The organism is Janthinobacterium lyxosi (assembly GCF_051380665.1).
Taxonomy (GTDB): domain Bacteria; phylum Pseudomonadota; class Gammaproteobacteria; order Burkholderiales; family Burkholderiaceae_D; genus Janthinobacterium.
The window spans coordinates 167,720-224,789 of record NZ_JBNYXM010000007.1 but is presented as its reverse complement, the minus strand read 5'-3'; the positions used below and the strand labels follow the sequence as shown (position 1 = coordinate 224,789).

At 61.5% G+C, this 57,070-nt stretch carries 47 protein-coding genes and 1 pseudogene (1 of these 48 only partly in view); 28 read left to right on the top strand and 20 right to left on the bottom strand.

Going from position 1 to position 57,070, the window contains the following annotated elements; translation table 11 throughout:
- Positions 1 to 3,756, bottom strand: the 5' portion of a protein-coding gene (gene metH / locus ACQ4WP_RS09660; protein WP_436520016.1) for a methionine synthase. The gene continues 39 nt to the left of window position 1, outside the view; the window shows 3,756 of its 3,795 coding nt (coding positions 1–3,756); it begins with the start codon at positions 3,754 to 3,756; its stop codon lies off the left edge, out of view.
- Between the two features lie 662 nt (positions 3,757 to 4,418).
- On the opposite strand from metH, the gene ACQ4WP_RS09655 reads away from it, so the two are divergent.
- A complete protein-coding gene (locus ACQ4WP_RS09655; RefSeq protein WP_436520014.1) occupies positions 4,419 to 6,896 on the top strand; it encodes an IPT/TIG domain-containing protein in 2,478 nt (825 codons plus the stop codon).
- 159 nt (positions 6,897 to 7,055) lie between these two features.
- Positions 7,056 to 7,463 carry a tautomerase family protein gene (locus ACQ4WP_RS09650; protein ID WP_436520012.1) on the top strand — a complete coding sequence of 136 codons (408 nt, stop codon included), beginning with the start codon at positions 7,056 to 7,058 and terminating at the stop codon, positions 7,461 to 7,463.
- Here ACQ4WP_RS09650 and ACQ4WP_RS09645 read toward each other — a convergent pair whose 3' ends face one another.
- The 3 genes from ACQ4WP_RS09645 to def form a co-directional block, all read right to left on the bottom strand.
- Positions 7,464 to 8,366 carry a LysR family transcriptional regulator gene (locus tag ACQ4WP_RS09645; protein ID WP_436520010.1) on the bottom strand — a complete coding sequence of 301 codons (903 nt, stop codon included), beginning with the start codon at positions 8,364 to 8,366 and terminating at the stop codon, positions 7,464 to 7,466.
- A 30-nt stretch (positions 8,367 to 8,396) separates the two neighbouring features.
- Complete coding sequence (gene fmt / locus ACQ4WP_RS09640; protein WP_436520008.1) at positions 8,397 to 9,353, bottom strand: methionyl-tRNA formyltransferase; 957 nt, start codon at positions 9,351 to 9,353, stop codon at positions 8,397 to 8,399.
- Positions 9,354 to 9,447: 94 nt separating this feature from the next.
- Positions 9,448 to 9,990 carry a peptide deformylase gene (gene def, locus ACQ4WP_RS09635; protein ID WP_436520006.1) on the bottom strand — a complete coding sequence of 181 codons (543 nt, stop codon included), beginning with the start codon at positions 9,988 to 9,990 and terminating at the stop codon, positions 9,448 to 9,450.
- A 304-nt stretch (positions 9,991 to 10,294) separates the two neighbouring features.
- Here def and dprA point away from each other — a divergent pair, with 304 nt between their 5' ends.
- The 3 genes from dprA (at position 10,295) to ACQ4WP_RS09620 (ending at position 14,926) form a co-directional block, all read left to right on the top strand.
- Positions 10,295 to 11,410 carry a DNA-processing protein DprA gene (dprA, locus tag ACQ4WP_RS09630; protein WP_436520004.1) on the top strand — a complete coding sequence of 372 codons (1,116 nt, stop codon included), beginning with the start codon at positions 10,295 to 10,297 and terminating at the stop codon, positions 11,408 to 11,410.
- A gap of 94 nt (positions 11,411 to 11,504) precedes the next feature.
- Complete coding sequence (locus ACQ4WP_RS09625) at positions 11,505 to 11,969, top strand: Smg family protein (RefSeq protein ID WP_436520002.1); 465 nt, start codon at positions 11,505 to 11,507, stop codon at positions 11,967 to 11,969.
- A gap of 293 nt (positions 11,970 to 12,262) precedes the next feature.
- Positions 12,263 to 14,926 carry a DNA topoisomerase III gene (locus tag ACQ4WP_RS09620; RefSeq protein ID WP_436520000.1) on the top strand — a complete coding sequence of 888 codons (2,664 nt, stop codon included), beginning with the start codon at positions 12,263 to 12,265 and terminating at the stop codon, positions 14,924 to 14,926.
- A 132-nt stretch (positions 14,927 to 15,058) separates the two neighbouring features.
- Here the strand turns inward: ACQ4WP_RS09620 and pcaC are convergent.
- From pcaC to ACQ4WP_RS09600, 4 genes and pseudogenes are all read right to left on the bottom strand, one after another.
- Positions 15,059 to 15,439 (bottom strand): annotated as a pseudogene (gene pcaC, locus ACQ4WP_RS09615) (4-carboxymuconolactone decarboxylase); the annotation flags it as partial.
- A 59-nt stretch (positions 15,440 to 15,498) separates the two neighbouring features.
- Positions 15,499 to 16,224 (bottom strand): hypothetical protein, encoded by a 726-nt coding sequence (locus ACQ4WP_RS09610; protein ID WP_436519998.1) that lies wholly within the window; start codon positions 16,222 to 16,224, stop codon positions 15,499 to 15,501.
- A 78-nt stretch (positions 16,225 to 16,302) separates the two neighbouring features.
- Entirely contained in the window at positions 16,303 to 17,688 is a 1,386-nt protein-coding gene (locus ACQ4WP_RS09605) for an alkaline phosphatase (protein WP_436520122.1), read from the bottom strand.
- A gap of 68 nt (positions 17,689 to 17,756) precedes the next feature.
- Positions 17,757 to 19,208 (bottom strand): alkaline phosphatase, encoded by a 1,452-nt coding sequence (locus ACQ4WP_RS09600; RefSeq protein ID WP_436519996.1) that lies wholly within the window; start codon positions 19,206 to 19,208, stop codon positions 17,757 to 17,759.
- 279 nt (positions 19,209 to 19,487) lie between these two features.
- Between ACQ4WP_RS09600 and ACQ4WP_RS09595 the strand changes: the two genes are divergently transcribed.
- From ACQ4WP_RS09595 to ACQ4WP_RS09580, 4 genes are all read left to right on the top strand, one after another.
- Positions 19,488 to 20,357, top strand: a complete 870-nt coding sequence (locus ACQ4WP_RS09595) for an MBL fold metallo-hydrolase (protein ID WP_436519994.1) — start codon at positions 19,488 to 19,490, stop codon at positions 20,355 to 20,357.
- A gap of 20 nt (positions 20,358 to 20,377) precedes the next feature.
- Positions 20,378 to 21,034: a DsbA family protein gene (locus ACQ4WP_RS09590; RefSeq protein ID WP_436519992.1), complete on the top strand. Its 657-nt coding sequence runs from the start codon at positions 20,378 to 20,380 to the stop codon at positions 21,032 to 21,034.
- Positions 21,035 to 21,127: 93 nt separating this feature from the next.
- Positions 21,128 to 22,591 (top strand): catalase, encoded by a 1,464-nt coding sequence (locus tag ACQ4WP_RS09585; protein WP_436519990.1) that lies wholly within the window; start codon positions 21,128 to 21,130, stop codon positions 22,589 to 22,591.
- A 176-nt stretch (positions 22,592 to 22,767) separates the two neighbouring features.
- The gene (locus ACQ4WP_RS09580; protein ID WP_436519988.1) at positions 22,768 to 23,145 is read left to right on the top strand and encodes a hypothetical protein; all 378 of its coding nucleotides are present in this window, start codon (positions 22,768 to 22,770) and stop codon (positions 23,143 to 23,145) included.
- 61 nt (positions 23,146 to 23,206) lie between these two features.
- Here ACQ4WP_RS09580 and ACQ4WP_RS09575 read toward each other — a convergent pair whose 3' ends face one another.
- The 4 genes from ACQ4WP_RS09575 to ACQ4WP_RS09560 form a co-directional block, all read right to left on the bottom strand.
- Positions 23,207 to 26,785 carry an ABC transporter permease/M1 family aminopeptidase gene (locus tag ACQ4WP_RS09575; RefSeq protein ID WP_436519986.1) on the bottom strand — a complete coding sequence of 1,193 codons (3,579 nt, stop codon included), beginning with the start codon at positions 26,783 to 26,785 and terminating at the stop codon, positions 23,207 to 23,209.
- 10 nt (positions 26,786 to 26,795) lie between these two features.
- The gene (locus ACQ4WP_RS09570) at positions 26,796 to 27,689 is read right to left on the bottom strand and encodes an ABC transporter ATP-binding protein (protein WP_035824559.1); all 894 of its coding nucleotides are present in this window, start codon (positions 27,687 to 27,689) and stop codon (positions 26,796 to 26,798) included.
- A 170-nt stretch (positions 27,690 to 27,859) separates the two neighbouring features.
- Positions 27,860 to 29,056 carry an ABC transporter permease gene (locus ACQ4WP_RS09565; protein ID WP_436519983.1) on the bottom strand — a complete coding sequence of 399 codons (1,197 nt, stop codon included), beginning with the start codon at positions 29,054 to 29,056 and terminating at the stop codon, positions 27,860 to 27,862.
- A gap of 3 nt (positions 29,057 to 29,059) precedes the next feature.
- On the bottom strand, positions 29,060 to 29,839 hold the full coding sequence (locus ACQ4WP_RS09560) for an ABC transporter ATP-binding protein (protein WP_436519981.1): 780 nt from the start codon (positions 29,837 to 29,839) through the stop codon (positions 29,060 to 29,062).
- Between the two features lie 148 nt (positions 29,840 to 29,987).
- Here ACQ4WP_RS09560 and ACQ4WP_RS09555 point away from each other — a divergent pair, with 148 nt between their 5' ends.
- Positions 29,988 to 30,419 carry a hypothetical protein gene (locus tag ACQ4WP_RS09555; RefSeq protein WP_436519979.1) on the top strand — a complete coding sequence of 144 codons (432 nt, stop codon included), beginning with the start codon at positions 29,988 to 29,990 and terminating at the stop codon, positions 30,417 to 30,419.
- Positions 30,420 to 30,507: 88 nt separating this feature from the next.
- Positions 30,508 to 31,152, top strand: coding sequence for a 2-polyprenyl-3-methyl-6-methoxy-1,4-benzoquinone monooxygenase (gene coq7 / locus ACQ4WP_RS09550; protein WP_436519977.1), 645 nt, complete (start codon positions 30,508 to 30,510; stop codon positions 31,150 to 31,152).
- Between the two features lie 75 nt (positions 31,153 to 31,227).
- On the opposite strand, the gene ACQ4WP_RS09545 is transcribed toward coq7, so the two are convergent.
- The gene (locus tag ACQ4WP_RS09545) at positions 31,228 to 31,650 is read right to left on the bottom strand and encodes an OsmC family protein (protein ID WP_436519975.1); all 423 of its coding nucleotides are present in this window, start codon (positions 31,648 to 31,650) and stop codon (positions 31,228 to 31,230) included.
- A 225-nt stretch (positions 31,651 to 31,875) separates the two neighbouring features.
- Between ACQ4WP_RS09545 and rplM the strand changes: the two genes are divergently transcribed.
- From rplM to erpA, 5 genes are all read left to right on the top strand, one after another.
- A complete protein-coding gene (rplM, locus tag ACQ4WP_RS09540) occupies positions 31,876 to 32,304 on the top strand; it encodes a 50S ribosomal protein L13 (RefSeq protein WP_010393282.1) in 429 nt (142 codons plus the stop codon).
- 9 nt (positions 32,305 to 32,313) lie between these two features.
- The gene (gene rpsI / locus ACQ4WP_RS09535; RefSeq protein ID WP_010393285.1) at positions 32,314 to 32,706 is read left to right on the top strand and encodes a 30S ribosomal protein S9; all 393 of its coding nucleotides are present in this window, start codon (positions 32,314 to 32,316) and stop codon (positions 32,704 to 32,706) included.
- Positions 32,707 to 32,874: 168 nt separating this feature from the next.
- A complete protein-coding gene (argC, locus tag ACQ4WP_RS09530) occupies positions 32,875 to 33,912 on the top strand; it encodes an N-acetyl-gamma-glutamyl-phosphate reductase (protein WP_436519973.1) in 1,038 nt (345 codons plus the stop codon).
- A gap of 90 nt (positions 33,913 to 34,002) precedes the next feature.
- Complete coding sequence (locus ACQ4WP_RS09525) at positions 34,003 to 34,392, top strand: bactofilin family protein (RefSeq protein ID WP_436519971.1); 390 nt, start codon at positions 34,003 to 34,005, stop codon at positions 34,390 to 34,392.
- A gap of 98 nt (positions 34,393 to 34,490) precedes the next feature.
- Entirely contained in the window at positions 34,491 to 34,853 is a 363-nt protein-coding gene (gene erpA / locus ACQ4WP_RS09520; protein ID WP_029496047.1) for an iron-sulfur cluster insertion protein ErpA, read from the top strand.
- A 65-nt stretch (positions 34,854 to 34,918) separates the two neighbouring features.
- On the opposite strand, the gene ACQ4WP_RS09515 is transcribed toward erpA, so the two are convergent.
- The gene (locus ACQ4WP_RS09515) at positions 34,919 to 36,013 is read right to left on the bottom strand and encodes an anhydro-N-acetylmuramic acid kinase (protein ID WP_436519969.1); all 1,095 of its coding nucleotides are present in this window, start codon (positions 36,011 to 36,013) and stop codon (positions 34,919 to 34,921) included.
- Positions 36,014 to 36,166: 153 nt separating this feature from the next.
- The gene (locus ACQ4WP_RS09510) at positions 36,167 to 37,534 is read right to left on the bottom strand and encodes a M23 family metallopeptidase (protein ID WP_436519967.1); all 1,368 of its coding nucleotides are present in this window, start codon (positions 37,532 to 37,534) and stop codon (positions 36,167 to 36,169) included.
- Between the two features lie 154 nt (positions 37,535 to 37,688).
- Here ACQ4WP_RS09510 and tyrS point away from each other — a divergent pair, with 154 nt between their 5' ends.
- From tyrS to ACQ4WP_RS09455, 11 genes are all read left to right on the top strand, one after another.
- Positions 37,689 to 38,954 carry a tyrosine--tRNA ligase gene (gene tyrS, locus ACQ4WP_RS09505; protein WP_436519965.1) on the top strand — a complete coding sequence of 422 codons (1,266 nt, stop codon included), beginning with the start codon at positions 37,689 to 37,691 and terminating at the stop codon, positions 38,952 to 38,954.
- On the top strand, positions 38,951 to 39,397 hold the full coding sequence (gene dtd, locus ACQ4WP_RS09500) for a D-aminoacyl-tRNA deacylase (protein WP_436519963.1): 447 nt from the start codon (positions 38,951 to 38,953) through the stop codon (positions 39,395 to 39,397). The genes tyrS and dtd overlap by 4 nt, the downstream gene beginning before the upstream one ends.
- Before the next feature lie 32 nt (positions 39,398 to 39,429).
- Complete coding sequence (locus ACQ4WP_RS09495) at positions 39,430 to 40,074, top strand: YbhB/YbcL family Raf kinase inhibitor-like protein (RefSeq protein ID WP_436519961.1); 645 nt, start codon at positions 39,430 to 39,432, stop codon at positions 40,072 to 40,074.
- A gap of 3 nt (positions 40,075 to 40,077) precedes the next feature.
- Positions 40,078 to 40,722, top strand: coding sequence for a histidine phosphatase family protein (locus ACQ4WP_RS09490; RefSeq protein ID WP_436519959.1), 645 nt, complete (start codon positions 40,078 to 40,080; stop codon positions 40,720 to 40,722).
- A gap of 163 nt (positions 40,723 to 40,885) precedes the next feature.
- Positions 40,886 to 41,926: a tRNA dihydrouridine synthase DusB gene (dusB, locus tag ACQ4WP_RS09485; RefSeq protein WP_436519957.1), complete on the top strand. Its 1,041-nt coding sequence runs from the start codon at positions 40,886 to 40,888 to the stop codon at positions 41,924 to 41,926.
- 171 nt (positions 41,927 to 42,097) lie between these two features.
- Positions 42,098 to 42,331 (top strand): helix-turn-helix domain-containing protein, encoded by a 234-nt coding sequence (locus ACQ4WP_RS09480; protein WP_008445162.1) that lies wholly within the window; start codon positions 42,098 to 42,100, stop codon positions 42,329 to 42,331.
- A 96-nt stretch (positions 42,332 to 42,427) separates the two neighbouring features.
- Positions 42,428 to 44,014, top strand: coding sequence for a bifunctional phosphoribosylaminoimidazolecarboxamide formyltransferase/IMP cyclohydrolase (purH, locus tag ACQ4WP_RS09475; RefSeq protein WP_436519955.1), 1,587 nt, complete (start codon positions 42,428 to 42,430; stop codon positions 44,012 to 44,014).
- 104 nt (positions 44,015 to 44,118) lie between these two features.
- Entirely contained in the window at positions 44,119 to 44,658 is a 540-nt protein-coding gene (gene ruvC, locus ACQ4WP_RS09470; protein ID WP_436519953.1) for a crossover junction endodeoxyribonuclease RuvC, read from the top strand.
- 56 nt (positions 44,659 to 44,714) lie between these two features.
- Positions 44,715 to 45,293 (top strand): Holliday junction branch migration protein RuvA, encoded by a 579-nt coding sequence (ruvA, locus tag ACQ4WP_RS09465; RefSeq protein WP_436519951.1) that lies wholly within the window; start codon positions 44,715 to 44,717, stop codon positions 45,291 to 45,293.
- A gap of 6 nt (positions 45,294 to 45,299) precedes the next feature.
- Positions 45,300 to 46,355, top strand: a complete 1,056-nt coding sequence (gene ruvB, locus ACQ4WP_RS09460) for a Holliday junction branch migration DNA helicase RuvB (RefSeq protein WP_034749202.1) — start codon at positions 45,300 to 45,302, stop codon at positions 46,353 to 46,355.
- A 32-nt stretch (positions 46,356 to 46,387) separates the two neighbouring features.
- Entirely contained in the window at positions 46,388 to 46,855 is a 468-nt protein-coding gene (locus ACQ4WP_RS09455; RefSeq protein WP_102123182.1) for a YaiI/YqxD family protein, read from the top strand.
- A 54-nt stretch (positions 46,856 to 46,909) separates the two neighbouring features.
- Here ACQ4WP_RS09455 and ACQ4WP_RS09450 read toward each other — a convergent pair whose 3' ends face one another.
- The 4 genes from ACQ4WP_RS09450 to ACQ4WP_RS09435 form a co-directional block, all read right to left on the bottom strand.
- A complete protein-coding gene (locus tag ACQ4WP_RS09450) occupies positions 46,910 to 48,049 on the bottom strand; it encodes an OmpA family protein (RefSeq protein WP_436519949.1) in 1,140 nt (379 codons plus the stop codon).
- Between the two features lie 13 nt (positions 48,050 to 48,062).
- Positions 48,063 to 49,580 (bottom strand): ice-binding family protein, encoded by a 1,518-nt coding sequence (locus ACQ4WP_RS09445; RefSeq protein WP_436519947.1) that lies wholly within the window; start codon positions 49,578 to 49,580, stop codon positions 48,063 to 48,065.
- Between the two features lie 277 nt (positions 49,581 to 49,857).
- The gene (locus tag ACQ4WP_RS09440) at positions 49,858 to 50,286 is read right to left on the bottom strand and encodes a DUF2147 domain-containing protein (protein WP_436520119.1); all 429 of its coding nucleotides are present in this window, start codon (positions 50,284 to 50,286) and stop codon (positions 49,858 to 49,860) included.
- 153 nt (positions 50,287 to 50,439) lie between these two features.
- Positions 50,440 to 53,247: a valine--tRNA ligase gene (locus ACQ4WP_RS09435; protein ID WP_436519945.1), complete on the bottom strand. Its 2,808-nt coding sequence runs from the start codon at positions 53,245 to 53,247 to the stop codon at positions 50,440 to 50,442.
- A 508-nt stretch (positions 53,248 to 53,755) separates the two neighbouring features.
- Between ACQ4WP_RS09435 and ACQ4WP_RS09430 the strand changes: the two genes are divergently transcribed.
- The gene (locus ACQ4WP_RS09430; protein WP_436519943.1) at positions 53,756 to 54,808 is read left to right on the top strand and encodes a porin; all 1,053 of its coding nucleotides are present in this window, start codon (positions 53,756 to 53,758) and stop codon (positions 54,806 to 54,808) included.
- On the opposite strand, the gene ACQ4WP_RS09425 is transcribed toward ACQ4WP_RS09430, so the two are convergent.
- Complete coding sequence (locus ACQ4WP_RS09425; RefSeq protein ID WP_436519941.1) at positions 54,805 to 56,853, bottom strand: putative bifunctional diguanylate cyclase/phosphodiesterase; 2,049 nt, start codon at positions 56,851 to 56,853, stop codon at positions 54,805 to 54,807. The genes ACQ4WP_RS09430 and ACQ4WP_RS09425 overlap by 4 nt on opposite strands.
- Positions 56,854 to 57,070: the final 217 nt, after the last annotated feature.

Sequence of the window (57,070 nt, the reverse complement as noted above, 5' to 3'; positions counted from 1 at the left end):
GATATTGGCGCCACGGCGCTTGGCCATGTCTTCCACCTGGTCCATGCCGATCTTGCCGACGACGAAGTATTTCGACTCCGGGTGGGCAAAATAGAAGCCGGAGACGGCCGCGCCGGGGAACATGGCGTACGATTCCGTCAACAGCATGCCGATTTCCTCGGCTTGCATGACCTCGAACATCTCTTTCTTGACGGTATGCTCGGGGCAGGCCGGGTAGCCGGGCGCGGGGCGGATGCCGACATATTTTTCGCCGATCATGTCGTCGTTGCCCAGCTGCTCGTCGGGCACGTAGCCCCACAAGTCTTTGCGCACGCGCTCATGCAGGTATTCGGCAAACGCCTCGGCCAGGCGGTCGGCCAAGGACTTCAACATGATGGACGAGTAATCGTCGTGCGCATCCTCGAAGCGTTTTTCGTACTTTTCGATGCCCAGGCCGGAGGTGACGGCAAACATGCCGATGTAATCCTTCACGCCCGATGCCTTCGGCGCAATGAAGTCCGCCAGGCACTGGTTCGGCCGCTGCACGCCGTCGACCACAGGTTTGACGCCTTGCTGGCGCATGCCGTAATACGTAAACGCGACGGTACTGCGCGTATCGTCCGTGTACACCTCGATATCGTCGTCATTGACGCTGTTCGCTGGCAGCAGGGACACGACGCCATTGGCCGTCAGCCAGCGCCCGTCGATGAGTTTTTTCAGCAAGGCCTGGCCTTCCGCGTACACCTTGGTGGCTGCGTCGCCCACCACTTCATCGGTCAAAATGGCGGGGAAGGGGCCGGCCAGGTCCCAGGTCTGGAAGAACGGACCCCAGTCGATATAGTGGGCCAGGGCGGCCAGGTCGACATTCTTGAAAACGCGGCGGCCGATGAACTTCGGTTTCACGGGCGTGCACGGACCGTCGAAGGGCACGATCATCCTGTTGGCGCGCGCTTGCGCCAAAGGCAGGATGGGCAGCGCCTTCTTGTTGGCATGCTGCTCGCGGATGCGCGCGTAGTCGAGTTCGATGTCTTGCACATATTTGTCGCGCTGTTCCGGTGTCAGCAACGATTGCGCCACGGACACGGAACGCGAGGCGTCCGGCACGTAGATCACGGGGCCTTCGTAGTTGTGCGCGATTTTCACTGCCGTGTGGGCGCGGCTGGTGGTGGCGCCGCCGATCAGCAGGGGAATCTTCAGCATGCGGAAGTGTTCGTCGCGCTGCATTTCCTTGGCGACATACGCCATTTCTTCCAGCGACGGCGTGATCAGGCCCGACAGACCGATGATGTCGGCGTTTTCCACCTTGGCGCGGGCCAGGATTTCCGAGCACGGCACCATCACGCCCATGTTGACCACTTCGAAGTTATTGCACTGCAGGACGACGGTGACGATGTTCTTGCCAATGTCATGCACGTCGCCTTTCACGGTGGCCATGATGATCTTGCCCTTCGGCTTGGCGACGATGCCCGTGCGCTTTTCTTCCAGCAGCTTTTCTTCCTCGATATACGGAATCAGGTGGGCCACGGCCTGCTTCATCACGCGCGCCGATTTCACCACTTGCGGCAGAAACATCTTGCCCTGGCCAAACAGGTCGCCGACCACGTCCATGCCGGCCATCAAGGGACCCTCGATCACGTGGATGGGGCGCCCGCCATTGTGCAGCAGCTCCTGGCGCGCTTCTTCCGTATCTTCCACGATGAATTGCGTGATGCCGTGCACCAGCGCGTGCGACAGGCGCGCCTGCACCGTGCCTTCGCGCCAGGCCAGGGTTTGCGCCTCGGCCTTGCCGCCCGCTTTCAGGGTGCCGGCAAACTCGATCATGCGCTCGGTCGAATCTTCGCGGCGGTTCAGCACCACGTCCTCCACGCGCTCGCGCAGTTCCGGGTCCAGGTTGTCGTACACGCCCACCATGCCGGCGTTGACGATGCCCATGGTCATGCCGGCCTTGATGGCGTGGTACAGGAAGACGGTATGGATGGCTTCGCGGGCCGGGTCGTTGCCGCGGAAACTGAACGATACGTTCGACACGCCGCCCGAAATCTTCGCGTACGGCAAGTTTTCCTTGATCCAGCGCGTGGCGTTGATGAAGTCGACGGCGTAATTGTTGTGCTCTTCGATGCCGGTGGCGACGGCAAAGATGTTCGGGTCGAAAATGATGTCTTCCGGCGGGAAGTCCAGTGCATCGATCAATAAATGATATGCACGGGCGCAAATCTCGATCTTGCGCTCGAAGGTATCGGCTTGCCCTTTTTCATCGAAGGCCATGACGATCACGGCCGCGCCATAGCGGCGGCACAATTTCGCCTGGCGCAGGAATTCCTTTTCGCCTTCCTTCATCGAGATGGAATTGACGATGGCCTTGCCCTGCACGCATTTCAAGCCCGCTTCGATGACCGACCATTTCGACGAGTCGACCATGATGGGCACGCGTGAAATATCGGGTTCCGAGGCGATCAGGTTCAAAAAGCGCGTCATGGCCGCCAGCGAGTCGAGCATCGCTTCATCCATGTTGATGTCGATCACTTGCGCGCCGTTTTCCACTTGCTGGCGCGCCACGGACAGGGCTTCGTCGTATTGCTCGTTGAGAATCATGCGCGCAAACGCCTTCGAACCCGTGACGTTGGTGCGCTCGCCCACGTTGACAAACAGCGATGCTTCGTTGACGACGAACGGTTCCAGGCCGGCCAGGCGCAGGTCGTGCGACGGGGCCGGCACGGTGCGCGGCGTGTTTTTCGACAGCAACTCGCCGATGGCGGCGATGTGTTCGGGTGTGGTGCCGCAGCAGCCGCCCGCCATGTTCAAAAAGCCCGCGTCGGCAAATTCGCGCAGCAGGGCAGACGTGTCGGCTGGCAACTCGTCGAAACCCGTGTCGCTCATGGGGTTGGGCAAGCCCGCGTTCGGGTAGATGCACACGAAGGTGTCGGCGATCTTGGCCAGCTCTTCCGCGTACGGACGCATCAGGGCGGCGCCCAGCGCGCAGTTCAGGCCGATGGTCAGCGGTTTCGCATGGCGCACGGAATTCCAGAAGGCGGGCACGGTCTGGCCCGACAGGATGCGGCCCGACGCATCCGTGACGGTGCCGGAAATCATCAAGGGCAGGCGCACGACATGCGGGTTTTGCTCGTAGAACAGGTCGATGGCGAACAGGGCCGCCTTGCAGTTGAGCGTATCGAAGATGGTTTCCACCAGCAGCACGTCGGCGCCGCCTTCCACCAGGCCCTGCGTCTGCTGCAGATAGGCGGCCACCAGCTGGTCGAAACTCACGTTGCGCGCGGCCGGGTCGTTCACGTCGGGCGAGATCGATGCCGTCTTCGGCGTGGGGCCCAGGGCGCCAGCGACGAAGCGCGGCTTGTCCGGCGTGGAATACTTGTCGCAGGCGGCGCGCGCCAGCTTGGCCGCCTGGACATTCATTTCATAAGCCAGGTGGGCCATGTGGTAATCGTCTTGCGCGATCGTCGTGGCGCCGAAAGTATTCGTTTCGATCAGGTCGGCGCCCGCCGCCAGGTAGCGCTCGTGGATTTCCTGGATGATGTGCGGCTGCGTCAGGGTCAGCAGCTCGTTATTGCCCTTGACGAACAGTTCACGCGCGCCACTATCGGTCGGCGCGGCGAAATCGATGAAGCGGCCAGCGGGGCCGCCCCGGTACGCTTCTTCGTCGAGCTTGTATTGCTGGATGATCGTGCCCATCGCGCCGTCGAGAATCATGATCCGCTGCGCCAGAATGGCGCGCAAGGTGGCTTCGGTCGGGGACATGGCGGGGATCACGGTATCGTTCATTTCATGCTTTCAATAGGCAAACGGGCGGCTGCGCGGTGACAAGACTTTACGAGGCGGATGCGGGCCAGCAGGATCAGCTGACGGAGAGTGCCAGCCGGATAGGGCAGGCAGAAGGTGGCAATCGCCTGATTTCACCGGGTCTAAAATTATACGGCATCAGGCTGCTTTGGTTTTAAGCAAAAGCGGCCGCCGGCCAGTCTGCCGTGTTTCGCGCAACACAACGGCGCCAAGGCCAGCGCTGCGGTGGCAACATCGCGGCCGCACCTGAAAATGCCATTCCTGAAAATCTTACTCAAAATGTTAATTCTTCCGCCAAGTTTGGCAGGAAGGCATGTCCTCTATGCTGTGGAAAATTTTCCACATTATTTGTATCCGCTCCGATTATTTTTCATGAATGGAATGGCAATAGCTGCAAAGGAAAATAATTGTGGTGTAAGGCAATGCAGAATGAGATCTGTAATGCTGAAAATAAAGTTTGCCAGGTAGATCTTTTAATTATTATCAAAACAAATTAAATCAAAAGCATTAATAGTTGTCTTATGGAATCGAATTAACCGATAATGTTGGTTCCTTGAAATTAAATTCTCACCAAAAGTCACCAATATGTCACATTTCTCTCGTGTCCTCCCCGGCATCGCGCTGCATCAGCAAGGATGTCAGCCATGAAAAACCATTTGCTTGTTGCATTGTTTCTCATGCTGGGCCTGTCCGCCTGCGGCGGCGGCGGTGGCGGTGGCGATACCATAGTGGCGACCACCTCGGGCAATCCCGTCGTGATTCCCGCCGTGACGGCCGTCTCGGCGGCGAATGTTGCCGTGGGTGGCAGCCTGGTGGTCACGGGTGCCAATCTGAGCCGCGTCACTGCCTTCCAGGTGGGCGGCGTGACGCTTGCCACCAGCGCCGCCAGCGATACCAGCGTGACCCTGGCCATGCCGGGTGTGCCCGTGTCGGGCGCCTTGAGCCTGGTCAGCGCCAGCGGCACGGCGGCCACCAGCTATAACGTCAATGTGTACCTGCCATTGAGCGTGGGCAACATCGCGCCATTGACGGGTGGCGTCGGTTCCAGCGTGACGATCGCGGGCGGCGGCATGGGCGCCGTGACGGCAGTGCAGTTTGGCAATGGCGCGGCGGCGACGCCGCAAAGCCAGACGGCCGGCAGCGTGACCGTGGTGGTGCCCTTGGGTGCGGCAACGGGGTCGCTGACGGTGCGCGGTCCGTACAACGATGTCATTAGCAGCGATACATACAAGGTCTTGGCGAGCGTGTCAGTGACATCGATCACGTCGGCCGTCAACAGCGGGAGCGGGACCTTGTCGGTGACGGTGCAGGGCAGCAATCTTGACCAGGTCAGCTCGGCTTCGGTGGGCATTACGCCAGCCGTCATCGTCAGCGCCAGTGCCAACCAACTGCTGCTGTCCGCGCCAAGCTCTGCAACGGGCGATGTGATGCTGTCAGCTGCTGCGCGCATCGCCGTCAATGCGGGCACGGTGTCGGCCTTCACCCTGGGCAGCATTGATTTCGCGCAGGTAATGAACCTGAATGCCAGCAATATGGCCTTGCGCCTGACGCGCGGCAAGCCGGCCGCCGTGCGCGTGTCCGTGCTGGCCACGCAAGCGGGTCAGGCCAGCCCCGCCGTGACCTTGGTTGCGACCGCCGCCAATGGCAGCAACCTGGGTAGCATCAGCATGAGCGGCCCATCGGTCTTGCCGACGGCGAAAAGCGATTACAGTTTCAACGGTAATTTCAGTGCCATCCTGCCCGCTGGCTGGATCTTGCCCGGCGTGCGCGTGCGCGTAACGGCCGTCGGCAATGACGGCGTGCAATTGAGCCAGGAAGCGGCGCCCGTGGTGGCCAGCCTGGCCAGAATCCGTTTGGTGCTCGTACCCTTGAGCACCGATGATGGCGTGGCACAACTGCCTGACGCCCAGGATATCCGCGCCGCGCTGCTGCGCGTGTATCCGTATGCGACGGAAAACATCAGCATCACCACGCGCGCTGCGCTGAGCATGCCTGGCAGCAGCACGGCCGACAGCTGGTGGAGCGATACCCTGGGCAAGCTGGAAAGCAAGCGCGCGCAGGAAGACAGCGGCGCCTATTATTATGGTTTCGTGCCGAAGATGTCCGCCACGCGTGCCGCCGGCCTGGCCTACATCAACCAGCGCAGCAGCGGCTACGACTTCACCTCGGCCATCGGCCTGGACGCCAGGTTCAACAGCATCGCATCGGTCGATCCCTTCGGCAATGACTGGCCAGAATGGCTGACCACGCTCGTGCATGAGCTGGGTCACAATCACTCGCTGCAGCACGTTGCCTGCGGCGGCCCGGCCGGCGCCGCTGCCGATTACCCGTATGCAAATGGCGAGCTCGGCCCGCAACCCCTGTATAACAGCGACTATGCGGGCAACATCGGCCAGCTGAGCAAGGCAGTGTATGGCGGCACGCCGATGACGGACGTGATGAGCTATTGCAGCGGCGCCTGGTTCTCCGACTACAGCTATGCGCGGGTGCAGCAATTCCTGGAAAAACGCAGCACGCAAGTGACGCGCAGCAATGTGCTGGCCGCCAGCATGTCCGTGGCCGAGAATGGCTACCTGACCATTTCCGGCCGCATCACGCCGACTGGCGTGGCCTTGCGTCCAGCCGTTGCCTCGTCCACGCGTGTGGGCGCAGCGGCCAGCGGCAGCGGCCAGGCGTACACCCTGCGGGTCCTGACGGCGTCGGGAGCGACTATCGACTTGCCCTTCGATGCCGTAACCGTGGCTGACCATGGCGGCAGCGCCATGAGCCACTTCCGCGTCAGCTTCGCCAACCCGGGCGACATCAGCGACGTGAAAGTATTATCAAAAGGCAAGCCATTGACTACTTTGGACCGCCCGGTTCGCCGCAGCAAGGCTGCCAACGATGGCAGCTTTGAGGTAACGCAAAGCGGCGGCAAGCTGGGGCTGGCCTGGGATGCGCAAGCGGAGCCGTACGCGGCCGTGCTGCACGTGGCCGCCGATGGCCGCAAGACGCTGCTCGCCAGCGGCTTGACGGGGGGCAATGCCAGCGTCGACGCGAGCGCCTTGCCGGCCGGCGGGCGTTTCGAGGTCAGCCTGTCGTCGTCCGTGGGCGGACGTTTGATGAAGGTGCAGCGCCGCTAGGCAAGGGTGCTGGACGCAAAAAGGGCTTGCCGTGGCAAGCCCTTTTTTATGGTGCGCAGGCATTGGTGCTCAAACTGCACAGATCCTGTGCCTGGCGAGGGCTGCCACTTTTCATTCCGCCTGCCTAGAATGGGCCTTCATCCACTTGCGGAGCGTCCCATGCCCATCCTGAACCTGCGTTTGTCCACCGCGCCCGATGCGCGCCAGTCAGCCGCCATCGCTGCCGCCCTGAGCGGCCTGACGGCGCGGCTGCTGCACAAGGCGCCCGAATTGACGTCGGTGGCGATCAGCCATGCCGATGCGGCGCACTGGTTTGTCGGCGGCCCCTCGTTGCAAGCTCAGGGCAAGGCCAGTTTTTTCCTCGATATCCTGATCAGCGATGAAACGAACACGGCCGCGGAAAAGGCTGCCTATATCGCCGCCGTGTTCGCCGCCATGCAGGAGTGCCTCGGGGCCTTGCATGACGTCAGCTACATTCACGTGCATGACGCGCGCCAGGCGGCCTGGGGCTATGGCGGCTTGACGCAGCAGTTTCGCGCCGTGCGCAAGGCGCTGCAGCAGCCGTGATCAATCCCAGTGGCGATCCTGATAGTGCTGCACGGCAAAATCGACGAAGACCCTGACCTTCGGCGACAGCTGGCGACTGTGCGGATACAGTGCGTACAAGGTGCGTGGACGCAAGGTGTAGCCGGGCAACACTTCGACCAGCTGGCCGCTGCGCAGCGCCTCGCGCACGATGAAGTCGGCGGCGCCGGCAATCCCCATGCCGCCCACGGCGGCCTCGCGCAGGGCGACGCTGGTATTGGCTTGCAGGTTGCCGCGCACGGCCACCTTGTGCGCGGCGCCATCACTATCCGTGAACAGCCACTCCGCCGGCTTGTCGCCCGATGTGTACATCAAGCAATTGTGCTGCGCCAGGTCTTGCGGCGTGGCCGGACGGCCGTGGCGCGCCAGGTAGACGGGCGAGGCGACGGCCAGCGTGCGGCTGCTGGCCAGTTGGCGCGCCACCAGGGTGGAATCAGGCAAGCCGCGCGCCAGGCGCAGCGCCACGTCGAAGCCATCGTCGATCAGGTCGACGATGCGGTCATTACAAACGAGGTCGATGTGGATGTGCGGGTATTGGCGGTTGAAGCCGGGTAGCCAGGCGGCCAGTTCCAGGGTGCCGAAAGCCATCGGTGCATTGATGCGCAGGCTGCCGGACGGTTGCGCCTGGTGCATGGCGACGGCGCGGTCGGCCGCATCGAGCGCGTCGAGGATGTCGCGGCTGGCCAGATAGTATTCCTGGCCTGCGGCCGTCAAGGCGAAGCGGCGCGTGGTGCGGTTCAGCAACTGGGCGCCCAGCTGGCTTTCCAGCTGGCGGATCTGGCGCGACACGATGGAGTGGGACATGCCCAGTGCGGCGCCAGCGGCCGTGAAACTGCCCAGTTCCACGACGCGGCGCAGGGCGCGCAAGGCGGTCAGCTGGTCCATGGGCACTTGCCGCCGGTATGGTTTGCCTGGTTAAACGAAACGTTTTCCTTCCAGCGGGAAGCCTTTGATGAATTCAGTTGCGGGCAGGCGCTTGCCGCCCGGTTTTTGCAGTTCCGTCAGGCGCAAGGAACCATTGCCGCAGGCCACGACGATGCCGTGCTGGGCATCGGCCGCCAGCACCTGACCTGGCGCTTCCTTGCTGTCTGCTTCAATTACCTCGGCGGCCCAGATCTTGATGGTGACGCCATCGACCTGGCCGCAGGCGCCGGGAAACGGATTGAAGGCGCGGATTTTCAGGCCCAGTTCCAGCGCAGGCTGGCTGAAATCGAGCGCCGCCTCATCCTTGGCGATCTTTGCCGCGTAGGTCACGCCCGCTTCCGGTTGCGGCACGGCTTCGAGCGGCTGCTGCTGCATCTTGCGCAGGGTCTCGACGATCATCTTGCCGCCCAGGGTGGCCAGCTTGTCGTGCAGGCTGGCGGTGGAATCGCCCGCTTCGATGGGCGTGCGCTCGATGGCCAGCATGGGGCCCGTATCGAGGCCTTCTTCCATTTGCATGATGGTCACGCCCGTTTCATCGTCACCGGCCTCGATGGCGCGGTGAATCGGTGCCGCACCGCGCCAGCGCGGCAGCAATGAACCGTGGATATTGATGCAGGGTTTGATGTCGAGCGTGCTGCGCGGCAAGATCAAGCCGTAGGCCGCCACGACCATTACGTCGTAATCGGTGGCCAGCAGGCGCTCGTGGGCTGCCTTTGCCTCGGCGGCGCGCTGCGGGTCCTTGCTGTCCATGCGCAGGGACAAGGGCTGCAGCACGTCGATGCCGTGTTCCTGCGCGTATTGCTTGACGGCCGAGGCGTGCAGTTGCATGCCGCGTCCGGCAGGGCGGTCGGGCTGGGTCAGCACCAGCGGAATGTCAAAACCCGCTTCGTGCAAGTCTTTCAGGGCCGTGGCGGCAAATTCAGGCGTGCCTGCGAAGATCACTTTCATATGCTTCCTTGACGTGAGGTGCGCAGGCCTGTGCCGGAGGCGCCAGGCTGGCGTGGTGTGACGGTCAGTCTATCAGTAGTATTGCAAAAGCAGCTTAAAAGCGGCGGTTCTGTGCGCGCAGGCTCGCTTCGCGCTCGAGACCACGGATTTCCTTGATCATCTTGGCCTTGATGCGGTTGCGCTTGAGCGGCGACAGGTATTCGACGAATACCTTGCCCAGCAGATGATCCATCTCATGCTGGATGCAGACGGCCAGCAAGCCATCGGCTTCCAGCTCGAACTGCTTGCCGTGGCGGTCCAGGGAGCGCACCTTGATGCGGGCCGGGCGCTCGACGCCATCGTAGACGCCAGGCACGGACAAACAGCCTTCGTCGTAGACCTGTTTTTCTTCGCTGGCCCAGGTGATTTCCGGGTTGATGAACACTTGCAGCTGGTTTTTCTCTTCGGTGATGTCGATCACCATCATCTGGATATGTTCGTCCACTTGCGACGCGGCCAGGCCGACGCCAGGGGCGTCGTACATGGTTTCGGCCATGTCGTCGATCAGGGTTTGCAGGCGCGCGTCAAATTCGGTGACAGGCTTGGCGATCGTGTGCAGGCGAGGATCGGGGTAACGCAGGATATTTAATATGGACATACGGATTCGACTGGTTAAGGTGGGCGCCGGTGCGCCGGATTATTCATGCCTGGGCCATGCGAACGATGGCAGGGCTATTTTATTTGAGTACGCTACGGTTGGGCGCGTATGGCACAACGGCGCGGCAGATGCGTTTGCCAGTGCACTATTCGTTTGCTGCAAAGGGAAATTTTATCACAGACGCCCATGGCCCTGTGGATGAGGGACCGTTTTGCAGCGCCATTGCACGCATCCTTGCGCGCGTCGGCATCGCGTGCGCGCCATGGCGCTAGCATGGGATGGCACAGTACACAGTGAGGTTGCCATGCATGCAATTGCAAGGACGGCAGACACAGCCACGGAACTGGCGGACTGGCTGCGCCTGCAGCATCTTCCCGGCGTGGGTCCGGTGGCGGCGCGCGCCTTGCTGGCCCGCTTCGGCTTGCCGCCGAAAATCTTCGCCACGCCGTTCGAGACCTTGCGCGAGGTGGTGCCGGCCAGCGTGGCGCGTGCCATCGTGCAGCCGCCCAAGCCGGTGGCCAACAGCCAGCTGGCGCTTACCCTGCAGTGGCTGCAACGGCCCGGCAATGCCGTGCTGACCCTGGCCGATGCCGCGTATCCGCCCCTGCTGCTGGAAATCGCCGATCCGCCGCTGTTGTTATATGTCAGGGGGCGGGCGGAACTGCTGTCGCGTCCCGGCGTGGCCATCATCGGCAGCCGCAATGCCAGTGCGCAGGGCATGCAGAATGCGGCCGCGTTTGCGCACGCCCTCAGCGCGGCAGGCTTGACCATTATTTCCGGGCTGGCGCTGGGCATCGACACGCACGCGCACGAGGGCGGCTTGCGCGGCGCGGGCGCCACCGTGGCCGTGATCGGCACGGGCGCCGATTTGGTGTATCCGCGACGCAACCTTGATCTGGCGCAAAGAATTGCCGAGCAGGGTTGCATCGTCAGCGAATACGCGCTGGGCTTGCCGGCCATGCCGGGTAACTTTCCGCGCCGCAATCGCCTGATCAGTGGCCTGGCGCGCGGCGTGCTGGTGATCGAGGCTGCGGCGCAATCGGGTTCGCTGATCACGGCGCGCCTGGCCGGCGAGCAGGGGCGCGATGTGTATGCCTTGCCCGGCTCCATCCATGCCACCCTGGCCAAGGGTTGCCATGCGCTCATCAAGCAGGGCGCCAAGCTGGTCGAGTCGGCCGATGACGTGCTGCAGGAATTATCCTGGCTGGGGATGCCGGCGGACATGCCGGCGGCGCAGCAGGACGAGGCGGTCGTGGAGACGCCGCTGCTGGCCGCACTGGGCCACGATCCCCTAGATGCCGATACCCTGGCTGCGCGCAGCGGCCTGGCCATGGGCGCGCTGATGGGTGAGTTGCTGGCGCTGGAGCTGGCGGGCCTGGTCGAGCGCTTGCCGGGAGGACTGTTTCAACGTTGTAAATGACAGCTAGTCACTTGTGTGGCGGCCTTGCCGCACGGGCGCGCTTTGTCGGTGCACACCCTTGTGTCGCAGCGAACTTAGCTGATAGAGTAGAGCCATGTTCGATATCCTGGTGTACCTCTACGAGACTTACTATCGCCCCGACGCCTGCCCCGAGCCGGCCGTCCTGGCGCGCAAACTGTCGGCCGTCGGTTTCGACGACGTGGAGATTTCCGAAGCGCTCGTGTGGCTGACGGACTTGAACGCCATGGCCGGCGTCGAGCAAATCCTGACGGCCAGTGCCACGGGCACGCGCTTCTATGTGCAGCAGGAAAGCGACGTGCTGGGCACGGCCGCCATCGGTTTCATCCAGTTCCTGGAAAGCGCCAAGGTGCTCTCGCCGCTGCAGCGCGAAATCGTCATCGAACGGGCGCTGGCGCTCGACGAGGCGCCCGTCTCGCTGGGCAAGCTGAAAGTCATCGTGCTGATGCTGTTGTGGAGCCAGGGCAAGGAACCGGATGCCCTGATGTTTGACGACCTGTTCGTAGACGACGAAGACCTGCCTCCCCGCCTGCTACACTAATATAGAGCGCTGGCTGGCTGCTACTGCAGCCGTTGGCCTGACCCTGGCGCCGCTGCCGCGCCATCCCCTTTAAGATGTACTGCACCAGCGCGCCCGCTAGACCATTGTGTTTGCGCTGGCGCAGTCTTGCTTGCAGATAACTTGCCGAATTCTTCAATAGGCGCTTATCATTGGCCGCTTGACAAGACCACAAGTCACAGGGCCTTGCGCAGACAAAAGCGTCGGCGCCTGACAATGCACTGTATGATGCGCATGCTGAAACTATCCTAGAGCATTTTTCGAGACTAAAAAATATGACAAAAACCCTCATCATCGCCGAGAAGCCTTCTGTCGCGAACGATATCGCGAAGACGCTTGGCGGCTTCACCAAGCACGATGAGTACTTTGAATCGGATGAATACGTCCTGTCGTCGGCGGTCGGCCACTTGCTGGAGATCGCCGTACCGGAAGAATTCGATGTGAAGCGCGGCAAATGGAGTTTCGCGCACTTGCCGATGATTCCACCGTATTTCGCGCTGAACCCGATCGCCAAGACGGAAGCGCGCCTCAAAGTATTGAACAAGCTGATCAAACGTAAAGACGTTACCACCCTCATCAATGCATGCGATGCGGGGCGCGAAGGCGAGCTGATTTTCCGCTTGATCGCGCAAAACGCCAAGGCCAAGCAACCGGTCAAGCGATTGTGGCTGCAGTCGATGACGCCGGGCGCCATCCGCGACGGTTTCTCGCACCTGCGCAGCGATGAAGAAATGCTGCCGCTGGCGGACGCGGCCCGCTGCCGTTCGGAAGCCGATTGGTTGATCGGCATCAATGGCACGCGCGCCATGACGGCGTTTAATTCGAAAGAAGGCGGCTTCTACCTGACCACCGTGGGCCGCGTGCAGACGCCAACGCTCTCCATCGTCGTCGAACGCGAAGACAAGATCAAGAAATTCGTGCCGCGCGACTTCTGGGAAGTGCGCGCCGAATTTGTTTGCGCAGCCGGCATCTATGAAGGCCGCTGGCTCGACACGAAGTTCAAGAAGGACGAAAACGATCCCGAGAAGCGCGCCGAGCGCCTGTGGAGCAAGACGGCTGCCGACTCGATCGCCACCGCCTGCCGCGGCCGCCAAGGCATCGTCACGGAAGAATCGAAACCGACCACCTCGATGGCACCGGGCCTGTTCGACCTGACCAGTTTGCAACGGGAAGCGAACTCGCGTTTCGGTTTCTCCGCCAAAAATACCCTGGGCCTGGCCCAGGCGTTGTACGAAAAACACAAGGTATTGACGTATCCGCGTACCGATTCGCGCCATTTGCCGGAAGACTACATCCCGACCGTGCTGCAGGCGCTGGAAACGGTCAAGGAAAACAGCAACTATCACCAGTTCGCCAAGCAGATCGTCGACAAGGGCTGGGTCAAGCCGAACAAGCGCATCTTCGACAACACGAAGATCTCGGATCACTTCGCGATCATCCCGACGACGATCGCGCCAAAGAATTTGTCCGAGCCGGAACAAAAATTGTACGACCTGGTCACGCGCCGCTTCATGGCCGTGTTCTTCCCGCCTGCGGAATTCCAGGTCACCACGCGTTACACGGAAGTGTCCGGCCATCAGTTCAAGACTGAAGGCAAGGTCATGACCAATCCGGGCTGGCTGGCCATCTACGGCAAGGAAGCGTCGACGGACGCCGACAAGGAAAACAATGGCAACGGCAACCTGGTGCCCGTCGCCAAGGGCGAGAAAGTACAGACGGAAAGCGTCAACGCCAATGGTCTGGTCACCAAGCCACCTGCGCGCTTCACGGAGGCGACCTTGCTGTCGGCCATGGAAGGCGCTGGCAAGCTGATCGACGACGACGAGCTGCGCGACGCGATGGCTGGCAAGGGCCTGGGCACGCCAGCGACGCGCGCGGCCACCATCGAAGGCTTGCTGACGGAACGCTACCTGATCCGCGAAGGCCGCGAATTGATTCCGACAGCCAAGGCTTCTCAGCTGATGACCTTGCTCAAAGGCCTGGGCGTCAATGAATTGACGGCGCCGGAACTGACGGGCGAGTGGGAATACAAGCTGTCGCAGATGGAAAAAGGCAAGATTTCGCGTGAAGAATTCATGCGTGAAATCGCCCAGATGACGCAAATCATCGTCAAGCGCGCCAAGGAATACGATAACGACACGATCCCCGGCGACTACGCCACCCTGGAAACGCCCTGCCCGAATTGCAGCGGCGTGGTGAAGGAAAACTACCGTCGTTTCGCCTGCACCAAGTGCGAATTCTCGATGAGCAAGACGCCGGGTTCGCGCCAGTTCGAAATCGCCGAGGTGGAACAATTGCTGAAGGACCGCACCATCGGCCCGCTGCAAGGCTTCCGTTCGAAGATGGGCCGTCCGTTCGCCGCCATCCTGCGCATCGTGCGCGATGAAGAGATCAAGAACTTCAAGCTGGAATTCGATTTCGGCCAGAACGACGAAAGCGAAGATGGCGAAGGCGTCGATTTCACGGGCCAGACGCCCGTGGGACCTTGCCCCAAGTGTAACGCCGGCGTGTATGAAATGGGCCTGGCCTATGTGTGCGAGCACAGCATGGCCAAGCCGAAGACATGCGACTTCCGCAGCGGCCGCATCATCTTGCAGCAGGAAATCTTGCCGGAACAAATGGCGAAACTGCTCAACGATGGCAAGACGGATCTGCTGCCGGGCTTTGTTTCCCAGCGTACCCGTCGCCCGTTCAAGGCCTTCCTCGTGCGCGGCAAGGATGGCAAGGTGAGCTTCGAGTTTGAAGAACGCAAGGCCAAGCCGGGCGCCAAGCCGAAGGCAGCAGCCACTGAGGTGGAAGGCGAAGAGGGCGCGGCGCCAGCGAAGAAAACGGCGGTCAAGAAGGCGGCCGTGAAGAAAGCGCCGGCCAAGAAGGCTGCGGCCGTGAAGAAGCCGGCCGCCAGGAAGGCACCGGCGAAGAAGGCAGCGGCCGCGGAGTAATCCGGCGCCAGCCAGACGAAAGCCAGGGATCGCTCCCTGGCTTTTTTTTCAGCTGAGTTCAGTCCCTTCGGGATCGGAATGCGCTCCATTGGAGCGTATTCCCCCGGCGGGTCTGACCCCACATGGCGCGGCCGGTGTCACCAGCCCCATTTCCTTGAGCACTTCATGCGCCGAGCGGAAGGCGTCGATGGCCAGCGGCATGCCGCAATACACGGCCGCGTGCAGCAGCACTTCCTGGATTTCCTGCATCGATGCGCCATTGTTGACTGCGCCGCGCACGTGGCCGCGCAGCTCCTGGGCGCGGCCCAGGGCCGTCAGCATGGCAATTGTCGCCAGGCTGCGCGTCTTTAAATCCAGGCCGTCACGGCACCAGGTCGTGCCCCAGGCGTTGCGCGTGACGAAGTCCTGCAAGGGCGCCGTGAAGGCGTCCACCTGGGCGAAGGCGCGCTCGACAAAGGCGTCGCCCATCACTTGTTTGCGCATGCGCAAACCATTCTCGAATTGTTCATCCATGCTGCGCTCCCGTTGGTGTACCTTGTCGATACTAGCGAGCGGGCATGGACCGGTCAAGCTTAGTCCAGGTAGTCGGAATACTCGCGCTGCGCGTAATGTTGCAGGTTGGCCCACGGCTGTGCCTTGCTGACGGTCGGCTGCAGCTTGACGTCGACTCTGCGATAGAAGGTGTTCGCGCGGTCGCCGCTTTCGATGATCAAGGGAATCTGTTTTTGCTCATCCCACAGGATGCGCTGGAACACGCCATTTTTTTCCACTTCGCGCCAGCGCGCGCCCGTCACGTTCGATGCCTGTTTCGACAGCGGCATGGCGGCCACCAGTTTCGGGTCCAGCAGATAAAAACTGTTTTCCCAGGAACCGTCGAAATTCACGTTTTCGTATTCGGCCTTGGGGATGGAGACGACGATCTTGTCATGCGCATCGATGTATTCCACGCGCACGGTGTTCTTTTCGAGCATCACGTGGCGGGGAATCAGCACGGGATTGAAATGCTTGTGCTCCTGCTGCGTGGCCGTAGTCGACGTTTTCAACGCCACCTTGGTGTTTTCGCCATGCTTATGGCCCGCGTGCGCGTCGGTGGCCGGCGCCAGTACGCGCTCGACCCACACGTGGCCGGGGCGGCGCAGCATTTTTTCTTCGTAGCGGCTTTCGCGCGTCACGCCTTCCGGCGTCAGCACGCGGCTGTAATAGGTGATGCCCAGGTCCAGGTCGGCGGCAGGGGCGGCCGCTTGCGCGGTGCCAGCGAAGCCGGCAGCGAGCAGGACGGCGATCAGGGTCGATTTCATGGTGTTGCCTTTATCGTGCAAAGGGGGCGGAGGGCAAAACTGCCTTCCGCCCCGGTGGGGTTACCGTGTTGATGCAGATCAGAAGCCGAATGCCGCCTTCAGCAAGTCAAATACTCTGGTGTTGTCCAGCGTGCCCTTGAAGGCCTTGGCGCCGGCGCCCGTGGCCAGCAGCTTGACGTCGCCGCCGCCGTGGGTTTCGCTGGCCAGGCGCACGCCTGTTTCTTGCTTGTAGTTGTCGGACAGGGCCGTGGCGCTGTCGACGTTGGTGCGCAGGTCAGGGCGGTTCGGGCCGTTGCCGAATACCAGGGTGGTGTAGGTATTGCCGTCTTCATCCTTGCTTGGCTGGTTATCCTTGTAGCCGCGGTTGATGTCGAGGATAGGGTTGCCGCGCTTGCCGTAGCCGTTGAACGCCAGCGTGTGGTCGTGGTCGGCCGTGACGACGATCAGGGTATTTTCCAGCTTCGGATCGGTTTCCCTGACCTTGTCGATGGCCGCCTTGATGGCGTCGTCGAAGGCGATGGTGTCCGTCAGCGCGCGCTTGGCATTGATGCCGTGCAAGGCGTGGTCGATACGCCCGCCTTCGACCATCAGGAAGTAGCCAGCGTTGTTTTTCGACAGCAAGTCGATGGCTTTCAGCGTCATTTCCGACAGACTAGGCTGGGTCGCGCCTTCGCCCAGCGGTGGCGTGGCGGTGCGGTCCAGTTCATATTCCAGGTGGCTCTTCGCGCTATACAGGCCGATGAACTTCTTGTTGCCCGGCGCGGCTGCCATTTCTGCCTTGTTGGCGGCCACGGTGTAGCCCTTGGCCGCGAATTCGGCCAGCAGGTCGCGGCCGTCGGCACGGCCGCCCTTGTTGCTGGCGGACCATGGCGTGAAGTGGTTGCGTCCGCCGCCCATCAGTACGTCCACGCCGTCGCCCAGGGCCGTGTTGTAGCCGGTGCCGCCCGGCGCCGTTTGCGCGGCGATGGCGTATTGCGCATTGCGGTTGCAGATATGCGAGAAGGTCGTCGCCGGCGTGGCATGCGTCAATTCCGTGGTGGTGATGGCGCCCACGGCCTTGCCCTTGGCTTTCGCCAGTTCCAGGATGGTGGGCACGCTCTTGCCGCCGGCCGGGCAGTTGTCCACGCCCAGGTTGCCATTGGCGTCGCGGCCCGGTTCCTTGGCGATGGTGTCTTGCGCCATCGAAATGACTTCATTGTTCATCTTGACGCCGGTCATGTAGGCGGCCATCGATGGGGCGCTGTCCGTCGTTTGCGCATCGTGCGAGAACGTCTTGATGCGCGCCGTGCGTTCCAGCTTGTCCATGTTCAGGCTGCCCTCTTCCTTGTACTTGAAGATGCGCGCTGCCGTCACGACGGAAGGGCCCATGCCGTCGCCGAGGAAGAAGATGACGTTCTTGGCGTCGGCGGCGTAGGCGCTGGCGACGCTGGCGGCCACGAGCGTGGTCAGCAAGGAGAGTTTCAGGGCCGATTTCAGAGCGGCGGGTTTCGATGCAAGTTTCATGTGCTTGTCCAATTCTTGTCTCTTGGGGATTACAGACCGCCGGCGGTCTTGACCAGGCCGAATACTGTGGTGTTGTCGATGGTGCCCAGGAAGGTTTCCGAACCCTTGCCGATGGCGCCCAGGAAGACGTCGGTACCGCCATGGGTTTCATTGCCGACCGCGGTGCGGATGACCGCTTCCTGGTGGTAGGTGTTGGCGCCGGTGACGGTTTCGTCGAGGCCGGCCATGGCCGCGCGGCTCGATTGCGTGCGGTTCTCGCCATTGCCGAAGCCGATGATCGAATACGGTGCGCCGTCCAGGTCTTTCTCGACCGCGCCCGTCACGTAATTCTTCACCACGCCCAGCACGCCAGCGTTGCCGGCAGCCGTCTTGCCCGTGCGCTTGGCGTAGCCGTTCAGTACCAGAGTGTGGTCATGGTCGGCCGTGACGACGATCAGGGTATTGGCCAGGGTCGGATCGGTGAGCTTGGCTTTCTCGATGGCGGCCTTGATGGCGTTATCGAACGCGACGGTGTCCTGCAAGGCTTTCTTGGCCGTGGTTTCGTGCAGCGCATGGTCGATGCGGCCGCCTTCGACCATCAGGAAATAACCCTTCTTGTTCTTGGCCAATACATCCATGGCCTTGGTGGTCATTTCCGCCAGGCTAGGTTCCTTGGCCGCATCGCGGTCCAGGTCGTAGCTCATGTGGCTGGAGGTGAACACGCCGAACAGGCGGTCCGTCTTGGCAGCATCGACGGCCTTGAAGTCGATGGCGTTGTTGGCGACGGTGTAGCTCTTCGCTTTCAGCTCGGCCACCAGATCGCGGTCGTCGGAACGCTTGCCGCCGTCCTTGAACGGCTTGAAGAATTGCGCGCCGCCACCGAGCACCACTTCCAGGCCGGTGGTGCCCAGGGCGCTGTTGTAGCCGGTGCCGCCTGGCACGAGGGCCGCAGCGATATCGTTTTCCAGGTCGCGGTGGCAGATGTGCGAGTAGGTGGCCGCCGGCGTGGCGTGCGTCACGCGCGCCGTGCTGACGACGCCGGCCGCGTAGCCCTTGGCCTTGGCCAGTTCCAGCAAAGTGGTGGCGGGCGTGCCGTTGCCGGTGCCGCATTTGTTGACCAGCTTGTTGCCGTTGGCATCCTTGCCCGGATCGATGGCGAGCGTGTTGGCCGACATGGAAATGACTTCATTGTTCATCTTGACGCCCGTCATGTAGGCGGCCATCGATGGCGCGCTGTCGGTGACTTGCGCATCGTTCGAGAAGGTCTTGACGAAAGCCGTTTCCGGCAGCGTGTCCATGGTCAGCGCACCCTCTTCGCCTACCGAATAGATGCGCGCGGCCGTCATGGTGGTCAGGCCCATGCCATCGCCGAGGAAGAAGATGACGTTTTTCGGTGGCGCTTCAGCCACTACCTCTTCTTTTTTGGCATCGCTGCCACAGGCGGCCAGCATCAGGGTGATGGCGACGCTGCAGCCAGCGACGGAAATTTTTCTGCGTGTCATGTGGTTCATCCGGCTAGGTTTGAAAGAGCTAGCAAGATAACAATCCAATGTGACACCCTCATGACCCTGTGACACATTTGACATGCTGATGCGCGTCCGCTGCCGTGTTGTTTCAGCGCACCTCCCCGGTGGAAGAGTGCACTGTGCCGTGTTTGTCGGCCTTCGATTGAATCGATGATTGCGTCGAATCAAGCAACAAATTATTGCGGTTTATTGGGTTTTTCTACCGGATTAAGCAACGTAAGATGCATGCATCCCATCATCTTGTGAAGGCGCATCATGTTCTCCAAATCCATCAGCAGCGTTCTTGTTTCCACCCTGTTTGCCGCCGGCGCCGCCTCGGCCGCCGCCAGCGCTCCCTTGACCCTGGAAGTATTCAACCCGGGCGAAGCGGCCATCTTCCCCGTCGCTTCCGTGCTGGTCGCAGGCAAGCATGATGCCGTGCTGATCGATGCCCAGTTTTCGCGCGCCGAAGCGCAAAAGCTGGTGGAGAAAATCCGCGCCAGCGGCAAGAAACTGACGACGGTGTACATCAGCCACAGCGATCCCGATTTTTACTTTGGCCTCGATGTGATCAAGGCCGCTTTCCCGCAGGCAAAAATCGTCGCCACTTTGGCAACGGTCGCGGAAATCCGCCGCAAGGCCGAGGCCAAGGTCGCCTACTGGGGCCCGATCCTGAAAGACAATGCGCCGCATGGCATCGTCATTCCCGATGCGCTGAAGGGCAAGCGCATCACCCTGGAAGGCCAGTCGCTGGACATCGCCGGCCTGACGCCAGCGCGCACCTATGTGTGGATTCCTTCGATCAAGGCCGTCGTCGGCGGCGTGGTGCTGTTTGGTAACTTGCACGTGTGGACGGCTGATACGCAAAGCGCGCAATCGCGCCAGGACTGGCTCAAGACGCTCGATGGCATTGCCGCACTGAAACCGGTCACCGTCGTGCCCGGCCACTTCAAGGTGGGCTCGTCCCTGACGTCCGACAGCATCGGTTTTACGCGCGACTACCTGGTGACGTTTGAAGCGGAAACGGCCAAGGCCGCCAATTCGGTCGCCCTGATCGAGGCCATGAAACAGCACTACCCGAGCCTGGGCCTCGATGGCGCGCTGGAGACTAGCGCAAAAGTCGCCAAGGGCGAAATGAAATGGTAAGCGGCAACAGGGAGGTCGTCATGCCCACACTGCACTACATTTTCGATCCCCTGTGCGGCTGGTGCTACGGCGCCGCGCCGCTGGTCGAGGCGGCGCGCGCCGTGCCCGGTCTGACGGTGGCGTTTCACGGCGGCGGCATGATGACGGGCAGCAATCGCCGCCAGATCACGCCCGAATGGCGCGGCTATGTGCTGCCGCATGACCGGCGCATCGAGCAGTTATCTGGCCAGCCATTCGGCGACGCCTATGTCAACGGCTTGCTCAATGACACCAAGGCCATGATGGATTCCGAACCGCCGATCACGGCCATCCTGGCGGCTGAAATGCTGGCCGGCAAGGGCCTGGACATGCTGCAGCGCGTGCAGCGCGCCCATTACGTGGACGGCTTGCGCATCGCCGACTTGCCCGTGCTGCTGGCGCTGGCACAAGAACTGGGCATGGATGGCGCTGCATTCCAGGCAGAGTATGCGCTGCAGGCGGGCGCCGCCACGCAGCAGCACATCGATGCCAGCCGCACCTTGCTGGCGCAGGTGGGCGGGCAGGGCTTTCCCACATTCGTGCTCGACGATGGCAGCGGCAAGTTGTCCGTGATCGATATCGGGGGCTTTTTGGGCCAGCCGGCGAAGTTGCAGGCGCAACTGGGCGGTGTGTGCGATGCCCGCGGTTGTACATTGTAAATTTCTATCGATTCGATAAAATCAATTATCTTTTCCTTTGTTGTTGACCTCGTTACACTGCTTCCATTAGTCAACAACGAAGGAAAAGCAGCCATGAACCAACAGCCGCCATTCAGTACCGCCTCGGGCATCCCCGTCGCCGACAAGCAGAATTCCATCAGCGCCGGTCCCCGCGGCCCGCTGCTGCTGCAAGACTTCCACCTGATCGAAAAACTCCAGCATTTCAACCGCGAGCGCATCCCTGAGCGCGTCGTGCACGCGAAAGGTTCGGGCGCCTATGGCACTTTTACCGTCACGCACGATATTTCGCGCTACAGCAAGGCCAGGCTGTTCAGTGAAGTGGGCAAGCAGACGGCGACCTTCGCGCGCTTTTCTACCGTCGGTGGCGAACGCGGCAGTGCCGATACGGAACGCGACCCGCGCGGCTTCGCCGTACGCTTCTATACGGAAGAAGGCAATTGGGATTTGGTCGGCAATAACACGCCCATGTTCTTCATCAAGGACCCGATCAAGTTCCCCGATTTCGTCCACACGCAAAAGCGCGATCCGCAAAGCAATCTGAAATCGGCCGAGATGATGTTCGACTTCTGGAGCCATGCGCCGGAAAGCCTGCACCAGGTCACCATGCTGTTCTCGGACCGCGGCACGCCGGACGGCTACCGCCACATGGATGGCTTCGGCAGCCACACGTATAGCCTGATCAATGCCGATGGCCAGCGCGTGTACGTGAAATGGCACTTCAAGACGCGCCAGGGCATCAAGAATCTGCCTGCGGCGGAAGCGGGCCGCCTGGCCGGTGCCGACCCCGACTACGCCCAGCGCGACCTGTTCGGCGCCATCGAGCGCGGCGATTTCCCGCAGTGGGAAGTCAAGCTGCAAGTGGCGACGCAGGAGCAACTCTATGCATGGGAGCAGCGCACGGCCTGGAACCCGTTCGACCTGACGAAAGTGTGGCCGCACGCCGACTTCCCGCTGCTGCCGGTGGGTATTTTCGAGCTGAACCGCAACCCGGACAATTACCACGCGGAAGTCGAGCAGGCTGCCTTTTCGCCGGCCAACGCCGTGCCGGGCATGGGCTATTCGCCGGACAAGATGCTGCAAGGCCGCCTGTTCGCCTACCACGACGCCCAGTTGTACCGGGTCGGCACGAACCACCAGCATCTGCCCGTGAATGCGGCCCGCTGCCCCTTCCACAACCAGCAGCGCGACGGCGGCATGGCGATCAACAATGGCGGTGCGGCACAGAATTACGCGAACGTGGCGGCGGCAGGCACGCAGCCGCAAGGCCTGGGCCATGGCGAGGGGGCGCTGGCGCTTGATGGCGGCGCGGCGCGCTACGATGGGCGCGGCGTGGAAGACGATTACACGCAGGCCGGCAATCTGTTCCGCCTGATGTCGGCACAGGCCAAGCAGAACCTGTTCGACAACCTGGCCGGCCCCTTGAGCCAGGTGCGGCCGGAAACCCTGCAGCGTCAGCTGGGCCACTTCGACCGGGCCGATGCCGCCTACGGCGCCGGCGTGCGGGCAGCCTTGCAGGCACGCGGCGTGGCACTGTAATCAGCGATCACAGGCGGAACAGGTTTGTTCCGCCTGTTGTTGATGCAGCACAAATTAGAGGGTGATACCAAATATTGCCGTATGGACATATTTGTCTTCCATGCGTAGACTTGTCGGTCTGATGATTGCGCCGTCGTCCTGGCGGCGTCCTGACTAGAAAGTCCTGCAATATGAATATGGCGAAGCTGTCGGTGCATGGGGACGACCCCACGCTCAAATCCATCCTGGAAGTCTTGCCCACCGATCCGGAACGGCAATGGCGCAAGGGCGAGGCGAAGGGCGCGGGCCGCGTGCATCTCGATTCCGGCTTCGACGTGCTGATCGCGCAGGCGTCCAAAGCGCAAGTGCTGCCCTCGCGCATACGCAGCTACCTGGCCGAATGCCGCTCGCGCGGCGTCACGTTCACCATGCCGCGCATCGTGGCCGAGCTGCAACTGGAGCTGAACGGCGACGACACGGTCGACGCGCCGCTGGACCTGACCCTGACCGACATGCAGCACCTGACGGAAATGGGCATCAGCCTGAGCCTGGTGACGCGTTCCGCCGCAGCCTGATACCTGGGCCTGACGTGGATGCATAGAAAAATGGCCGCCTGTTCAGGGCGGCCATTTTTCGTCACGGTTCTTCGAGCTCGACGGTGACCATATTGTCATCGGGTTTGCGGTCGATCAGCTTGTTGTCGGGATCGATGCCTGCCTTGCCGGGCCGGCTGCCGACGATGACGGTATAGCTCGCTTCGCGTGCCGTCATGCGCAGGCGTTCGCGCAGCAGCGGCTGGCCATTCGCATCGTCGACGCCGATCTCGATCCAGTCGTGCAGGAGCGCGTCGTGTTCTTCTCCCTGTTCACCTGCCGTCAATTTGCTCGCCTGCACCTTGAGGGTGACGGCGTACTTGCCATCGCTGCGTTTCGTGGCCGTGGCCGCCAGGGCGCGGTTGTCGAACAGCACGATTTTCTCGAACAGATCATCGATCAGGTAAGCCTGCTCGGGTGGCGTGACCTGGCGCAAGCCGGCAATCAGGGCCGTCACGCTGGCGTAAGGCGGGCCTTTTTGGCCATGGGTCTTGAGCAGCTCGCGCAGCACGCCGTTGACCTTGTCTTCGCCGATGATGTCTTGCAGCAAGTACATGGCCAGGCTGCCCTTGTGGTAATGGATGTACGCCTGGTTTTCATTCTCGGCCAGCGGCAGTTCCTTCTTGCGCTCTTCGCTGCGTCCCATCAGGTATTGATTCAAACCATAGCGCAGGAAGCGGCGCATCTTGGCCGGCCCCACGGTTTTCTTCATCACCATCAGGGCCGAATATTCGGCCAGGGTTTCGCTGAGCACGGTGGCACCCCGTGTGTCGCCGCCGACCAATTGATGCGCCCACCACTGATGCGCCACTTCATGCGCCGTGATGTAGAACGGATAGTCGATATCTTTCGGGTTCTTGTCGTCCACCTTGGCGATGAAACCCAGGCCTTCCGAATACGGAATCGTGTTCGGGAACGATTGCGCAAAAGTGGCATAGCGGGGGAATTCGACGATGCGCAAGACCTTGTGCTGGTAGGGGCCGAAGTTCTTCGTGTAGTAATCGAGCGCTTCCTTGCTGCCACGCACGAAACGCTCGAGGTTGTATTCATGGCCAGGCTGGTAATACACGTCGATGGCCACGTCCTGCCAGCGCTCGTGCCTGACGGCGTAGCGGGCCGACTGGAACGCGTAGAAATTCAGGATCGGCTGCTCCATCGTGTAATGGAAGTAATGGCGGCCCTTGGCGATCCAGTCGTTGTCCAGCATGCCCGGCGCGATGGCCGTCTGGCCGTCGACGGTACTGACGGTGGCGTCAAAGTTGATGCGGTCGGCGTCGTTGCTGACGTAGTTGTCGGCCAGCCCCCGTGCATCGTCGCGCGGCAAGGCCCGTTCGCGCGCGGGCAAGCCGTGTTTCTTGCGGTCGCGCGGGTCCGTCAATTCCTGCTGCGGCTGGTAGCCGATGTGCGGCAGCACGGCATTCGTGAAGAAGGTGCCGTTGGCCACCACGGGCGTGTCCTGGCCCAGGCTGAAGATGCCGCGCGGCGCATAGGAAATGTCGAAATCGAGGCCCAGGCTGGCGCCCGGCGCCAGCGGCGCGGCCAGGCGGTAGCTATAAAAGCCCAGCTTGCCGTCATCGAGGCCGGGATGCACGCGCGCATCGAAACGCAGGCGCATGGTGGAGGTCGGGTCTTGCTGCACAAAAATGTGGCTGATCGGCAGGCTGGTTGTGTTTTGCAGCACATAGCGGCCCGTGACGGCCAGGGTGCGCTGCGCCGGGTAGATGGCCACGTCGAGTTTCACGTCGGTGATTCTCGGCTGTGGCGTGGCGGTAAACTTGCGGTACTGGCGCTCGATACTGGCGCGGTCCGCATCGCGGGCGTAGTCGGATTTGTAATCGTTGGCCACGTGGAAGACGTAGAACAGCACGGCGCCGGCGCCGACGAAGATCAGGACGCCGCCGGCAAAGCTGGCCAGCACGCCTTGCGTCAGGCCGTGGCGCGCCAGGCGCAATCGGATGCGCCAGCTGTCCTGCGCGCCGCGCGGCCAGAATAGCAGCGACAGCACCGTCAGCATGACGGCCGCGCCGCTCCAGTACAGCAAGTACCAGCGCTCGCGCAACACATAGTGGCCGGCGCCGTTCATGGCCGAATATATAAAGTCCGGCGTGTTGCCGTACAGCAGCAGCGGGTCGCCCAAGCCCAGCGAGGAAAAGCTGATGCTGGCGATGTGGTACAGAATCATGGCGAAATACGCCAGATACTTGTGATTGATCAATACCTGCAAAAAGATGGCCAGCACGGCAATCAGTGCGTAATGCGGCAGGTGCGACAGGAACAGCGATTCCACGTACAGGCCGGGGTCGAGGCGGTAATAGCCCTTGAAGATCTGGATCGACATACCGCACAGCATGATGACCAGGCTCAGCAGTGCTTGCAGGCCGATCAGCGCAAACAGTTTCGACAGCAGGGGCAGCCAGTTCGGCACGGGCAGGGCGTCGAGCATCAAGTGCGTGCCCGCCTCGCGCTCGCGCCATACCAGCTCGCCCGCGTAGAAGGTGGTAATGATCAGCATGAACAGGGCGAACGAGGCGCTGACCATTTCCAGCACCTTTTCCGTCACCGGATAGGTATTCGTGCCATACATGGAGCCCATGTCGAGCGCGCCGCCATACATGGTCAGCACGCCGGCCAGCACGATGACGACAAAATAGATGTTCTTGATGGTTTCGCGCAGGTTCAGCCAGCTCATCTTGACGAGCAGGGCGGCCAGGTTGCGCTGCGCGAAGTCCGGCGCTTCCTGCGTGGACAGCGAGGCGTTCGACAGGCGCAGCGGCACGTCACCCTCGCTGCGGCGCTTGCCGGCGCCCGCGTCCGTCGTGGCGTGGAACTGGAAGCGCCAGTAACCGAGCAGCAAGGCCACCAGGGCGAAGCCGGACCAGATGGCGCGGTTCAGCAAATACACGCCTTCCAGGTTCACCAGGCGCGTGTTGCGCTCCGCGTTCGGCCAGTATTCCGTCAGGCGTATCAGCGCCGTGGTGCCGAAGGGGTCGATCAGGGCGGCCAGGGTCTTGTAGTCGAGGTCGCGTGCCAGCGAGGGCGCCACCAGGTAGCCGATCAGCATGACTACCGAGCTGATGTACACGGGCAGCATGCGCCGCGTCAGGGCGGCGATGACGAAGAAGATGGCGCCGAAGATGAACAGGTTCGGCAGCAGGGTAAACACATACGGCATCAGATAGGCCAGCGCCCGTTGCGGGCCCAGCCGTTCCGGGTCGATGCCGGGCAGCCAGGCGCCCAGCCACGCACCGATGACGATGCTGGAAAACACCACGGCCAGCACCAGATAGGCGCCGAGGAAGCGGCCAAATACATACTGGTATTTTTTGATCGGCGCGCTGAAGAAGAAATGTTGCATGCCGTATTCGAAATCCTGCTGCACCGAGCGGCCCATCATGGCGGCCACCACCACGGCGCCGAAGCAGCCCAGCAGGCTGCATGTGAACGCCAGCGAGCGCGGCGCGTTGATCAGGAACTTGCCGCCGAAACTGATGCTCGCTTCCTTGAAGACGCCGCCGGCGGCAGCCATCCACAGCATGGCCAGCGCCAAAAACATGACGAAATACACCCAGGTGGACAGCAGCTTGAGCCGCTGTCGCGCTTCAAAGCGGGCGATGGCAAACATGGCCGCCCCCTCAGTCGCACTGCGGGGCGACGCGGTGGCGCCCGGCAATGGTGGCGAAATACAGGTCTTCCAGGTCGCCGATGGCTTCCTCGAAGCCGTCGCCCGGGTCATCGTCGCTGTAGACGTGGATCAAGGTGCGGCCCGACAGCAAGCGCGTGGAAATGACGGCGTGGCGCTGCTGGAAGCTGGCCAGCTCTTTCTTTTCGACAAAGCGCGCCCAGATTTTGCAGCTGACTTCGTCGATGAGTTCCTGGGTCTTGCCGCACAGCAGCAAATGGCCCTTGTTGATGATGGCCATGTTGGCGCACAGGTCGGCCACGTCGGACACGATGTGGGTCGACAGGATCACCGTCTTGTCTTCGCCTATGTCGGACAGCAAGTTGTGGAAGCGCACGCGCTCCTGCGGGTCGAGGCCGGCCGTCGGCTCGTCGACGATGATCAGTTTCGGGTCGCCCAGCAGGGCTTGCGCGATGCCGAAGCGCTGGCGCATGCCGCCGGAAAAGCTGCCCAGGCGCTGGTGGCGCACGTCGAACAGGTTGGTTTGCTGCAACAGGCCATCGACGACTTCGCGCCGGCGCGCCCGCTGCGACAGCCCTTTCAAGGTGGCGAAGTGGTCGAGCAGTTCGTAGGCTGTCACTTTCGGGTACAGGCCGAAGTCTTGCGGCAGGTAGCCCAGCATGCGGCGGATCTCGTCCTTGTCGTCGAGCACGTCGTAGTCGCCGAAGAAGATGGAGCCGGAATCGCACTCCTGCAGGGTGGCCAGGGTGCGCATCAGGGTCGACTTGCCGGCGCCATTCGGGCCCAGCAAGCCAAACATCCCGGGCGGTATCGTCAGCGACACGTTATCCAGCGCCACCACGCCATTCGCGTAGGTCTTCGACAATTTACGGATCTGCAATTCCATACAACTCCTAACTCATGCGTTGTTGCCCGATGCTACAAGGCTACTCTATGCTGGCATTGTATTGAATTTAAGACGTACTGGGCAGTTGCATGCGATACACGGCATTTTCGCGTGCCCAGAGTGCAGATGGGCGGGGTGGATGGCACCCCGCTTCACCCTTGCTGGCGTGTCTAATTGCGGAAGAGAACGGATTCGCGGTTAAACCACCAGCGGCACAGCATCAGCAGGGCGCCCGCGATCACCGTGGTCGAGGCCAGGATCACGCCGAACATGCGGTAATCCATGGTGCCTTTCACCAGTTCCTTCATGGCCAGCGACACATTCGTCAGCGGCACCATGGCCCAGATCCAGTTCAGTTCGACACCGGGCAGCATGGCCGCCACCGTGGGCAGGATGACAAACAGCATCAATGGCGTGATCATGCCAGCCGCTTCCTTGTAGCTTTTCGCGTAGATCGAGATCGACAGCAGCAGCGAGGCAAAGATGGCGGCCGTCGGCACCAGCATCAGGGTCACCATGGCCAGGTCGGGCAAGCCGATGCTGCGCACCATGATGGCCATGTGGCCTTCCAGCGAACTGCCGAAGATGGCCAGCAGGGCGCCCATGCTGCCTACCATCAGCACGGCCGAGGTCATGCCGACGGTAAACAGCACGAGGAATTTGGCCAGCACGATGGCGCTGCGCGGCACGGGCGCCAGCAGCAGGGTTTCCAGGGTGCCCCGTTCCTTTTCGCCGGCGCCCAGGTCGATGGCCGGGTACATGGCCGCCGTCAGGCACACCATCAGCAGCAAATAGGGCAGCATGCCGCCGACGATGGCGCCCATCTGCTCGCGCTCGTTGGCCGTCGATTGCTTGTCGAGCACGATGGGGTGCAGGGCAAAGGCCAGCTGGGCCGGACTCAGGTTCAGGGCCGACAGCGCCCCTTCGCGCAGACTGGCGTTGTAGGTCTCGACAATGTCGCGCACCCGCTGCTGGGTCACGTCGACCGTGCTGGCGCTGTTGTAGTGCAGCACCACCTTGGCTTGCTGCTGTTGCTGCAGCGCCTCTTCAAATTGGGGCGGAATGACCACGGCAAACTTGATGGTGTCGTCGCCGATGGCGCGGCGGATGTCGCCCTCGCTGGCCAGTGGCACTTCGCGCAAGTTGTGCTGCTGGGCAAAACGCGCGCTCAAGCCCGGCGAATGGGCCTTGCCGAACAGGGTGTAGCGCATTTCCGCCGTCTTGGCGCTCTTGAACATATTGCTTGAAACATAAGCGAAGCCGCCAAAGATCAGCGGCATGGCAAAGATGGGGATGAGGATGGTAAAGATCAGCGTCTTGCGGTCGCGCGTGAGTTCCAGCAACTCTTTCAGATAAATGGTCCACATGGCTCAGGTTCCCTGGTTGATGACGCTGACAAAGGCATCGTACAGATCGGCACTGCCGCCCAATTGGCGCAGTTCCTTGACCGTGCCATTGAAGGCGGTGGTGCCGCGATTGATGATGCAGACGCGGTCGCACAGCTTTTCCACCTCGTGCAGATGGTGCGTGGAAAAGATCAGCGGCACGCGCAGCGCCTTGTAGCTGGCGATGAAGTCGAGCAAAATTTTGGCCGACATCACGTCCAGGCCCGTCGTCGGTTCGTCGAGGATCACCACCTGCGGCTCATGCACGACGGTGCGGGCGATCGCGCACTTCTGTTTCATGCCCGTCGATAACTGATCGGCCCGCTTGCCGCCGTATTCCTCCATGTGCAGCAGGGCAAACAGCTCGTCGCAGCGGCGTTTCAGCTTGTCGGCCGGCATGCCATGCAGACGGCCAAAGTACTCGACGTTCTCGCGCGCCGTCAGGCGGCCATACAGCCCCGTAGAACCGGACAGGAAACCGATGCTCTGGCGCGCCACCAGCGGCTGGCGCAGCACATCGACGCCGTTCACCAGAGCGCTGCCCGCGTCCGCTTGCAGGGCCGTCGACAGCAGGCGCAAGGTGGTGGTCTTGCCGGCGCCATTCGGACCCAGCAGGCCTAGCACTTCGCCCGGGGCGCAGCTGAAACTGACGTCGCGCACGGCGTGAAACCAGCCCTCATGTTCGCGCGGATCGCTGACGTGCACGCCCTTGCCCTTGTGGGGCGGCATGCGGAAACGTTTTGCCAGGTGCTTGACCTCAATCATGTGTTTCATCCATTTGACGGTGAAAAGCGAGAGTAGCATGCAAAAAATGTAACTTGCAAGATGGAAATATCGTTTGGTCTATTGAAAAAAACAGCATCTTCATGCAAGCTGGCCTGGTGGGCGCCGGCGGACGGCGCGGGAGAGCGCAATGCGAACGATCGATCAGGCAATGCAGGACAAGGTACTTGCCGTAGCGCGCGCCGGCATGACGAGTGCCGAAGCCATCGGTTTCTTCCGCGTCAGCCTGGGTTTGTACTACCTGGCCGGCCTGATGACGGAGGAAACGCTCGATTTCAAGCAGATCGATGCGAAGTACAACCGTTTTATTTACCACTCGATCGGTGGTGGGCACAGCATCGCCAGCGTGCTGCAATTCATGAGCGGCGAGAAAGTCTTGCGCGTGCTGCAATCGGAGCGTTTTCGCGCCGCGTTTGCCCAGCATTGCCCGGACATCCCCGTTGACAGCATTTCTTTCCTGATTTCACTGAACCTGGGCGTGGCGAAAAGTCTGTCCGGCCTGGACGCCGTCGGCCCCGTGGTCGATTGGATCGAGCAGGAAAAAGCGCGCACAAGTCAATAAAGCCCCGTTCACCCTGCGCGCGGCGTGGGTACGGCTGGCCCCGATCGTCCTATAATTCATGTTTTCCCTTACATGAATAATAGCCACGATGAGCGCGAACCGATATTTTGACCCCCTGGATCGTTTGATTGTTGGCGCCGACAAGGCCCTGCGCGTCATGGCAGGCGTGGCCTCGGCCTCGCGCCCCACGCCGGCTGCGCACGCGCCCGATGCGGCGTTGAGCGCGGCCGAGCAGCGCCACAGCGCCGGCTTGATGCGCGTCAACCACGTGGGCGAAGTGTGCGCGCAAGCCCTGTACAACTCGCAGGCGCGCTATGCGCACAGCCCGGCCATCCGTGCCCAGTTCGACGAGGCGGGACGCGAAGAGGAAGACCACCTGGCCTGGACGGCGCAGCGCCTGACGGAGCTGGGCTCGCGTCTGAGCCTGCTCAATCCCCTGTGGTATGCGGGTTCCTTTGCGCTGGGCACCATTGCCGCGCGCATGGGCGACGGCCGCAGTCTGGGTTTTGTGGTGGAAACGGAGCGCCAGGTGGAAGCGCACCTGGCCAGCCACTTGCAGGAATTGCCGCCGCAGGACGCCAAGTCACGCGCCATCGTCAAGCAGATGGCGATTGACGAAGTGGAACACGGCGCCGCCGCCCAGCGCCTGGGCGCCATCGATACCCCGGCGCCCGTGAAGGCGTTGATGGGGCTGATGGGTAAAGTGATGACAAAAACGGCTTACTATATTTAGGCGCAGAAAAGAGCCGGGGTCAGACCCGTCGGGTCTGACCCCAGTTTTCTGCTGCATCCAAGCAAATTGTGCCGATTATTCCTCGATGATTTCGAAGGAATGCGTAATTTCCGCAGTTTTCGCCAGCATGATCGATGCCGAGCAATATTTGTCATGCGACAAGGCCACGGCTCGTTCCACGGCCGTCGGTTTCAGGGCCTTGCCCCGCACGGTGAAATGGAAGTGGATCTTGGTAAACACTTTCGGATCGGTCTCGGCGCGCTCGGCCTTCAGGCTCACTTCGCAGCCACTGACCGCTTCGCGCCCCCGTTTCAGGATCAGCACCACGTCATAGGCGGTGCAGCCGCCCGTGCCCAGCAAGACCATTTCCATGGGGCGTGGCGCCAGGTTGTGGCCGCCGCCATCGGGCGCGCCATCCATGGTCACCAGGTGGCCGGAACCGGTTTCTGCCCGAAAACTCATGCCCGACGGGCCATTCCAGCTGACTTTGCATTCCATCGTACTCTCCGAAAATTGTAAGCGTTTTGTATTGTAATAGAGGAATGCCTGTCCATGTGCCGCCCGCCGGGCCGCAGCGGGTCTGCATCGTGGCTTGACGCGACAAGGCAAAGCCGCTTATACTTGTCGGCTTTCCGTTCGCTCAGGAAAAGTAAATAAGGCAGAGTCCGCATAGCAGCATCGGCGGAACCACCATTTGAGCGTGTAATCTATTAGGAAGTCAACATGAAAACATTTTCCGCTAAAGGACATGAAGTCCAGCGCGATTGGTTCGTGGTTGACGCGACGGACAAAGTCCTCGGACGTGTTGCCAGCGAAGTGGCACTCCGACTGCGCGGCAAACACAAACCAGAATTTACTCCTCACGTCGATACCGGCGACTTTATCGTCGTCATCAACGCAGGCAAACTGCGTGTGACCGGTACCAAAGCTACTGAGAAAATTTACTACCGTCACTCTGGCTATCCAGGCGGCATCTACGAAACCAACTTCCAGAAAATGCAACAGCGTTTTCCAGGTCGCGCGCTTGAGAAAGCGGTCAAAGGCATGTTGCCTAAAGGCCCACTCGGCTACGCAATGATCAAGAAGCTGAAAGTGTACGCGGAAGGTTCCCATCCGCACGCTGCTCAGCAACCTAAAGCACTTGTTCTCTAAGGAACTGACATGATCGGTAATTACAATTATGGAACCGGCCGTCGCAAAAGTGCAGTGGCTCGGGTTTTTATCAAAGTTGGCACAGGCTTGATCGTTGTTAACGGCAAACCAGCAAACGAATACTTTTCGCGCGAAACGGGTCTGATGGTCATCCGTCAACCTCTGGAACTGACCGGCAATGTCGAGCGTTTCGACATCAAAGTCAACGTCCATGGCGGCGGTGAGTCGGGCCAGGCTGGTGCAGTTCGTCACGGCATCACCCGCGCTCTGATCGACTACGATGCAGCGTTGAAACCGGAACTGGCGAAAGCCGGCTTCGTTACCCGCGATGCACGTGAAGTCGAGCGTAAAAAAGTTGGTCTGCGCAAAGCACGTCGCGCAAAGCAATTCTCGAAGCGTTAATTTCTACGCTACAGCACCTTCGGGTGCTGCTCGAAAAGCCGCTGGACTTCGGTCCTGCGGCTTTTTTGCATTTCAGCGGGATGCGCCGTTGCGCTGTAAAATACGCGGAAAACCCTCAGGGGTAGCATTTCCCTTCATCTTTATGCAGTATCTATACAAGGAAAGAACATGATCAAAGTTGGCATCGTCGGCGGCACTGGATACACGGGCGTGGAATTGCTGCGCTTGCTCGCTACCCATCCAGATGTCGAGTTGACGGCGATTACTTCGCGCAAGGAAGATGGCTTGCCCGTTGCTGACATGTATCCTTCCCTGCGTGGCCACGTAAAACTGGCGTTTTCCTCGCCGGACAAGGCCAAGCTGGAGCAGTGCGACGTGGTCTTCTTTGCCACGCCACACGGTGTTGCCATGGCGCAAGCACCAGCGCTGCTGGCCGCCGGCGTGAAAGTCATCGACCTGGCCGCCGACTTCCGCCTGAAAGACCAGGCCAAGTTCGAACAGTGGTACAAGATTCCCCATACGGCGCCCGAGCTGATCGAACAAGCCGTGTACGGCTTGCCGGAACTGAATCGTGAAGATATTAAAAAAGCCAGCCTGATCGCCAACCCCGGTTGCTACCCGACCACCATGCAACTGGGCTTTTACCCGCTGCTGAAGGCCGGCCTGGTCCATGCGGGCGGCTTGATCGCCGACTGCAAGTCGGGTGTCTCCGGCGCCGGCCGCAAGGCGGAAATCGGCATCCTGTTCTCGGAAAGCAGCGACAGTTTCAAAGCCTACGGCGTGGCCGGCCACCGCCACTTGCCGGAAACGACGGCGCAACTGCAACGTTTCACGGACGAAAAAGTGGCGCTGACCTTTACGCCGCACTTGGTGCCGATGATCCGCGGCATGCATTCGACCCTGTACGCGCAGCTGAACAAGGATGTCAGCAATGAGGAATTGCAAGCCTTGTTCGAAGAGCAATACAAAGATGAGCCTTTCGTCGACGTGATGCCATTCGGCTCGCACCCGGAAACCCGCTCCACGCGTGGCTCGAACATGCTGCGCCTGGCCTTGCACCGCCCTGAAGGCGGTAACACCGTCATCGTGCTGGTGGTGCAGGATAATCTGGTCAAGGGCGCCTCGGGCCAGGCTGTGCAGTGCATGAACTTGATGTTTGGCTTGAAAGAAACAGCTGGTTTGCAACACATCGCCCTGCTGCCGTAAAAATAGGCAGCCGTGCTTGTGCAGGTGCGGCGCCTTTTTGCCGGACCTGTGATAAATTGGACTGCCAGCTACCCCGACAGGATGACGTTCATGTTCGAGCGCAACGCGAAAAACCCCATCGACACCCTGATCGGCGCCTCCACGCGGATCGAGGGCGACTTGCTGTTTTGCGGCGGCTTGCGCATCGATGGCCATGTGCGCGGCAATGTCACGGGCGAGGCGGGCGGGCCCACGTATGTGGTGCTGGGCGAGGCAGGCCGCATCGATGGCGAAGTGCGCTGCTCATGCCTGGTCGTCAGCGGCGAGATCAATGGCCCCGTGTACGTGTCGGAAATGCTTGAAATCCAGCCGAAAGCCCGCATTCTAGGAGAGGTCTATTACAAGGTGCTGGAAATGCACAGTGGCGCATTGGTGCAGGGCAAGCTCAGTCGCCACGACAGCGCCGACCCCGTGCTGCACCTGGCCGTGTCTGAAATGTGAGCAGGAACAACACCGTCCAGCCGCGTCAGCGGCGGTCGCAGCGCGACTTGCGCCAACAGTCTATAATGAGTTAATGTTTTCTAGTAGGAGTGTCTGATATGAATGCCGTCGCTGAAATGCAAGATGTGATCCCTTCACCCATTATCTTTACCGATAGCGCCGCTGAAAAAGTCGCGCAGTTGATCGAAGAAGAAGGCAATCCCGACCTGAAATTGCGCGTCTTCGTGCAGGGTGGCGGCTGTTCCGGCTTCCAGTATGGCTTCACCTTCGACGAAATCGTCAACGAAGATGACACCACCATGGTCAAGAACGGCGTCCAGCTGTTGATCGATTCCATGAGCTACCAGTATCTGGTCGGCGCGGAAATCGATTACAAGGATGACCTGGAAGGCGCGCAGTTCGTGATCAAGAATCCAACGGCGACTTCTACCTGCGGTTGCGGTTCGTCCTTCTCCGTTTAAGTATTAAACGGAGCAAGTAAGAAAATAGCGGATCGATGATCCGCTATTTGTGTTTCTACGTCTGCTCAACGCGGATACAGCGCACCCAGCACTCGTAAACCCTGCGCGCCTGTCACGGCCGGCAAGTTGCCCGGCTTGCGCTGCGTAAAGCGGCAAGCCAGCCAGGCAAACGCCAGCGCCTCGACCTGGCTGGGCGCCACGCCCAGCGCTTCGGTAGACGCCACCGCCATACCAGGCAATGCAGCGGCCAGCGCCGCCATCAGGCTGGCGTTCTGCGCGCCGCCGCCACACACATACAGCGTTTCCGCCTGCGCCCCGTCGCGCGTAATGGCGTGCGCCAGGCTGGCGGCAGTCAGTTGCGTCAAGGTCGCCTGCACGTCGGCCGGCAGGGCGGCTGGATGCTTGGTCAGCTTGCCTTGCAGCCAGTCGGCATGGAACAGGTCGCGTCCCGTGCTTTTCGGCGCCGGCAAGTCAAAATACGCTTCATTGAGCAATTCTGCCAGCAGGGCAGGGATGACCTTGCCCGTGGCGGCCCAGGCGCCGTTGGCGTCGTACGGCTGGCCCAGGTGCTGCAAGACCCAGCCATCCATCAGTGCATTGCCGGGGCCCGTGTCGTAGCCCGTTACCGTGCCGTCTGCATGCAGCACGCTGATATTGCTGATGCCGCCGATATTGGCCAGCACACGCGTGTGGCCGGGCAGATTGAAAATGGCTTGATGGAAGGCCGGCACCAGCGGCGCGCCCTGGCCGCCGGCGGCCACGTCGCGGCTGCGCAAGTCGGCGATGACATCGATGCCCGTCAGTTCGGCCAGCAAGGCCGGGTTGTTCAACTGGCGCGTAAAGCCCAGCTCGGGGCGGTGGCGGATGGTCTGGCCATGCGCGCCGATGGCGACGATGGCGTCCGCGACTATGCCCGCGTTGCTCAATAGCATGGTGACGCAGTCGGCGTAATGGCGCACGAGTTGATTGGCCGCCAGCGCTTCGCGTTCGATTTCATTCTGGCCGGCACTTTGCAATGCCATCAGGTCGGCGCGCAGGCTGGCGGGAAAGGCAATATAGGCGTCGCCCAGGCTGCGCACGCTGCCATCGTCGGAAAAGTCGACCAAGGCGCCGTCGACGCCATCGAGGCTGGTGCCCGACATCAAACCGATATACAGCATGGGTGTTTCCTCGCGTGCGTAAGTGATTGGGTACATTGTGCCGCATTTGTGCCGTATGCAAAAGCGCGCGGGAAAAACAAAGGCACCGGCCATCTGCATGGGCGGTGCCTTTATATGTTGCCCGGGGGCAATGTCGCAGTGTCGCAGTGTCGTTTAACGCGACGCCAGAGCCGTGTCGTTCGGACGCAGCAGGGTGAAGCGGTGCATCATGTCATTGGACACCATGCGGAAGCGGCTCAGCTCGGCGGCCGTCAGCGGCGCCTGGGCTTGGACGTTCAGTTTGCTTGGGTCTTGTGCCACGCCGCCGACGCGGAATTCATAGTGCAAATGGGCGCCCGTGGACCAGCCGGTGGTGCCGACATAGCCGATCACATCACCCTGGCTTACTTTTTGACCTTTTTTCAAGCCAGAAGCGAAGCGGCTCATGTGGGCGTAGGCGGTGGTGTAGTTGGCCCAGTGTTTCAGGACAACAACATTGCCGTAGCCGTTTTGACTGCCGACGGTATCGACCACGCCGTCGCCCGAGGCGCGGATAGGCGTACCGGTTGCAGCAGCGAAATCGATGCCCTTGTGTGCTTTCCAGTTGCCGGAAATCGGGTGCACGCGCATGGAGAAGCCGGACGAGATGCGGGAGAATTCGAGGGGGGATTTCAGGAAGGCTTTTTTGAGGGACTTGCCGTCAAAACTGTAGTAACCGCCGCCTTGTTTGCTGGCTGGGTCTTCGAACCAAACGGACTGGTAAGTCGTGCCGCGGTTGGTGAATTCACCGGCCAGGATGCGGCCCGCTCGGACGAATTCGCCATCTTGCCAGAATGTTTCGTAGACGACATTGAACGCGTCGCCGCGTTTCAGGTCGGAGCGGAAGTCGATATTGGTCGAGAACATTTCCACGATTTGCGCGGAAATCGAGTCTGGCAGGCGGGTGCCGTCCAGGCTGGAGTCGGTGGCGGCGAACAGGGTGGAAGTAATCTTGCGCGCGTGCATTTCAACGCGGCGTTCCAGCTGGGCTGCAACTTCCGTGGCCACGAACTTGTCGCCCTTGCGGGTGATCAGGATGTTCTTGACCGATTTGTCGCTGCCATCGACGAGGGTGGCGCGCATCCAGTTGAGGTCGCCGTTTTCGGACGTTTGCGCTTGCACGCGCTTGCCCGATTTGAGCAACATCACGCCGCGCGCAATCTTGTCGGTCTTGATGAAATTGGCGGCCGCCGTATCATCCACGCCGAGACGGGTCAGCAGGGTGGCGAGGGTATCGCCAGCGCGGACTTTTTCTTCGTGGGTGAAATTCTGGTCTACCTGTTCCATCGCGGAAATTTGCGAGGCGAGATCAGGCATTTCCAGGTTCTGGGCGATGGACGTGACCGGCAAGTCGGATGCGTCGGGCGCCATGGGAGACACAGCGACAGCGCCAAAGGCGGTAACGGCGAGCAGCACTGCCGACACGCCGATAATGCGTGCCTTGCGTGTCGTCGTCAGCTGTGTGTACAAGCGTGAGCCTGTGATTTTATGTATAGGGTTCATGCAATCAGTTAAAATTTGCCCTTGAACGTGACCTGAACTAGTGCTCTTTGTTATTGTTATTTTGGTTCGTTTTCATACGGCAAGATTGATGGGATCGAGCATTATAGCAAACTCCGCAAACCTACTACCATTTTGAGATCTACAGTCAAATTTTATGGAAATCAACACCACCGCATCGCCTGTAAAGGCTAACGCCGCTCAGACCGCACTTCCACTGTCGGACAGAGTACAAGAAGCCCTCGCGATTACCAAGCGTGGCGTCGACGAACTCTTGATCGAAAGCGAATTTGCGCAAAAATTAGCACGTTCCGAGAAAACCGGTGTTCCACTGCGCATCAAACTGGGCCTGGACCCGACTGCACCCGACTTGCATCTGGGCCACACTGTCGTGCTGAACAAGATGCGCCAGTTGCAAAACCTGGGCCATCAAGTCATTTTCCTCATCGGCGACTTCACTTCGATGATCGGCGACCCTTCGGGCCGCAACGTCACGCGCCCGCCTTTGACCAGGGAACAGATCGAGATTAACGCGATGACGTATTTCGCGCAAGCATCTTTAGTGCTGGATGCCAGCAAGACTGAAATCCGCTATAACTCCGAGTGGTGCGATCCGCTGGGTGCGCGTGGCATCATCCAGCTCGCTTCCCACTACACGGTGGCGCGCATGATCGAGCGCGACGACTTCACCAAGCGCTTCCAGGGCGGCATTCCTATTTCCGTACATGAATTCCTGTACCCGCTGATGCAGGGCTACGACTCGGTGGCCCTGAAATCGGACCTGGAACTGGGCGGCACGGACCAGAAGTTCAACCTGCTGGTGGGCCGCGAACTGCAAAAGCAGTACGGACAGGAGCAGCAGTGTATTTTGACCATGCCGCTGCTGGAAGGTTTGGACGGCGTGGAAAAAATGTCCAAGTCGAAGAATAACTACATCGGCATCACGGAACCGGGCAACACCATGTTTGCCAAGCTGATGAGCATTTCCGACGTCATGATGTGGCGCTACTACGAGCTGCTGTCGTGGCGCTCGATCGCCGAACTGGCGCAGCTGAAGAGCGAAGTGGAGGGCGGGCGCAATCCGCGCGATGCCAAGGTTGCGCTGGCGCAAGAGATCGTCGCCCGCTTCCACTCGCAGCAGGCAGCGGAAGATGCGCTGGCCGACTTCGTCAACCGCTCGAAGGGCGGCATTCCCGACGATATCGCGGAAGTCAGCCTGGCTGGCGCCCCGCTGGGCATCCCGCAATTGCTGAAACAGGCTGGCCTGTGCCCGTCCGCGTCGGAAGCCATGCGCAAGATCGACCAGGGCGGCGTGCGCATCGACGGCACCGTGATCAGCGACAAGGGCCTGCAAGTGGCGGCGGGCCAGTTTGTGTTGCAAGTTGGCAAGCGCAGTTTCGCGCGCGTCACCTTGACGGCATGATTGCGCTGCTGCAGAGAGTCACGCAGGCAAAGGTGGATGTCGCCGGCGCCACCGTCGGCGCCATCGACGCCGGCCTGATGGTGCTCGTGTGCGCCGAGCGGGGCGATACGGAGAAGGAAGCGGACGCCCTGCTGACCAAGCTGCTCGGCTACCGCGTGTTTGCCGACGAGGCGGGCAAGATGAACCGCAGCGTGACAGACGTGGCCGGCGGCTTGCTGCTGGTACCGCAGTTCACTCTGGCGGCCGACACCAAGTCCGGCACGCGCCCGTCGTTCACGCCGGCGGCCGCGCCGCAGGACGGCTTGCGCCTGTTCACGCATTTCGTGGAGCAGGCGCGCGGCCGCCATGCGACCGTGCAAACGGGGCAGTTCGGCGCCGACATGCAAGTGTCGCTGACGAACGATGGACCCGTCACGTTCTGGCTGCAAGTGAACGCCAAATAAGCGTCAAACAATAAATACAAGGGGAGCAAGCGATGAAATTGTGGAGCGAGACGTTTCGTGATGGCGGCCTGATGCCGGCCGAATATGCGTTTGCCGAGATCGACCCGGCCAGCCGCGTGCGCCTTGCCGGCAACCGCAATCCCCATCTGGCCTGGGACGAGGTGCCGAACGGCACCGAGTCGCTGGCCCTGTTCTGCATTGACCCTGATGCGCCGCAAGACGCCAGCCTGGCCAACCGCGATGACCAGACCCTGCCGCTGACGGCGCCGCGCGGCGACTTTTATCACTGGAGCTTGCTCGACTTGTCGCCAGCCATGCGCTCGATTGCCGCCGGTGAATTTTCCAGCGGCATCACGCCGCGCGGCAAGGCTGCCGGCACTGCTACTAGGCTGCAATTGCGCCAGGGCATCAACGACTACACGGACTGGTTTGCCGGCGATCCTGATATGTCCGGCGATTATTACGGCTATGATGGTCCGTGCCCGCCGTGGAATGACGAGCGCATCCACCATTACATTTTCCGCCTGTATGCGCTCGACGTGCCGCGCCTGGCCTTGCCCGAGCGTTTTACAGGGCAGCAAGCGCATGCCGCCATTTACGGTCACATCCTCGACGAAGCCCAGCTCGTCGTTGCCTATTCGCTCAACCCCGAGCTGGCACTTACCCTGAAGAAATAAAGCATGAGCACCACGATCTTACTGATACGCCATGGCGAAACGGCCTGGAATGCGGGCCGCCGCCTGCAGGGCCATATCGACATCGCCCTGAACGAAGCGGGCCTGGCGCAAGCGGCAGCGTTGGGGCAGGCGCTGGCGGATGCACCGCTGGCCGCCATCATTGCCAGCGATTTACAGCGCGCGCAGCAGACGGCGCTAGCCGTGGCCGGCGTGAAAGACTTGCCGGTGCAGACGGACCCCTTGCTGCGCGAGCGCTGCTACGGCGCCTTCGAAGGCTTGCTGTATGCGGACATCGCCGCGCGCTATCCGCACGAGTATGCGCAATGGCAATCGCGCCAGATCGACGCCGTGATGCCATCGGGCGAACGCCAGGCCGAGAGCTTTCGCCAGTTCTATGCGCGCGCGAACGGCGCCATCGCCCGCTGGGCCGAACTGTATGGCGGCCAGACGATTGCCATCGTGGCCCACGGCGGCGTGCTCGAGTGTGCCTACCGCGAGGCGCTCGGCATGGCGCTCGACAGTCCGCGCGACTTCCAGGTCCAAAATGCCAGCGTCAACCGCTTTTTGTATGCGGACGGCAAGCTGCATTTAGAGCACTGGGGAGACATCGAACACCTGAACGTGCCCACAATGGACGAGCTGAGCTAAGCGTTGAGTGAGTCGCCGGGCCGCACCCCGCCGGCGGTCCGTTTTGCTGTGCTGCACAAGCGTGGCGCCCACTCTGGCGCACTGAAACAAAAAAATAGTGCTTATTAAATAGGCAGGGAATCGGTTAAAATAGCAGGTTCCTCCGTCCATTCCAGGTTCTTCAGTGCAAATCGGCCCTCACATTCTGCGCAACAACGTTTTCGTCGCTCCCATGGCGGGCGTGACGGATCGGCCTTTCCGCCAGTTGTGCAAGCAGCTGGGGGCAGGCTATGCCGTGTCGGAGATGGCGGCGTCGAATCCGCGCCTGTGGGCGACGGAAAAAAGCGCGCGTCGCACGGACCACGAAGGCGAAATGGAGCCGAAGGCCGTGCAAATCGCTGGTGCCGATCCGCAAGACCTGGCCGATTGCGCCAAGTTCAACGTGGACCGGGGCGCGCAGATCATCGACATCAACATGGGTTGCCCCGTGAAGAAGGTGTGCAACAGCTGGTGCGGTTCGGCCTTGTTGCAAAACGAAAGCCTGGTCGAAAAAATATTGCATGCCGTCGTCAACGCCGTCGATGTGCCCGTTACCCTGAAATTTCGCACGGGCTGGAACCGCGAAAACAAGAATGCCCTGACCATCGCCCGCATCGCCGAGCAAGCCGGCATCCAGATGCTGACCTTGCACGGCCGCACGCGCGCCGATGGCTACAAGGGCGATGCCGAATATGAAACGATTGCCGCCGTGAAAGCCTCGGTGGGCATCCCCGTGGTGGCCAATGGCGACATCAGCAGCCCGGAAAAGGCCCGCTTTGTGCTCGATCAAACGGGCGCCGATGCCGTCATGATCGGCCGCGCGGCGCAGGGCCGGCCGTGGATTTGCCGCGAGATCGACCATTTCCTGCGCACCGGCACTTTATTGCCGGCACCCTACGTGGATGAAGTGCGCACCTTGATGGATGAGCATTTGCGCGCCCATTACGCGTTTTACGGTGAATTCCTCGGCGTGCGCACGGCGCGCAAGCACATCGGCTGGTATGTGAAAGATCTGGAAGGCGGCGAAGCGTTCCGCCAGCAAATGAACTTGCTGGAGTCGACGGATGCGCAATTGCTGGCCGTGGATCAATTTTTTGAGTCGCAATGGAAATTTGGCGAACGGTTACAATACCGCCTCTCCGAATCCAGTGAAAGTGGCCTGCTAGAAACGGCCACGGTAGCATGAGCAGATAGCAATAAGTAGGGTAAATCAGTTACCAGCAGTACAAGGGCGAGCGCCTATACAGAGCGTCATGCAATATTAATTACAACACCGAGGCAAGACGGCAGCAGGCGGACCGCATGAGCGGCGCGGCAGCGGATTACCAGGTGTTCAGCCGGTTGAAGCATACAAAAAATGAGCAAAGAAAGCATTCAGGAAGTCGTACAGAAAAGTCTAGAAGATTACTTCAATGACCTGGGCGAACAGCAAGCATCGAATATCTATGACATGGTCGTGCTGACCGTGGAAAAGCCCATCCTGGAAGTCGTGATGACACGCGCCGATGGCAACCAGTCGCACGCCGCGCAGATGCTGGGCATCAACCGCAATACCCTGCGCAAGAAATTGCAGGAGCACGGTTTGCTGTAATGCCGGCATGCAAGTGACGCCAAGATTTGAATCCGCCGCAGCCCGGCACCGGGCCTGCGCCATTCGCCAAGAACACTTAACCACCTAGCCACAGCCATGATCAAACAAGCTCTCCTCTCCGTTTCCGACAAGACCGGCGTTCTCGAATTCGCCCGCGCCCTGTCTGCCCTCGGCGTCAACCTCCTGTCCACCGGCGGCACCGCCAAATTGCTGGCAGACAACGGTGTTCCCGTCACGGAAGTTGCCGATTACACGGGTTTCCCGGAGATGCTCGATGGCCGTGTGAAGACCCTGCACCCGAAAGTGCATGGCGGTATCCTGGCGCGCCGCGATTTCCCTGAGCACATGTCGAAACTGGTCGAGCACGACATGCCGACCATCGACATGGTGGTGGTCAACCTGTATCCGTTCCAGGGCACGGTCGCCAAGGCCGATTGCACGCTGGAAGACGCGATCGAAAACATCGATATCGGCGGCCCGACCATGCTGCGTTCGGCGGCCAAGAACCACAAGGACGTGGTTGTCATCTGCGATCCGACCGACTACGACGCCGTGCTGGCGGAGCTGCGCTCGGCCGACGGCTCGGCCGGCACGGTCAGCTACGACACCAAGTTCATGCTGGCGAAAAAAGTCTTTGCGCACACGGCGCAATACGATGGCGCCATCACCAACTACCTGACCAGCCTGGGCCCGACGAAGGTGCACGCCGAGCGCGGCGCCTATCCGCAAATCCTGAACGTTGCATTTGAGAAAGTGCAAGACATGCGTTACGGTGAAAACCCGCACCAGAGCGCCGCCTTCTACCGCGACCTGGCCGTCACCGATGGCGCGCTGGCCAACTACCGCCAGCTGCAAGGCAAGGAATTGTCGTACAACAACATCGCCGATGCCGATGCGGCCTGGGAATGCGTGAAGAGCCTGGGCGGCTTCGAGCAAAGCGCTGCCTGCGTGATCGTCAAGCACGCGAACCCATGCGGCGTCGCCCTGGGCAAGAATGCGGCCGAAGCGTATGCGCGTGCCCTGCAGACGGACCCGACTTCCGCGTTTGGCGGCATCATCGCCTTCAACACGGAACTCGACGGTGCCACCGCCGGCGAAATCGCCAAGCTGTTCGTCGAAGTGCTGATCGCCCCATCGTTCTCGACGGAAGCGAAACAGATTTTGTCGAGCAAGCAAAACGTGCGCATGCTGGAAATCCCGCTGGGCAGCGGCGTCAACGCCATGGACTTCAAGCGCGTGGGTGGCGGCTTGCTGGTGCAATCGCCGGACGCGAAAAACGTCGGCATCGGCGACTTGCGCGTGGTCAGCAAGCTGCAGCCTACGCCGCAACAATTGTCCGACCTGATGTTCGCCTGGAAAGTGGCGAAATTCGTCAAGTCGAACGCCATCGTCTTCTGCGGCAATAACATGACCCTGGGCGTGGGCGCTGGCCAGATGAGCCGTATCGACTCGGCCCGCATCGCTTCCATCAAGGCGCAAAACGCGGGCCTGTCGCTGACGGGCTCCGTGGTGGCGTCGGATGCCTTCTTCCCCTTCCGCGACGGCCTCGACGTCGTCGTCGATGCGGGCGCGACTTGCGTGATCCACCCGGGCGGCTCCATGCGCGACCAGGAAGTGATCGATGCCGCGGACGAGCGCGGCGTCGTGATGCTCTACACGGGTACGCGTCACTTCCGTCATTGATTAAACCCCAAACAAGGGCTGGGGTATGACCCGAAGGGTCAGACCCCGAACGGCAGGCACCGGTTATTCACCGGTGCCTGCCGTATTCATTATAGAATCTGGCGATGATTATTCTTGGCATCGATCCTGGCCTGCGCACCACCGGCTTTGGGGTCATTGAAAAACACGGCAACAAGCTGCGCTATATCGCGTCGGGGACCGTCAAGACGGATTCCGAAGGGGAATTGCCGCCGCGCCTGAAGATCATCCTGCAGGGAGTGAGCGAAATCGTCGGCACCTACCAGCCCGATTGCGCGGCCATTGAAAAAGTGTTTGTCAACGTCAACCCCCAATCGACTCTGCTGCTGGGCCAGGCGCGCGGCGCGGCCATTTGCGCGCTCGTGCATGCCGACCTGTCGGTGGCCGAATACACGGCCCTGCAGGTGAAGCAGGCCGTCACGGGCCACGGCAAGGCGGCCAAGGAGCAGGTGCAGGATATGGTGTCGCGGCTGCTATCCTTGCCCGGCTTGCCCGGCACGGATGCGGCCGATGCCCTGGGCGTGGCCATTTGCCATGCCAACAGCATCGATGCGCTGGCCATGCTCGGCGCGCTGGCGCCCCAGTTGCAGGGCTTGCGCATGAAGCGCGGCCGTTTAGTAGGATAGCTGCATGGCCCTCATATATTAATAGAAACAACGATACACAACATTAGGAACACGCGATGATAGGCCGTCTCTCCGGTATTTTGCTTGAAAAGAATCCGCCACAATTGCTGGTCGATTGCCAGGGCGTCGGCTATGAAGTCGACGTGCCGATGAGCACGTTTTACAACTTGCCCCATGTGGGCGAAAAAGTCGTGTTGTTCACGCACCAGGCCATCCGCGAAGATGCGCACCTGCTGTTTGGCTTTGGCAATGCGGCCGAGCGGGCCGTGTTCCGCCAGTTGATCAAGATCACGGGCGTGGGCGCGCGCATGGCCCTGTCGATCCTGTCCGGCATGACGATTGCCGATCTGGGGCAGGCGATCACCCTGCAGGATTCCGGCCGCCTGGTCAAAGTGCCCGGCATCGGCAAGAAGACGGCGGAACGGCTATTGCTGGAATTGAAGGGCAAGCTGGGGGCCGATATCGGCGCCGGCGGCGCGCATGCGGCACCGGATGCGAAATCGGACATTTTGAACGCTCTGGTGGCGCTCGGCTATTCGGACAAGGAAGCGCTGGCCGCCGTGAAGAACGTGCCGGCCGGCAGCAGTGTCTCCGACGGCATCAAACTGGCGCTGAAAGCGCTGTCGAAAGGCTGATAACGCATGAGCATCCAGACCGACAGTTTCACGGAACAGCGCATCATCGACGCGGCGCCCATCTCGCACAACGAAGAGGCCATCGAGCGGGCCTTGCGTCCCAAGCAGCTCGATGAATATGTGGGACAGGAAAAGATCCGCGACCAGCTGGAAATCTTCATCACGGCCGCGCGCCAGCGCAAGGAAGCGCTCGACCACACTTTGCTGTTCGGCCCTCCAGGCCTGGGCAAGACCACCCTGGCGCACATCATTGCGCGCGAAATGGGCGTGAATTTGCGCCAGACCTCCGGCCCCGTGCTGGAACGCCCGGGCGACCTGGCCGCGATCCTGACGAACCTGGAAGCGAACGATGTCCTGTTCATCGATGAAATCCACCGGCTGTCGCCCGTTGTCGAGGAAATTTTATATCCGGCGCTTGAAGATTATCAAATCGATATCATGATCGGTGAAGGCCCGGCCGCCCGTTCCGTGAAGCTCGATTTGCAACCGTTTACCCTGGTCGGCGCCACCACGCGCGCCGGCATGCTGACCAACCCGCTGCGCGACCGTTTCGGTATCGTCGCCCGCCTGGAGTTCTACAACACGGGCGAGCTGACGAAGATCGTCACGCGCAGCGCCGCCTTGCTGAAAGCCCCGATCGACCCGGAAGGCGCGCACGAGATCGCCCAGCGCGCCCGCGGCACGCCGCGCATCGCCAACCGCTTGCTGCGCCGCGTGCGCGATTTCGCTGAAGTCAAAAGCAATGGCGAGATCACCAAGGTGGTGGCCGACCGCGCGCTGGCCATGCTGGACGTCGATTCCGCCGGCTTCGACGTGATGGACCGCAAGCTGCTGGAGGCGGTGCTGTTCAAGTTCGGCGGCGGCCCCGTCGGCATCGGCAACCTGGCCGCCGCCATCGGCGAAGCGGCCGATACCATCGAAGACGTGCTGGAACCGTATCTGATCCAGCAAGGCTTTTTGCAGCGCACGCCCCGTGGCCGTGTCGCCACGCCGGCCGCCTATTTGCACTTTGGCGTCAGCGCGCCGCGCATGGGCCCCGGCGGCGAAGCGTGGGAACTGTGATGGCGGACGGCAGCCAACAGGCTATCGAAGGCATGCAGATCTGGATCGACGCCGATGCCTGCCCCGTGGTCATCAAGGAAATTCTGTACCGCGTGGCCGACCGCCTGGAGTTACCGCTCACCCTGGTGGCCAACCAGGGCTTGCGCGTGCCGCCGTCGCGTTTCATCCGCACCGTGCAAGTGCCGTCCGGCGCCGACGTGGCCGACCAGGAAATCGTGCGCCTGCTCAATCCTGGCGACCTGGTCATCACGGGCGACATTCCGCTGGCCGCCGACGTGCTGACCAAAGGCGGCTATGCCTTGAATCCGCGCGGCGAGTTTTACACGAAAGATAATATCGCCCAGCAACTGACGATGCGCGCCTTCATGGAAGAATTGCGCAGCGGCGGCGTGGATACAGGCGGCCCGGCTGCCTTCAGCCAGTCCGACCGGCAGCAGTTCGCCAACAGCCTCGACAGGCATTTGAGCAAGCATCACCGCAAGCCGGCGCCAGCGCAATAATCTGTGGACGAAAAAAAACCGGTGCAAGCCGGTTTTTTTACGTGCCAGTTTGATTTAACGCAGCACTTTTCTCGTGCCCACCACTTCCACCGTCACGCGGCGGTTCTTGGCGCGGCCGGCGGCACTCGTGTTGTCGGCCACGGGCTGCGTTTCTCCCTTGCCCTCCGTGTAGACGCGGCTCGTTTCCACGCCTTGCGCCACCAGGTAAGCCTTGACGGCTTCGGCGCGGCGCTGCGACAGCTTCTGGTTGTAGGCGTCGGAACCGACGGCATCCGTATGACCGACCGTGACGATGACTTCCAGGTCCATGCCGGTCAATTGACCGAGTAGCTGGTCCAGTGCCGCCTTGCCTTGTGGCTTGAGCGTCGATTGATCGAAATCAAACAATGCTTCCGAAGCAAACGACACTTTTTCCGCCACGGGGACAGGTGCCGGTGCGGCCACGATGACGGGCGCCGGCATGGCGACGACAGGGGCGACGTCGGGTGCCGGCTGGTAGGCGGGCGTGGCGCTGGCCGGGCGACCCAATTTGTAGACCAGGCTGACGGAATACAGGTCCGCATCGCCGCGGTTGCCGACGGCGTCGTTCAGGCGATAACGTTCCACTTCGCCGCGCAAGGCCAGCGCTTCGCTGAACTTGTATTCCAGGCCCAGGCCCAGCTTGGCGTTGAGCTTGCGCTCGCTGGCATGCGTGTTGGTCGAGCCCAGCAGGCGGTTGCCGCTGAACTCCGTGTTCGTCTTGGTGTAATGCATGCCGACCCGGCCCAGCAAGGACAGGCGCTGCGACAGCGGCAGCTGGCCCAGCAAGTCCAGATTCACGCCGCGAAAGGCTGCTTGTCCGTTGAGTACGCCATTGCCGCTGGTGGTCGACTTGAAATCGAACTTGCCCAGGTCAAAGTAACCGCCTTCCACGGCGAAATACTGGTTCAGTTGCCGGCCGGCAAACAGTTTATAGCCGGTGTCGCGCTGGTCCTTGCTAAAACCGGTGACGCTTTCACCGTTGGCGGCCAGGCTGGCGCGCAGGCGCGGCTCGTCGATGGTGGCGCGCGACTGGCCCACGCCCGCACCGAGGTACCAGGCGCTGTTGGCCCAGTCCGGGTTGATGAAGGTGTTGTCCTGCGCCTGCGCCGCTTGCGCTGCCAGCAAGGCGCCGGCCATCACGCTCAGGGCGCCCAGTGTGTGTGCAATAGTCATGGTCATGTCCCGATTATTTGGTGATCTGGTTGTTGCGCAGGGTGACGGCGGCAGCCGTCAGCACGCGGCCATTGAGCAGGGTCGTGTTGTCGCCTACCGTGATGGCGGCAGACTGGCCCAGGATATTGCCCTTGAAGACGCTGTTGGCGGCCAGGGTGGTGGGGCCGACAGGCAGCCAGCTGACGTTGTCGGCCGTGGCGCCATTGTTCAGGGCAACGATGGCGTTGGCGGTCGAATCCAGGGTCAATGCCGTGCGGAAGATGTACACGCCGGGACCGTTCAGTGTCAGGGTACCCGTAATGCTGATGGCGCCCGCATAGCAATATACGCCGGGACCGAAGGTCTGGCCGCCCAGGTCGATGCCGCCGGCAAAGCTGACGTCGCAGGTCCGGCTATTGCCATCCGTGATCGCCGTTTGCAAATCCGTCATGGCGCCGGCCAGGATGGCGCCCGACTTGTAGTTGGTAAAACCTGCCGCCTGGGTCGGATCGGTGGTCTGCGATGGCGCACCGACGTCGCCCGTGATCAGGGTGGTGCCGCCCGAATTATTCGTGATCGAGGTGCCGGCCAGCACGCCGAATGGCGCCGCGCGGCCCAGAATGATCGGGTTGAACACGGGCGGGATGGCCACTGCCGTGACAGTCAGCAGCGCGCTGCCCGACTGGCCGCCGGCCGTGGCGGTGATGTTGCTGGTGCCGGTGGCGATGCCGGTGGCCACGCCCGTGTTCAGCACGCTAGCGGTGGCAATGGTGCCCGAAGTCCAGGTGGCGCCGCCAGTGACAATGGCGTTCGAGCTATCCGAATACGTTGCCGTGGCAATGAATTGTTGCTGGGCACCGACAGCGATGCTGGCGGTGGCCGGCGTGACGGCGATGCTGACGATGGTGGCGGCAGGCACGCTGACGGTGGTGCTGGCCGTCTTGCCGTTGAAGCTGGCGTTCATGACGCTGGTACCAGAGGCAACGCCACTGACCAGGCCGCCGCTGGCGACGATGGCGAAAGCGGGCGTGACTGAAACGAAGCTGCTGCCGCTCGTGACGTCGACGGTGCTGCCATCCGAATACGTGGCAAGGACGGCCAACTGGCGCGTCGCGACGACGGGCACGATGGGGTTTTGCGGCGTGACGGCGATCGACAGCAAGGTGGCCGGGGTGACGGTCAGTACGGCGCTGGCGCTCTTGCCGCCAAACGCGGCGCTGATGCTGCTGCTGCCGGCAGCGATGCCGGTGCTCAAGCCCGTGGCGGCATTGACCGTGGCGCTGGCCGCCGTGGCGGAAGTCCAGGTCGCCTTGGCGCTGACGTCTTGCGCGGAACCGTCGCTATACGTGGCGATGGCCGTGAATTGCTGGCCGGCACCGATGGTGACCGTCGCCGTGGCTGGCGTGACGGCCAGGCTGGACAAGGTGGCGCCCGGCAAGCCGAGGATGGGATCGCGTCCCTGGTCGCCGCCGCCGCAGCCGGCCAGGGCGGCCATGGCCAGCAGGCCTGCCGCGACGAGCAGCGGATTCAGATATCGTTTGAAGAGGTTCATTTGCGTTCCTTTGTGCATGGCAGTCACTGCCGGGCATCCGCGGATGAGGTCATCCGGCAGAGCCATGCCGCCCTTCGCTACAGGGCGATGGCGTCACTGGCATGCACTATTTCATTTAGAAAAATGGAGGTATGTGCGCTGGCGCGCTTAGCTTCCGCCGCATAGGGAAATACCTTGAAAGGAGCGGAATTCGGCCTGGAAAACAACAGCTGTGGCGCAGGTGGACGTAAAAAAGCCGGCGCAGAGGCCGGCTTCGGTCGGGCAGGGCGTGCGCTGCTTATTCTTCGCGCACCCACGTCTGCGAGCGGCCAAACATCGGCACGCCGACATAACCGCGCACTTGCAGCTTGGTGCCGCCTTCAATCAGTTCGGCCTTGCTCTTGTAGACCTTGCCGCTGGCCGGGTCCGTGATTTCGCCGCCCGTCCATTCCTTGCCGTCATATTTCAGGCCGGACAGGATCACCAGGCCGATGATGGGCTGGTCCTTGTTGGCGCCCGTGCACTTGTCGCACTTGGGGTTTTGATCTTCATTCGGGCCACGGAACAGCTTGTCGATCTTGCCTTGCAAGACACCGTTGTTTTCCGTGATGACGACGAGCGATTTCGGCTTGCCGGTGGCGTCGTCGATGGTTTTCCACGTGCCCACGGGGGTGAAGTTGCCGTCGCGCGCGGTGGCGCTGCCGGCGATGGCCAGGGCGGCCACCATGATGCTTGCTGTGACGCTTGCTTTGAATATGTTATGCATCGCTAGTCTCCTTTGGTTTTTTTGATCGGGTCACGAACAGTGTATATACCAAGGCAAGACCAGCCATCCTGCGCGGCGTCACGGAAGACGCCGCGCAATCCTGCCAAACTTGCCTTATGCGCTGGCTAGTTTAGCAAACTGTTCGCGCAATTTTTCAATTGTGGCGGAAAAACTGAGCAAGCGCTCGTTTTCTTGCGCAACGATGGCGGCAGGGGCGCGTGCGACAAAGCTTTCATTGCCTAATTTGCCATTCACTTTGGCAATTTCCGCTTCGATGCGGGCGATTTCCTTGCCCAGGCGTTCGCGTTCGGCGGCCACGTCGATTTCCACTTTCAGCATCAGCTTGGTGGTGCCGACGATGGCGACGGCCGCAGGCGAGTCCGGCAGCGCATCGACGATCTGCACGTCGGCCAGCTTGCCCAGCGACTGGATGTAAGGCGCGTACGACGCCAGCGCGGCCTTTTCCGTTGCATTGCCCGCTTCGACGATCAGCGGCACGCGCACGGAAGGCGAGATCTGCATTTCGCCGCGCAGGTTGCGCGTGGCATCCGTCAGTGCTTTCAGCTGCTGCATCCACGCTTCGGCCGATTCGTCGATCTTGTCGGTGTTGGCGATCGGGTACGGCTGCATCATGATGGAATCACCGTCTGGCTTGAGCGTCTTGCCGGCCAATGGCGCCACCGTTTGCCACAGGGCTTCTGTGACAAACGGAATGATCGGATGGGCCAGGCGCAGCACGACTTCCAGCACGCGCAGCAAGGTGTGGCGGGTGGCGCGTTGCTGGCCTTCCGTGCCTTGCTGGACTTGCACCTTGGCTACTTCCAGGTACCAGTCGCAATACTCGTCCCAGACGAATTTGTAGATGGTGGCGGCGATGTTGTCGAAACGGAAGTCTTCGAAGCCTTTTGCCACGTCCAGTTCAGCGCGTTGCAGCAAGGAGATGATCCACTTGTCCGCTTGCGACAGGTCGGCGTCATTCGGGGTGCAGTCCTTGCCTTCCGTATTCATCATGACGAAACGGGTGGCGTTCCACATCTTGTTGCAGAAGTTGCGGTAGCCTTCGCAGCGGCCCAGGTCGAAATTGATGTTGCGGCCCAGCGATGCATAGCTGGCCATGGTGAAGCGCACGGCGTCCGTGCCGTAGGCCGAAATGCCTTCCGGGAATTCCTTGCGGGTCGCCTTGGTGATCTTTTCCGCGTCGCGCGGGTTCATCAGCCCCGTGGTGCGCTTGACGATCAAGCCTTCCAGGTCGATGCCGTCGATCAGGTCGATCGGGTCGAGGGTGTTGCCTTTCGACTTGGACATCTTCTGTCCCGTCGAATCGCGCACCAGGCCGTGCACGTAGACGGTTTCAAACGGCACCTTGCCCGTGAAGTGCGCCGTCATCATGACCATGCGCGCGACCCAGAAGAAGATGATGTCGAAACCCGTCACCAGCACGGACGACGGCAGGAAAGCCTTCATGTCCGGCGTTTCTTCAGGCCAACCCATGGTCGAGAACGGCACGAGAGCCGACGAGAACCACGTGTCGAGCACGTCGTCGTCGCGTTTCAACGGGCCCGTGCTGCCGGCGGCCAGGGCCTTGGCTTGCGCCTCAGCTTCCGTCTTGGCAACAAAAATATTGCCCTTGTCGTCGTACCAGGCGGGAATCTGATGGCCCCACCACAGTTGGCGCGAGATGCACCAGTCCTGGATGTTGTTGAGCCACTGGTTGTAGGTGGTGCTCCAGTTTTCCGGCACGAACTTGATTTCGCCATTGGCGACCTTGTCCAGCGCCGTTTCCGCGATCGATTTCCCTGGGAAGAAAGTGCCTTCCGGGGCCGGTTTGCTCATGGCGACAAACCACTGGTCCGTCAGCATCGGTTCGATGACGACGCCCGTGCGGTCGCCGCGCGGCACCATCAGCTTATGCGGCTTGACTTGCTCGAGCAAGCCTTGCGCGTCGAGGTCGGCGACGATCTGTTTGCGCGCGGCAAAGCGGTCCAGGCCGCGATACGCTTCCGGCGCGTCGTCGGTGATCTTCGCGTCCAGGGTCAGAATGACGATTTGCGCCAGTTTGTGGCGCTGGCCCACGGCGTAATCGTTCATGTCATGCGCTGGGGTAATCTTCACGCAGCCCGTGCCGAATTCCTTGTCGACATATTCGTCGGCGATGATGGGGATTTCGCGATCGGTCAGCGGCAGTTTCAGCATCTTGCCCACCAGCGGCAGGTAGCGCTCGTCCGTCGGATCGACGGCTACGGCCACGTCGCCCAGCATGGTTTCAGGACGCGTGGTGGCCACCGTCAGGAAACCGCTGCCGTCGGCCAGCGGGTACTTGATGTACCACATGGAGCCGTCTTCTTCTTCGGACACCACTTCCAGGTCGGAGACGGCTGTGCCCAGCACGGGGTCCCAGTTGACCAGGCGCTTGCCGCGGTAGATCAGGCCTTGCTCGAACAGGCGCACGAAGACGTCGGTGACGACTTTCGAACGCGGTTCGTCCATCGTGAAGTATTCGCGCTGCCAGTCGGCCGAGGCGCCCAGGCGGCGCATTTGCCCGGTGATGATGGAACCGGATTTTTCTTTCCATTCCCACACTTTTTCCACGAATTTCTCGCGGCCCAGGTCATGCCGCGAAATCTTTTGCGCGTCCAGCTGGCGTTGCACGACGATTTGCGTGGCGATGCCCGCGTGGTCGGTGCCGGGAATCCAGGCCGTGTTGTGGCCCAGCATGCGGTGGTAGCGGGTCAGGCCATCCATGATGGTCTGGTTGAACGCATGACCCATGTGCAGGGTGCCGGTGACGTTCGGCGGCGGCAACTGGATGCTGAAGGAAGGTTTTCCCGCATCGAGGGTGGCGGTAAAGTAACCGCGCTGTTCCCACTCGGTGCGCCAGAATTGTTCAATGTCGGCGGGCTCGAAAGACTTGGCTAATTCCATGATTTGGCGTGTGATTGGCAAAAGGATCCATTATAGATGACACGGCATCGCCTGCAGCGTGGCAAACGGCCTTTTTCAGTGTTTTGGCGGCTTTGCGGACCGTTTGCCCGCAACAGAACGGGGAGTAAGACGCTGCCGATGTTATAATGCCGGCCTCGGCGCCTCCTGCCCCATCTTTGCGGACGGCGCCTGCAGACGCGGTGGTATCAAAGTTTCCTACCCAACTCCCGTCCGCGTCACGCGGCCAGCGCATCTGCGATGCCAGGCACCTTCAGCGCGTCCCCTGCGGGCCGGGCGCCTGAACCACGCGCACCGTCAGCGGTGCACCATTCACGGCGGACTACCGCGCGCCCTCGTCTTTACCGGCCGCGCCGCCACAGCTTCGCCAGGAATGTTGTTATCTGGCCCGTCGTCTTTCGATACGGCATGTAACTACAGCGCGCCTAGCCGCCTGTGGCCGCGCCATGGCCGCGCGCTTTCCCGGTTTGGCCTTTACAAGGAAACCAGCATGAAAAAAATCTCGATCACCATGGCACTCGCCACCTTGGGCGCTTTGCCTGCCGTCCACGCCCAGTCGTCCGTCGACCCGTCTTCAGTCACCATGTATGGCTTGATGGATGCGGGCCTGGTGCAGGAAGGCGGCATCAGCAAGCTCACCAGTGGCGTGTCGGCCGGCTCGCGCCTGGGCCTGCGCGGCACGGAATCGCTGGGCAATGGCTTGCGCGCCGTATTCACCCTGGAAGCGGGTGTCCTGAGCGACACGGGCCGCTCCGACCAGGCGGGGCAATTGTTCGGCCGCCAGGCGTTTGTCGGCATCGACAGCCCGCTGGGCATGCTGACCGTGGGGCGCCAGTACAACCTGCAAAGCCAGGCGCTGACGGACGTGGCCGACCCCTTCGAAGGCGGCATGGCCGGTGCCTCGACCAACCTGGCCGGCTATTCGGCCACGCGCATCGACAATACCGTGCGCTACACCTCGCCGGAATGGCGCGGCGTGACCGGCACCGTCATGCTCGGTGCTGGCGAACACACGGGGATTGCGGCAGATCAACGTTCGCTGGGCCTGGCCCTGGGCTATGTCAACGGCCCCCTGACCCTGTGCCTGGCGCGCCAGAGCCGTGGCGGCGAATTCGGCAAGGCCGACGTCAACAACACCATTCTGGCCGGCAACTACAACTTCGGCGTGGCCACGGCGTTTGCCGGCTATGGCCGCAACACGGGCGAGGGCAGCACGATGTTCTTTGCGGAAAACCCATATGGCGCGGCGCAGGCGCCGGCCCAGTCGAGCGATAGTCGCGACGCCATCGTCGGCGTGTCCGTGCCGCTCGGCGCGACCACCTTGCTGGCCTCGTATGTGCACAAGGATGACCGCGACGCGGCCAACCGCGACGCGCAGCAGCTGGCCATCGGCGCCACGTACGCCTTGTCCAAGCGCAGCAAGGTGTATCTTGCCTACGCGCATATCCGCAACCGCAACGACGCCGCCTATATGGTGGGCAATGCCACGGAGGTGGGCAGCGGCAATCGCGCGCTGAACATCGGCTTGCGCCACGCGTTTTAAGCGGGCAGCATGCTGCCTTCGTGCAACAGTGCTTCGAAGGCGGGCGCGGTCAGCGGTCGGCTGAACAGATAGCCCTGCATCTGGTCGCAGCCGTGCTGGCGCAGGAAGGCCAGCTGCGGCGCCGTTTCCACGCCTTCGGCGATCACTTTCAGACGCAGGCTGTGCGCCAGCGAAATGATGGTGCGCACGATGGCCGCGTCGTCGTCGCTGTTTGTGATGTCACTGACGAAGGTCTTGTCGATTTTCAGTACGTCGATGGGGAAGTGGCGCAGGTAGGCCAGGCTGGAATAGCCGGTGCCGAAGTCATCGATGGACAGTTGCACACCCAGCGCCTTCAGCTTGCTCATGATGGCCGTGGCTTGCTCCACGTTATGCATGACCATGCTTTCCGTCAATTCCAGTTCCAGATGGGCGGCATCGAGGCCGGTCTCGGCCAGTGCCTGCGCCACCGCGTGCAGCAGATTCCTTTGCTTGAATTGCCGCGCCGACAAGTTGACGGCCAGGCGCAACGGGCCATGGCCGGCCAGCTGCCAGGCGCGCGCCTGGGCGCACGCCGTGTGCAGGGCCCAGTCGCCGATGGGGATGATCAAGCCCATTTCCTCTGCCAGGCCGATGAAGCTGGCAGGCGGAATGCGCCCCAGTTGCGGATGTTGCCAGCGCAGCAGAGCTTCCATGCCCACCACCGTGCCGCTGGACAGATCCAGCTGGGGCTGGTATTCGAGGTGGAACTGCCCCCGCTCCAGGGCGTGGCGCAACTCGCTTTCCAGTCCCAGCCGCTCCAGGGTGCCCTCATTCATGCTCGACGCATAAAATTGCCACTGGCCCCGTCCCTGCTCCTTGGCTCGGTACATGGCGATGTCGGCATGCTTGATCAAGGTGTCGGCATCCTGGCCATCGTCGGGATACACGGCCACGCCCATGCAGCAGCTGAGAAAAAATTCATATTCGCCCAGTTGCAGCGGCTGCGCCACGGCGTCCAGGATGCGCTGCAGGATGGCGGTGCCCGGTTCGCCAATGCCATGCTGGGGCAGCAGCAGCACGAATTCGTCGCCGCCCAGGCGCGCCACCGTGTCGACTTCGCGCGTGGCGTCGCGCAGGCGCTCGGCCACGTTTTTCAGCACCGTGTCGCCCGCATCGTGGCCCAGGGTATCGTTGACGAATTTAAAGCGGTCGAGGTCGATGAACACCACCCACAGGGGCAGGCCGCTGCGGCGCGTCACGGCCATTGCCTGCTCCAGCCGTTCGCGCAGTAGTGCCCGGTTGGCCAAGCCTGTGAGGATATCGTGCCTGGCCTGGAATTCCATCTCCTGTTCGAAGCGCATGACGGTGCTGATGTCGTATTGCGCCACGACAAAGTGGCTGACGGGGCCATCGCCATCTTCGCGCACGGGCGCGACGAACAGTTCGCTCCAGTAGCAACTGCCATCCTTGCGGAAGTTGCGCACGATGGCCTTGCCTTCGCGCTGTTCGCGCAGGGCGGCTGTAATCTCATGCATGTCTTGCCGCCCTTGCTCGGGACCCTGCAAGTCTTCCAGGCGCTGGCCAATGACTTCGCCGGCCGCATAGCCGGTGATGCGCTCGAAGGCGGGGTTGACGTATTCGATCAGGAAGCCCGGCGCATCGGCGCTGCACAGGATGACGGCATTGGCCGACACTTCGATGATGCGTTCGCGCAAACGCAGCGCCTTTTCATTGTGCATGCGCGCAGCGATGTCTTCGGACAGGCGCAAATTGGCAAACTGCAGCGCCGCCGTGCGCTCGCCCGTGATGCGGGCAATCACGGAATTGCGCGACACCAGCTGAAACACATACGCCGTTGCCAGCAGGCTCGACAGTAATCCGCCCAGCAGCACGTACAGGGAACCGCGATGGTTGGCGTCCAGGCTCATGCCGCTGGCGTAGTACTGCAGCAGCAGCCGGGTGCTTTCCGACTCGATCTGGCGCGCCGAGGCGTAGCACAGGGCCGTCAGGCACAGCCCGACCGCCAGCGTGATCAGGGCCGAAGTGGAAACGGAAATGGAGATGCGTTGGAAGAATGATTGCATGATGGCGTCCGGTAGGCAGCGCCGGTGCCGATCCATGACCCGGCAGCTCTGGCAGTGATTGACTGTAGGATGCGCGGCACATTGTCGTCCGTTCGCTGGCGAACAGACAGCCAGACCCGCAAGAAATATAGTCGCATCATTGTGCAGACGCCGTGTTAGGCTCCAGCATATAGCGGCCCTCGTTCGGACGTCTTTCATTTATCTCCTAGCTGACGAC

Coding starts and splice junctions, on each gene's coding strand:
- ACQ4WP_RS09655 (WP_436520014.1), top strand. CDS start 4,419: ATGAAAAACCATTTGCTTGTTGCATTGTTTCTCATGCTGGGCCTGTCC.
- ACQ4WP_RS09650 (WP_436520012.1), top strand. CDS start 7,056: ATGCCCATCCTGAACCTGCGTTTGTCCACCGCGCCCGATGCGCGCCAG.
- ACQ4WP_RS09645 (WP_436520010.1), bottom strand. CDS start 8,366: ATGGACCAGCTGACCGCCTTGCGCGCCCTGCGCCGCGTCGTGGAACTG.
- fmt (WP_436520008.1), bottom strand. CDS start 9,353: ATGAAAGTGATCTTCGCAGGCACGCCTGAATTTGCCGCCACGGCCCTG.
- def (WP_436520006.1), bottom strand. CDS start 9,990: ATGTCCATATTAAATATCCTGCGTTACCCCGATCCTCGCCTGCACACG.
- dprA (WP_436520004.1), top strand. CDS start 10,295: ATGCATGCAATTGCAAGGACGGCAGACACAGCCACGGAACTGGCGGAC.
- ACQ4WP_RS09625 (WP_436520002.1), top strand. CDS start 11,505: ATGTTCGATATCCTGGTGTACCTCTACGAGACTTACTATCGCCCCGAC.
- ACQ4WP_RS09620 (WP_436520000.1), top strand. CDS start 12,263: ATGACAAAAACCCTCATCATCGCCGAGAAGCCTTCTGTCGCGAACGAT.
- ACQ4WP_RS09610 (WP_436519998.1), bottom strand. CDS start 16,224: ATGAAATCGACCCTGATCGCCGTCCTGCTCGCTGCCGGCTTCGCTGGC.
- ACQ4WP_RS09600 (WP_436519996.1), bottom strand. CDS start 19,208: ATGACACGCAGAAAAATTTCCGTCGCTGGCTGCAGCGTCGCCATCACC.
- ACQ4WP_RS09595 (WP_436519994.1), top strand. CDS start 19,488: ATGTTCTCCAAATCCATCAGCAGCGTTCTTGTTTCCACCCTGTTTGCC.
- ACQ4WP_RS09590 (WP_436519992.1), top strand. CDS start 20,378: ATGCCCACACTGCACTACATTTTCGATCCCCTGTGCGGCTGGTGCTAC.
- ACQ4WP_RS09585 (WP_436519990.1), top strand. CDS start 21,128: ATGAACCAACAGCCGCCATTCAGTACCGCCTCGGGCATCCCCGTCGCC.
- ACQ4WP_RS09580 (WP_436519988.1), top strand. CDS start 22,768: ATGGCGAAGCTGTCGGTGCATGGGGACGACCCCACGCTCAAATCCATC.
- ACQ4WP_RS09575 (WP_436519986.1), bottom strand. CDS start 26,785: ATGTTTGCCATCGCCCGCTTTGAAGCGCGACAGCGGCTCAAGCTGCTG.
- ACQ4WP_RS09570 (WP_035824559.1), bottom strand. CDS start 27,689: ATGGAATTGCAGATCCGTAAATTGTCGAAGACCTACGCGAATGGCGTG.
- ACQ4WP_RS09565 (WP_436519983.1), bottom strand. CDS start 29,056: ATGTGGACCATTTATCTGAAAGAGTTGCTGGAACTCACGCGCGACCGC.
- ACQ4WP_RS09560 (WP_436519981.1), bottom strand. CDS start 29,839: ATGATTGAGGTCAAGCACCTGGCAAAACGTTTCCGCATGCCGCCCCAC.
- ACQ4WP_RS09555 (WP_436519979.1), top strand. CDS start 29,988: ATGCGAACGATCGATCAGGCAATGCAGGACAAGGTACTTGCCGTAGCG.
- coq7 (WP_436519977.1), top strand. CDS start 30,508: ATGAGCGCGAACCGATATTTTGACCCCCTGGATCGTTTGATTGTTGGC.
- ACQ4WP_RS09545 (WP_436519975.1), bottom strand. CDS start 31,650: ATGGAATGCAAAGTCAGCTGGAATGGCCCGTCGGGCATGAGTTTTCGG.
- rplM (WP_010393282.1), top strand. CDS start 31,876: ATGAAAACATTTTCCGCTAAAGGACATGAAGTCCAGCGCGATTGGTTC.
- rpsI (WP_010393285.1), top strand. CDS start 32,314: ATGATCGGTAATTACAATTATGGAACCGGCCGTCGCAAAAGTGCAGTG.
- argC (WP_436519973.1), top strand. CDS start 32,875: ATGATCAAAGTTGGCATCGTCGGCGGCACTGGATACACGGGCGTGGAA.
- ACQ4WP_RS09525 (WP_436519971.1), top strand. CDS start 34,003: ATGTTCGAGCGCAACGCGAAAAACCCCATCGACACCCTGATCGGCGCC.
- erpA (WP_029496047.1), top strand. CDS start 34,491: ATGAATGCCGTCGCTGAAATGCAAGATGTGATCCCTTCACCCATTATC.
- ACQ4WP_RS09515 (WP_436519969.1), bottom strand. CDS start 36,013: ATGCTGTATATCGGTTTGATGTCGGGCACCAGCCTCGATGGCGTCGAC.
- ACQ4WP_RS09510 (WP_436519967.1), bottom strand. CDS start 37,534: ATGAACCCTATACATAAAATCACAGGCTCACGCTTGTACACACAGCTG.
- tyrS (WP_436519965.1), top strand. CDS start 37,689: ATGGAAATCAACACCACCGCATCGCCTGTAAAGGCTAACGCCGCTCAG.
- dtd (WP_436519963.1), top strand. CDS start 38,951: ATGATTGCGCTGCTGCAGAGAGTCACGCAGGCAAAGGTGGATGTCGCC.
- ACQ4WP_RS09495 (WP_436519961.1), top strand. CDS start 39,430: ATGAAATTGTGGAGCGAGACGTTTCGTGATGGCGGCCTGATGCCGGCC.
- ACQ4WP_RS09490 (WP_436519959.1), top strand. CDS start 40,078: ATGAGCACCACGATCTTACTGATACGCCATGGCGAAACGGCCTGGAAT.
- ACQ4WP_RS09480 (WP_008445162.1), top strand. CDS start 42,098: ATGAGCAAAGAAAGCATTCAGGAAGTCGTACAGAAAAGTCTAGAAGAT.
- purH (WP_436519955.1), top strand. CDS start 42,428: ATGATCAAACAAGCTCTCCTCTCCGTTTCCGACAAGACCGGCGTTCTC.
- ruvC (WP_436519953.1), top strand. CDS start 44,119: ATGATTATTCTTGGCATCGATCCTGGCCTGCGCACCACCGGCTTTGGG.
- ruvA (WP_436519951.1), top strand. CDS start 44,715: ATGATAGGCCGTCTCTCCGGTATTTTGCTTGAAAAGAATCCGCCACAA.
- ruvB (WP_034749202.1), top strand. CDS start 45,300: ATGAGCATCCAGACCGACAGTTTCACGGAACAGCGCATCATCGACGCG.
- ACQ4WP_RS09455 (WP_102123182.1), top strand. CDS start 46,388: ATGCAGATCTGGATCGACGCCGATGCCTGCCCCGTGGTCATCAAGGAA.
- ACQ4WP_RS09450 (WP_436519949.1), bottom strand. CDS start 48,049: ATGACTATTGCACACACACTGGGCGCCCTGAGCGTGATGGCCGGCGCC.
- ACQ4WP_RS09445 (WP_436519947.1), bottom strand. CDS start 49,580: ATGAACCTCTTCAAACGATATCTGAATCCGCTGCTCGTCGCGGCAGGC.
- ACQ4WP_RS09440 (WP_436520119.1), bottom strand. CDS start 50,286: ATGGTGGCCGCCCTGGCCATCGCCGGCAGCGCCACCGCGCGCGACGGC.
- ACQ4WP_RS09435 (WP_436519945.1), bottom strand. CDS start 53,247: ATGGAATTAGCCAAGTCTTTCGAGCCCGCCGACATTGAACAATTCTGG.
- ACQ4WP_RS09430 (WP_436519943.1), top strand. CDS start 53,756: ATGAAAAAAATCTCGATCACCATGGCACTCGCCACCTTGGGCGCTTTG.
- ACQ4WP_RS09425 (WP_436519941.1), bottom strand. CDS start 56,853: ATGCAATCATTCTTCCAACGCATCTCCATTTCCGTTTCCACTTCGGCC.